Raw genomic sequence first — 49,097 nt, forward strand, 5'->3', positions numbered from 1 at the left:
GTTTTCTTTCTTTTTAATGTTCGATTATGATCGTTTGGTTTCTTTTTATGGATTCGGAAATTTGGTGGATTTCTGTAGATCTGTTGATCACGGTGTGTTCGGGGATTAGGACAATCGTCGAAATGGGTAATCGGTAGGGGCGACCCTTGCGGTCGCCCTGATTTTCGGGCATATACAATTTCATATATTGCGGTCGCCCTGATTATTGGGCATATACAATTGGGATAAACCATTTCATTTACCGCGATAATCGAAAAATGTTGGTTCGTTTTTTTTTGGAATATTAATGTATTGTGGGTTTTGTATGCATGTGGGTTTGGGTATTCGTCGAAACGGGTAACCGTCGAAATGGGTATCCGTCGAAATGGGTATCCGTCGAAATGGGTAATCGTGGGTATGGGTATTCGTCGAAATGGACAATCGTCGAAATGGGTATCCGGTAGGGGCGACCCTAGCGGTCGCCCGTATTATCGGGCATATACAATTTCATATATTGCGGTCGCCCTGATTTTCGGGCATATACAATTTCATATATGGCGGCCACCCGTATTTCCGGGCATATACAATTTCATATATCGCTGTCGCCCTTATTATCGGGCATATACAATTTGATATATTTCGGTCGGCCGGGTTTCCGGGCATATACAATTTCATATAGGGTGGCCGCCCATATAGGTAGGGGTGTTCGCTTACACGAGCCCATGGTTAGGCTTTACCTTTACCTGTCTGATTTAATTAGCAGCACCAAATGTTAAGCGCCCCAATTCCTGTAACTTTTTATCATCTGTGGAATAGATGGCATCCATCAAGCCCGCACGGAAGGTGCCAGGGAGGTGACCATTTTCTTTGGCGGCAGCCTGATCTCCAGCCACCCCCATAAGCAGCGTGCCCATCGTGCAGGCTTCAAATAGCTTCTCGGGATGTGCCCCACAAAAGGCGGTCAATAGCGCTCCCAGCATGCAACCGGCACCTGTTATCCGCGTCATCACCTCATGTCCATTATGAACATACGCCACACGGATGCCATCGGTGATGATGTCCACTTTACCGGTGGCTACCACGATACAGCCCCAGTCGCGGGCAAGCCGCATACACGTTTCCGTTCCGTCTTGGCCATCATCAAGGGCGTCTACTCCCCGAACCTGCGCCGCTACACCTGCCAAGCTATTTATTTCTCCCATATTTCCTTTCACGACGCTCACTACACCTTCCGTGCGCAAGCGATCGATAAAAGGCTTGCGACGCGGAATGGCAGCGCAGCCTACAGGGTCCAAAACCACCGGGATGTCCATTTCCTTTGCGGCACGCGTACTCAAAAGCATCGCCTCTTCCTGCTCTCGGGTGAGGGTGCCAATGTTAATGTAAGCAGCTGCCGCCAGCTTTGTAAAGGCATAGGCCTCTTCGGCGGATTCACACATGGCCGGAGAGCCTCCCGCAGCTAAAATAATGTTGGCACAGTCCGTCACTGTGACATAATTGGTGATCGCTTCTACTAAGGGGGTGCGGGTGCGGAGGCCCGCGACATAGGTGTACTTCATGCTAAAAAGGCGGTTTTAAAACGGGATTCTTCTAAGTTTGTGATGCCGATTTCGTTAAAGAAATGCAGAATGGGGAGTTCTTTTTCGAAGCTGCTCGCGAACTCTGGGTCGAAGCAGCGTGCGGTGTGCACTAAAATATCGTCTGTTAGAGCACTTGGTTCTTCTTGCATGTAGGCGTAGTAAATAGTGGCCGCTTCCTTAGGGTTATCGTGGATCCAGCGGATGGCTTTTTTTACAGCGTCCACGAAGCCGTGCACGAGCTCGGGCTGCTCTTTATAGAAGGTTTTGGAAGTAAAAAGGTCTAGGCCACAGAAATTTGCGAACCCGGCGGTGTCACAGTCCATGAAGACCACGTCGAGCCCTTTGTGCTTGGCTTCCACGCCTTCAAAATTATAAAAATACAGCCATCCTGCATCGAAACCGTCCTCCATGTGCTGGATGAGGTAGAAATCCTTTGCGATGAAGGCTACCTGCTCAGCTCCTACATGAATGCCCTCCTTCGCCGCATAGCGCTGGATGATCTCTAGGCCGATACGGTTGGTTTTTTCATTTGACACAGGTGTGGCGACGCGAATTTTTTCGCCCATGCGCAAAGCATCTAACGAGGCCGCTTTCATGATAACTCCCCCCTTGGTTTGGAAATAGGTGCCCAGGGACAAGAACGCGTCATCGTACTGCTCTATTAAGTGTAAGGGCTCATTGGTGGCAAATTGGATCTTGCCCTGGATCAGCTCTTCCAGTCCGTCATAGTGCGCTTCAGGAACGATTAGGTTAAAGTTGCTGACACCCGCTTCTTGGAAAAAACCTTTTTGGTCGGCGACCAGCAGGGGGAGGTGATCCGGGTTTAAGAACCATTCGATGGCTAAGGAAATTTGCATGTTATAGATGGGTTTTAGATTTTAGTTCGTAGATCGCGTCAGTGATGGAATGGGCCCCAAAAACGGCGCTGACAGTGGCATATAGGTCCGCTCCAAAGGGGGCCAGTTCGGTGATATTTTCCTTGGTGATACCTCCGATCACACAGACGGGCACCTGAAAGCGTTTTTTGGCTTCCGCGATGATGGACTTGTCGACCACATCCGCCTTAGGTTTTGTAGGAGAGGGAAAAAATGCCCCGAAGGCAACATAGTCTGCACCGGCTTCGATGCCTTTCTCAGCACGGTCTAGGTCGCCATAGCAGGAGATGCCGATGATTTTATCGGGGCCTAATAGGGCGCGAGCTTCTCGGATAGAAAGGTCATGGTAACCGATATGCACGCCATCCGCGCCTATTTTTTGCGCCAGCTCCACCCGGTCGTTTATGATAAAGGTGGCCTGATGCCTGCGGCAAAGCTCCTGCAGGTCTTCCGCTACTGCTCGTAGTTCTGCATCGGTGCTGCTTTTATCACGTAGCTGGACCACGGTAGCGCCTGCCTCCAAGGATTCCTCTACTTGCGCCCGAAGGCTAGATTTAGGCGTTAGTACTTCGTCTGTGATGACGTAAATTCCTTTCAACATAGTTGTATTCGTTCATAAGATAAGAAATAGTAAAACAAAAAAGCCACTTTGCGCGGGGGCACAAAGTGGCTTTTTTCCCTGTGAAGGGAGCTAGCTTCGTTTTCCTACGCTGTTATGATACAGATCAGGTTCGAGGGTATTTCTCAGGCCAAGACCATGGCCACCCCTAACGAGTTATAGGTTTAACGCCAGAGAGAAAAAAATGTTCCCCAGGGCTCTTTTTCTTTGCTTCGCAACTATTCTAGGGCTCAAACCATCGATTTTTAGCGACCAAAGCGACGAGGTCCAAGCTGCTTTTTGCCTGCAGCTTTCTACGAAGATTTTTTGTGTGGGTAGCGATCGTTTGGTAGCTATTATTCAGCTCATCTGCGATTTCTTGTGGGTTTTTTCCTCTGTACAGGAGCTCAAGTACCTGAATCTCTTTCGGGGAAAGCAGTTGGCGTAGGGCCTGCTCTTTCGGCCTGTGCTGCTCGATAGCCATCTGAAGCGTTACGCGAAGCTGTGCCTCCTGAAAGGGTTTAACGATGTAATTACTTAAACCCACTTCCATAGCGCGTGCCAGGGTAGCGTTATCATGAAATGCCGTTAAAAAGATGACGATAAAGGTGTGCTGCTTACGTAGCTCAGCCATCAAGGTAATCCCATCGATAGAATCGTTTAAGTTTACATCGCACAGGACCAAGTCGGGACGTTTCTCGGTTAGCAGCTTTTTAGCCAAGGCCACTGTGTGTGCAGTACCCACTACCTGGTAGTTTAAGCGCAGGAGGGTTTCTTCTAAGTCCATCGCGACGAGTAGCTCGTCTTCTATGATAAGAATTTTTATTCCGTTCATCATTTACGATCAAATTCTAACTGGTAAGAAGTTCCTCTATCCCGGGTGAGGGTAAGGGTGCTATCGAGCTGTCTGCTTAAGGTATTTACGAGTCGAAGCCCGAACGAACTGCTCTGCTCCGGAATCAGGTTGGCAGGTAACCCTTTACCATTATCTTTAATATGCAAGGCTACCTTTTTATTTTCTGTTTCGAGCAGCTCCAGCTCCAAGCGTACTGTGTCTACAGGGAGCCCATCAAAGGCATATTTAAACGCGTTAGAAGCGAGTTCATTTACGATAAGCCCTAAGGGGATCGCTTGGTCGAGATTAAACATCGGTTCTTTTAGTTCCACGCGCGTATGTACAGCTTCGACAGGAAAGCCGTAGGAGATCGCGAGACTTTTGGTGAGAAAATCCAGGTAATCTTTCATATTAATCCCCGAAAAATCCTCATGCATGTAGAGGTTTTTATGGATGAGTGTCATGGCCTCTAGGCGGCTTTGGCCCTCTCGGATGGCTTCCTTCGTGCTGGGGTCGGCGGTACGCTGATACTGCAAGTTTAGAAGAGAACTGACGATCTGCAAGTTGTTTTTTACCCGATGATGGAGTTCGCGAATCAGGGTCTCGATTTTTTTATTTTTTACTTCGAGAAGTTGCGCCACCTTTTTCTTCTCCGCGAAAAGGTAGTATACGATGGCCAGCACGGTGATAGTGAGTAGAAGGAGCGCAATAAATAGGTAGATTTGATTCTGTCTTTTGTCGAGCAGTGCCGTCTGTAAGCTTTCTTTTTCTTTTAAATAGCTGATGTCTTGCTCTTGTCTTTCGAAATCAAAAGTCTCCTGTAGTTCCATCAGTTCAGAATCGTATATTTCCTTTTTATATGTTAAGATACGCTCGGTATAGGTCTGCAGGGCGAGAAAAGCCTCCGAAAAGCGCTCCAGTGCCTGTAGGGCATCTGCGGACAGCTTGTAGGCCAGTGCTTCTTCCTCTTTATATCCTTCGTCTTCGGCGATGTCAATGGCCAGTATACTTTGCGCCAGCGCCTCCTCGGGACGCTGCAATTCCAAGAAAACACGTCCCATATTCAGGTGATTCAGTAACTGCTGAATGCGGTCATCTATGGCCAAGTTAAGCGGTAGGGCTTCCTCCAGGAGTTTCAGCGCGGTCTCGGGTTCTCCGCTATCCAGGTACCAGATGGCGAGGTTGTTCAGCGCATTCGCCTCCGATCTTGTGTTGCCGTTTTTTTTCGCAAGGTCTATAATTTCCGTGTAGGCTTGAAAGGCGTCCTCAAAATCCCCTTCTTTTTTAGCGATGATGGCGAGGTTGTTTAGGGTTTTCATATACACATCGGCATCGACATCTTTATCGATAAGCTCGAATACTTTTTGGTTGTAGTAGCGGGCGCGATTGAGCTGATTTTTATACAGATGGATACTCGACAGGTTCCCCAAAATATTTATATGGTTTTCCGTATCATTCGCTAATTCGGTATATTCCAGTGCTTTCATAAAGCTTTTTAGTGCCTGCTCCATGCGTCCACTCACATTATGGATGACGCCTTGATTGTTATAAAAACGGCCGAGGGAACGATTAGAATTTTCCTTTTCTGCCAGTAAAATACAGGTATCCAGATGGGCGAGGGCACGTGTGTTATCTTGAAAAGCCAGCTCAAAAAAAATGGCCAAGTGAACGTCTTCTCGGACGCTATCTACTAGGGGGGCTTTTAGGAGTAGGAGTAAACTGTCCAGAGTTGAGGTAGGGTCGTCGTCTGGTGCCTCGGTGGCACAAAGGCCCTGAAAAGCTTGCAGGAGCAGGAATAAAAACAAGCTAACTATGGCGGTCGGTCGAGGGTGTAGCGTCATCAGTTAGGTACTTAAATGAATAAAGAGGCTGGGCAGGTGTTTTTCTACTGCAAAGTAATAAAAAATTAGGAATAAGCGCTTTTTTCCCGACTCTCTCCATGGAATTAAACGAACTTTTCGGAGTATTTTATTTTTATCAAAAGGTTTATGTTGTTTAAGGAAGATTTTTTACATTTTGTTTGGCGTTTTTTGTATTTTCATACTGAGGGCCTACGTCTGGTCGACGGTCAGACGCTTCAGGTGCAGCGTGTGGGTTTTTATAATCAGCACGATGGTCCTGATTTTTTAGAGGCGCACGTGCTGATCGATGGTCTTTTGGTCGTGGGACATATAGAAATTCATACGCGTTCCTCGGATTGGTACCGGCATGGACATCAGGGAGATGCGCGGTATGAACAGGTCGTGCTGCACGTAGTCTGGGAGGAGGACCGACAGGTTGTTCGATCGAATGGCACAGCGCTACCCACGCTTATCCTAAAAGATAGGGTTAAACCTGAGGTGATAGAAAAATATGAGACCTTCAAACGGCAGGATGGTTTTTTGTTGTGTCAGGAGTTTTTACCTCAGCTTTCTGAAATTGTCTTGTATTCGGCCATGGAGGTGGCGCTGCATGAGCGCTACCTGTCTAAGGTTGACTTTATATTGGCGCTTTTAGAGCGCAGTAAAGGAGACTGGGAGCTGGTGAGCTACTGGTGGCTTTTTTATTGTTTTGGTTTCAAGCTCAACCAGCTGCCCATGCTGGAGTTAGCACAGATTGTTTCTTTAGCAGATGTACGCCGTTTAGGAGGTAGTCGCATGCTTAGCATTTATGCGCTTTACTTCGGCAGTGCCGGGCTTTTGCCCTTAGCGGGACATGCCGCAGATAGCTACGTCCGATCGCTTCAAGAGGAATACTTGTACTTGGCGAAGAAGCATCGTTTGCGGTATATGCATCCTTCCATATTGTGGCGCAGAAAAGGGGTACGCCCTCCGAATTTTCCTGGCAGGAGGCTGGCGCAGGCGATCGCCTATTTGCTTTCCCTGCCGAACATATGGGACGGGATCAATCAGGCGGAGGAGGTTTTTCTTGCGCATTTAGCTGCTGGTGTGAATCAAGTTCCAGGCTATTGGCATACACATTTTGATCTTGGTCGCCAAAGTGATAAGAAGGGCGTTGCTGGTTTGAGTAGGGATAGTTTAGAGCGCCTAAGTCTGAATATTCGCGTGCCGCTTTGGTTCGCGTATGCGCGGTACATGCAGCAGGATGGATATCGTGAACGTGCGATCGACCTGCTCATGCAGTATCCAGCGGAGCGAAATAAGGTGACACGTATCTATACGGAGGCAGGATTTCCGCTTTCTAGTGCTTTCGATGCACAGGGTGTAATGGGACTTTATCAGCATTTTTGTAGTGCAAAGGGCTGCCTGCAGTGTAAAATTGGGCAGGCGGCGCTTCGGCCAAAGGGTCCTTTGCCAAAGGTGCGTATGATGTAATGTGTTTATCGTTTGGTACCTGTTTTTGTCTAGAGGGTGAATGCTACCCTTTCTTTGTATAGGCATAGTGCTGTACGTGTAGCGTGATTTAGCGGTATTTTGTACACTAAAGGAGAAAGCTGTATCTTTGTAATCTTTTAAAAAGCACTATGGAAAAACCTGTGATTATATTAGGGGCCAGCGGTATCGCTCGTCCCGCCTTATCTATTTTTACGCAAAATAACATCGTCGTCTATGGCTTTCTGGAAGAGGATACGTCACAGCATGGGTTGGAAATAGGTGAGGTTTCTGTTTTGGGTCATACCGAAGATGATGGCTTTTTAAAACTGATAGGTAAGAAATGTGAGGCTTTCGTGGCGGTAGACGATCTAAAGTACCGTAAGTTTTTAGTGAAGATGCTTCATGAAAAACGAAAAATGCAGCCTGTGAATGCGATTCATCCTGCGGCGCTTATCGCTCCGGATGCAGCGATCGGCCATGGGAATTTCATAAATGCTGGAGTGCTGATCGGTCAGGGAGCTGAGCTTGGAAGCCACTGCATGCTCCACAGTCGTGTCGTAGTCGAACATGCTTGTGTGATCGGGGATTACGTTCAGGTAGGTGTCGGTGCGCTGATTAATGCAGGTGTCCGCATAGAAGAGGATGCTTTTATCGGCTCGGGTGTCATCGTAGTTTCAGGAGTCACGATCGGAAAAGGTGCGCGCGTGGGCGCCGGATCTGTAGTAATCTCAGATGTTAAAGCCGGGCAGACCGTGTTCGGTAATCCTGCCGTACCGGTGAAGGCTTGATGCTATTCGTCAGAATTTAGTGCAAAGAATTATATAGTAACGGTTTAGTTGATCACAAATAACACCCTGCTGGAATCAGGGCATGCGTTATGGAAAACAAACAAGATTACGCTATTTTACTCTATTACTGTTATGCGCAAATAGAGAATGCGGAGGCGTACCGCGATGAGCATCATCTTTTCTGCGTGGAAAACAATATTCGTGGCAGGATTATTATCTCCGATGAAGGACTGAATGGGACCGTTTCGGGCCTTATGTCGGATTGTGAAAAGTATATGGCCTATGTGCAGGCAGACCCTCGGTTTGCATCTACTATTTTTAAGGTAGAGCAGCATGATGCGCATGCCTTCAGTAAGATTCATGTGCGCTATAAGCCGGAAATCGTGCATAGTAGCTTACGCCATTTGGATCCCAATGTCCGCACAGGAAAGCATCTGGCTCCGAAAGAATTCAAGGCGCTAAAGGATCAGGAAGACGTCGTAATCTTAGATGTTCGTTCTAATTACGAACATAAGTTGGGTCATTTTAAAAATGCGCTCACCCTGGACATCGATAATTTCCGTGAATTTCCCGAAAAAGTAAAAGAGCTAGAACATCTGAAAGGGAAAAAGGTACTCACCTATTGCACGGGAGGAATAAAATGTGAAAAAGCTTCAGCCTTTCTGTTAGAGCAAGGCTTTGAAGATGTCTATCAGCTGCATGGAGGGATCATTCAGTACGGGATGGATGTAGGGGGAGAGGATTTCGAAGGCAAATGTTATGTCTTTGATAATCGCCTCGCTGTAGATGTTAACAAGGTAAATCCCAAAGTAATATCCACCTGTCATGTTTGCGGCACTGTTTCAGATCGTATGGTGAACTGTGCGAATCCTACTTGTAATGTGCACGTCCCTATCTGTGAAAACTGTGGCTGGGAGTTAGAAGGAGCTTGCTCCACGAGCTGCCAAGAGCATCCAGAAAAGAGACCCTATGACGGTACGGGCTATTACGCTAAAAAAAGCAATGGGTATAATCCTTATTTGGGGTTGCAACGTAAGCCCAACAAAGAAAAAATCAAAAGTTTACAACATGAACAAGATAATACCTGCGTCTGAGCTTATTCTAAATGCCGACGGTAGTATCTATCATTTGAACTTGAAGCCAGAAAATCTGGCTTCAACTGTTCTCACGGTAGGGGATCCAGAGCGTGTGGAGAAGGTAAGTCAATACTTTGACACGATCACGTTTAAAACGACGAAGCGTGAGTTTGCCATTCATTCCGGAACATTCAAAGGGACGCCGCTCACGGTGATGTCCACGGGCATGGGGACCGATAACATCGAGATCGTTATGAATGAGTTGGATGCTCTCGTGAATATCGACCTCAAAACGCGGCGCGAGAAGGAAGTGAAGAAAAGTTTGTCGATTATCCGTATCGGAACCTCTGGGAGTATGCAGCCTGACGTTCCTGTAGATGCACATCTGGCTAGCGCTTTCGCTGTGGGTCTGGATACGCTGATGCATTTTTATACACCTTCGTATACGGAAGAAGAGGAGAATTTGCGGCAGCGTGTGGCAGAGACGCTACAATTAGGCTTTACGCCTTACGCGATGAGCGCTTCTCGTCGTTTACTTCAGAAAATAGGTGGTGCCATGCGAATAGGCATTACGGCTACCTGTCCGGGTTTTTATGGGCCACAAGGGCGAAGTCTGCGCTTAGCGCCTGCTATACCTACGATCATCGAAAAGTTATCCAAAATAGAAACAGGAATTGCTGATTTGCGTCTGACGAATTTTGAAATGGAGACTGCTGGGTACTATGCGATGGGACGCTTACTGGGGCATGAGATGCTAAGTGTAAATGCGATCGTAGCGAACCGTGTAGAGCAAGTTTTCTCACAGGACAGCGAAAAAGTAGTGGATCGCCTGATTCGGGAAGTACTAAAAAAAGTGGCGGAATAACATCCCGCCATTTTTTAATATAGTCACCCGTATACAATGCTTCGAAGATAGTGAAAAAAACCTTTTCTCGTACAAAAAGACGCCTTTAAGCAGTATTTTTTTACGTTTCGCTCACAAATTAAGAACCCTTACGTAGATTTATTAGAATAGGTTTTTAATTGGATTAAAAGTTTCTTTTGTGTGGCATAACGCGTGCACACCCCTAATTTACACACCTAACTAAGAAGATTTTTTATTAGTTCCCGAATTACCTTGTATTTTTTTTACCACTCATACCGCTATAGCGCAGTTCATAAGCCTAAAAGTTATTCTGTGTAGATACATGTATTTCAGGAACATTGCGGACCGAGCCTTGTTACTATTTATATGCTCAGTGTACAGAAAATATTGTGTATATAATTGAAATAATTATAAATAGGGATGGAAAGCGAAAAATGGATTCAGTTTACAGTCAGGCGGGTGGGAATCTTCCTAGGCTTACTTTTTTTTATTACGAGCTATACGCTGGCGCAGGATCAGCTCCGACTAAGAGGGAAAGTGGTGGACGCCGGCTCCGGGGATCCGCTTGAGTTCGCGAATATAGCCCTACTCGCACCTGCTGATTCCACTTTAATTACGGGCTCCATGACTGAACTCGATGGAACTTTTGACTTTAATGTGCCGGCAGAAGGGTACATCTTGCGTATAGGATTTATCGGATATGATGATTTTTTTCGAACGCTTCAGCCCAACGACCGAAAGGAGATTAATTTAGGGACCCTGCGTCTCGAGAATACGGCGAAAAATTTAGATGAAGTCGTCGTGCAGGGGGTAGCTTCCATGTTTGAGAGTGATATCGATAAGCGCAGATACAATGTAGAAAATAGTATCGTGGCAGAAGGCGCTACAGCTTCGGAATTACTCAGCACGCTGCCCTCTATACAGGTAGACGATGAAGGAGGGATCAGCATGCGCGGTAGTGGAAATATCTTGATCTATATTAATGGACGACCTTCCAACTTATCTGGGGATGATGCGGAAAGTATTTTGGAGCAATTTCCCGCCAATAGTATCCAGTCAGTAGAGCTGATCACCAATCCTTCCAGTCGCTATGATGCTGCTGGTGTGGGTGGGATCATTAACATCATTTTAAAGAAAAATCAGCGGACCGGCTTAAATGGACAAGTTAATGTATCTGCGGGTACGCGTGATAAGTATAATGCGGGTGTTAACTTAAATTATGGAACTGAAAAGATTAACTATTACGCTTCCTATAACTATCAGTATCGCAGGCTTTTTCGTTTATCAGAAGGATTTCGAGAGGCTTCATTGGCGAATGCCAGTCCCATTTTAGACCAAGACTCCTTTCAAGAAAGCGTCGATGTTTCCCATTTATTCAGAGGGGGCTTTGACTGGAATGTTACGGATGAACAGGTTATAGGCTTCTATGCGCAAGGTAATTTTCGCCAGCGAGATCGCTTTGAGATCCTGAACCAGCGGTCCCAGCGCATAGACCGTTCCTTAGATAGTCTTTTTGTCCGGAATAATGACGAAGTTAGGGAAAGTAACAATTTCGAAACGGGTCTGAGCTATACGTATACGATCGATTCGCTGGGGCAGCGTCTTTTTGCTTCGGCTTCTTTTTCACGTGATGAGCGTTTTCAGGTAGATTTCTTTGATCAATTGTTTTTTAACGAACAGATGGTCGAAGTCCCCGGGAATCGCCTGATACAGGAAAACGAAAGGCCACAGACCAGTAACCTGACCGTATTACAGTTGGATTATGAAAAGCCTTTTCGAAATGGGAGCCAATTTGAAACGGGATTAAAGGGAACCCTCGGGACTTGGGATCGTGCCCAGACGTTTTCTCAAGGAGATGAAAACACCGAGTTTGTACCGATTTTCGACGATTTCTTTTCAGATGCTTTCTCCTTCACTGAAAATGTCTATGCTGCGTATGCGAGCTTCCGCCATCGGGTGGGAAAGCTTGGCTATCAGGCGGGTTTACGAGGGGAGTATACCGAGACAAATTCGATCTTGGAGAGTGATCCGGAGCCTTTTGTGAATAATTATTTTAATCTATTTCCGTCGGCCTATTTGTCCTATAATTTAGGCGACGAGGAAGAGCTAACGGCGAACTTTTCTCGAAGAATTTCCCGGCCTAACATTTGGGCCCTGGCCCCTATTTTCCGCGTAAATGACCTCTTTAATCTGAGCATCGGGAATCAAGAACTGCAGCCGGAGTTTACGAATAGTTACGAATTCGGCTATATGAAAGGCTGGGATAAATACCTCTTAAATGCGGTGGTTTATCATCGCTTCACAACAGATGTGCAGACCCGAGTAATTCGTCTAAATGAAGATAATGTGTCTGTGCAGCTTCGGGAAAATGCGAATAGCCGTAGCAGTACAGGCTTAGAGCTGGTAAATCAGTTTCAGTTTACCTCTTGGTTTGATGCGACGCTGTCGGGGAATTTCTTCTATTCTGAAATTATAGGAGAGAATATTGAGGCGAATTTCAACAATTCGAATTTTTCTTGGACGGTGAATTTACTGGCGAACATGGCTATTCCTAAGTTCGCTTCCCTGCAGATACAGGCGGACTACCGAGGACCTATCGTTTTACCTCAGGGGGAAATTGAGCCGATTTGGGGGATAAATATGGGGCTGAGAAAGGATCTTTTCAATAAAAAAGCTACCGTTAGCGTCAATGTGAGCGATATTTTCAATACTCGGATATTTAGAATCCGTACCACGGATGAAAATTTTGACTTTCAGCGCTTATTTAATCGAGAGACGCGAATCGGAACGATCGCTTTTACCTACCGCTTTGGGGGATTTAAAGAAAGGCGAAACGGAAGAGAAAGAAACGGTGACCGAGATTTTGACGATGATTTCTAAAAAGTGTATAGCCCTAACGTGTAGGCAGGCCGGCTTAAGCGATTAGGGCAGGACGCTTTCTATGCGCATGGAAAACAAGAAGGGCTTCTTCCAATCGGAAGAAGCCCTTCTTTTGGTTTTTGGCTCTCGGTAGACGAAAGATTCCCACATAAGCTTCCCGAAGATCTGTGCTCAACGTGTTACTAGGCCTATGAGGGGACCATGGTTTTTTCTTATTAGAATGAATTTATTGTCCGACTAGGAACACAGCATTTCCGAATAAGAGCTTGCCATTTTCCCAGAAGGAGCGAAACATCGGATTATCTACGAAGTAGACTACTTGTCCTCGGCCCATGCTTTCGCTTCCTACCACGAGGCTTTCTGCCAAACTAGGTTTCACTTCGCTACCTACAAAGCCGAATCGGTACTGCTCAAGATTACGAATGGTTCCGGCGTTCACGCCGTTTTTCAAGTACCCATAGCGGCTGGCACTATTTTTAAGTGTGTAGTAAGTACCTCCGTAGCCATAGCCCAGCGGGTGTGTTTCGTCTAAATTTACTTCAAAGACAGCGCCCGCCACTTGTCCGCTTACGCGTGCTCGCTCGTTACTTTGATAAGGGGCTAGGATACGTTTTTCTTCCCGCTCTTTCGCACGGTCTTTTGCCGCTTTTTCTTGTTCGTCTTTTAGGAAACGTTTTAAGCTAAAGTCATCATCCGCGGCGAATTCGGCTAGGGCCCCTTCCATGAGGATTAATTTGCCACCGGCACGTACCCAGTCCTTAATTTTTTTATCCTGACCCCGAAGGAGCCCGCTTCCAGAAGGCATGATGAGCACATCGTAAGTAGAGAGGTCATAGCGTCCCACATTCGACAGTTCTAAAATGCTAAGCGGATAGTCAAGCTCTTGTTCGAAATGGTACCAGATCTCTCCGAAATTTAGAGAAGAAGTACCAGGACCGCTCAGCAAGGCTACTTTTGGTGCTTTGATGGCGCGTACATCGGAGGATCCGAAATCCTTTCCTAAAGTCACCATGCCTGATTTCGTGGAGGTTAACTCCACCTCAAACGTATTCGCCGTGGCGACGACTAGGGAGTCGAAGCTTGCGATTTTATCATTTCCGTTACGGTGAATGATCAGTGCGCCTGCCGGGTGCTTTTTTCCATCCAGCTCGAAGGGATAGCTCGCATAGCGCACGCGCACTTTTTTATCTAACAGAGCTGCTAAAAAGCGGGGATGTACGCTCGCTCTCCACGGGCTAATATAGGCAAGTGTGCCGGTCTGCACTTCATTTTGGCGGAACGCCGCCGCTTCAAATTCTCGCTCCGGACGGATTACACGATCCAGAGCATAGGCCTCTACGCCATGTGCATAGGGGAGGGCCCAGCTGGTGATATCATAGGTCAAGCTATCCTCCAGTACTGCTTCGGGCTCGAAAAGAATTTGCGCCAGCACCGACTTCGGCTGATCGGCGCTGACCACGATATCTTTCGCTTCTGCTGTAAAGCTGCGCGTCTTTCCTGTCTGGTAGTCCAGGCCGCTGAAGGTAGCCTTTCTGCCCAGCTCTCCATAAGTTACTTTATTCAGGTCTAGGAGCGCTAAAAGTCCGCGCAAACGCTCCGGCTGATCGCCCACTTTTAGGATAAAGCTCTTGTACTTCCCTTGTGGATTTTCGCGGTTATCCTTGAAGAATGCAGTGAAGTTATCGGCTAGTTTTTGAGCTTCTTTCGCTGCCACTTCCACAGCAGAAATCCCTGCTATGTGCTGATGCTCGATTCGCTCTTTTAGCGTAACCGTGTCCTTTAGTGCATTTAACATACCCAAGCCGGCGCGGCCTGACCCCCCCTTCTCTATGGTCATGCCGATGGCTCCATTGTACATGGGGTAGGTGTCGCCATACGCTGGATAGAGCAGGTCAAAGCGCTCCTTAGTGAAGTAGAGCCAACCCTGTGCGTCGAATTTTTCGGCTGTATTTTTCCCATAAATTTCCTGAAATTCACGCTGAAAACCGGTTACCTGCTTGTGTACCGGCTTAGCGGCTGGCGCAAAATAAAAGGGATCGTTAATGCCTTGCTCATGGAAATCCACAAAAAGATGTGGCATCCACTGGTGGTAAAGCTCTAGACGCTGCTTAGTCTCTTGCTGTGTCTGCCAGGCCCAGTCCCTGTTTAGGTCGAGAAGATAATGGTTCGGACGGCCTCCCGGCCAAGGTTCACTGTGTTCTACCGACTGTGGATCAGGCTGCAAGCGCTTGTTTTGCTTTTGGTTATACCAAACGGTGTAGCGATCCTTTCCGTCTGGGTTCGCACAAGGGTCAATCAGTACGATCTGATTTTCGAGCCATGACTTGTACCTGCTGTCTTCTGGGTTCACTAGATCCCAGAAGGTCATTAGGGCCGCTTCCGTAGCTACCGCTTCATTTCCGTGCACATTATACTGCATCCAGTTGATAGCCAAACCTGTTTCCGGATTACCGGCAAGTAGACCGGTACGTTTTAGATTGTCTTCTCGGATTTGTTCCAATCGGCTCATGTTCGCTTCGCTGCTGATGACTGCCACGAAAAGCGGTCGGTGTTCGTAGGATTCTCCGTAGTACTGGAGCTTTACAAGCGGGCTATTCGCCGCCACATGTTCGAAGTAGGCCACCACGCGATGATGAGGGGTGAAGCGCTCGCCGAGGGGATAGCCTAAAAATTCCTCAGGACTTTTTTGGCCGTAGGCCCAGGTCGTGAGCCACAGAAAAAGGAAGGTGTAAAGGTTTTTTTTCATCATAAACGGTACGTATTACTGAAGATTTAGCTGCTTAGGTTCAAAATAAAGACTTTTTTTCGTCAGTTGAGGTATTTTTTTGCCAAATAAAGCTCCCCATCAGGCGCTGCCCGTGGACAGAGACGCTCTTTTCGGCTTCCAAGGGCTGCAAGCCATAGCGGTTTTTTAGCTCCATAAGCAGGATAGGCGTGAGGACAAAGCGCCAGGAGCCATCTTTCAGTGTGCGCGGGTTTCCCTCCTGATCAGCAGCAGCGGTCTCTCTTCCAAGAGCAAGCTCCTCGCTGATGCACATGCGTAAAAAGAAAATGCCTCCGGGTTTCAGCACACGCATGTGTTCGTCGAAGAGGGCGAGAAAGTCCGCCTCGTCTTGGGCGAAGTGCAGCACGGCGGAGCTCAGGAGCACGTCGAAGGAATAGGTGTGAAAGGGTATTTCATGTAGGTCAGCAACCTGAAACCTATAGGTGTCGTAGCTCGTATTCAGCGTTTTCGCCTGATAGCGCAGGTACTGAATCGCTGCAGGGTCTCGATCTACTGCATAATACGCATAGCTTTCGCGGATAAAATAGGTGGCATTTCGCCCCTCTCCACTGCCTGCGTCCAGGATGCGCTGCTCTTTTGTGAAGCGGCCCTTCAGTAGCTGGTCGAGCAGGTACAGATCGATGTTGCCCAGCAGTCGATTCAGCTCATGTATTTCCATTTTCGTATTTTTGAAGGGCCTTTAAGGTTTTCTCCTTTCCAATCGCGATGAGCTCGGATGCGCGGTGAAATTCCAGCGTTCCTGCTTGGTTACGGGCGATTTCGACTAAGATGTCCACAGGATGCTTCTCGATGTAGAGCTCACTAAGCCGGTCTTGCAGCAGGTCGAAGGAATGGTTGAGTAGCTCCAGCGAGCTTAAAGTCTTTACCTCCTCTTTTTCTTTTTCATTTAAGGGCATGGCCTCTTCTTCCCCGAAGCGGGCACGAAATTTCTCTCGATAGTCATTTACCCAGCCTGGAATTTTAAAGCGGTCCGTGATTTTAGTTAGTTTAGAGGAGCTTTTCTCCGCCTCTTCGGCTAATTTTTCAGCGCTGAGTAGTATTTCTGGCTCTTGGAAAGTATGTGCGTCAGCATTTAAGTCAACTGCCAGCACGAGGTCTGCAGCCACATGGCTCGGCACCAGATTTACGGGGAGCGGATTTAAAATTCCGCCATCGATATAGCTTCTTCCCGCTATTTCTGCTGGCGTAAAAATCGTCGGAATGGATACGGAAGCACGTATAGCCGTCAAGAGGTCTCCGGAGTCGAAGACCTTTTCAGCGCCCGCATACACATCCACTGCCGTACAGTTAAAGGGGATAGCTAATGCTTCTATGGCATTTTTGCCTACCAGCTCTCGAATTTCCTTAAAGACTTTCTCTCCCTTGATAAATCCTTTACTGGACAGCGTGAAATCCATCAGGGAAAAGACATCGATCTTATCTAGGTTGCAGATCCATTCCTTGAAGGCAGGAAGTTTTCCTGCGCAGTAGATGCCACCGACTAATGCCCCCGCCGAGCAGCCGGACACACTGACGATAGTGTAGCCTCGCTCTTCTAAAGCCTCTATTGCGCCGATGTGCGCCATACCCCGTGCCCCACCGCTGGCGAGCACTAAAGAAACCCGTTTTTCCACCATTTTTACTGGAATAAAGTTTAATTTTGTGGGCTAAAGATGCCACCTAAATTTAATTACACCAAATGGAAACACATAAACCCTTTCACCTGGCATTCCCGATTCGATCCATCGAGGAGACGCGCCGTTTTTATGGGGAACTGTTAGGCTGTACCATCGGCCGTTTTACCGATAAATGGATAGATTTTAATTTTTTCGGACATCAACTTTCTGCCCATCTGAAACCAGAAGAGTGTCAGGCTGTGGATGCGAATGCCGTAGACGGCAAAGCGGTTCCTGTGCGTCATTTTGGGGTGGTATTGCCTTGGGAGGAGTGGCATGCCTTGGCTGAAAAGTTAGAGGCAGCGCAGGTTCACTTTATCATCGAGCCTTACATCCGCTTTAAGGGTGAAGTTGGCGAGCAGGCTACGCTCTTCTTCTTGGATCCTAGTGGCAATGCATTAGAGTTTAAATCCTTTAAAGATCCGGCACAGCTTTTCGCTACTGAATAAAAAGGCAGGGCAAATCGGGTACTCCTGAACCTATTTTAAAAATTCAGTGTACATACATGGATTAGAGTGTTTTTCAGAACATCGTTTTAACCATACATCCACGCCTTCTGCCACTGGTGCCTTTTTGAGGAAAAAAAGGAAAAAATTAAGGTACCTTGCGATTTGGTAACCTTCATGAACAGAACGGAGTTAGGTCTGCATAAACTTGAACGATCATGTTATACTATAAAACATACGAAGTATCTCCAGATGCTGACTGGGTCGTATTCATTCATGGTGCGGGGGGCTCTTCTTCCATTTGGTTTAAGCAGATCCGTGCTTTCCAAAACGACTTTAATTTACTGCTCATCGACTTGCGGGGACATGGAAAGTCGGCTACGCGATCCGTAAAGAACCTATGGAATGATCAGTACACCTTCGAAAAGGTCACGAAAGATATCATCGAGGTCTTAGACCATATTCAGTTACCCCCTGCTCACTTTATGGGTGTGTCCCTAGGGACGATTTTGGCGCGTCAGCTGGCAGAGATGGAACCGCATCGAGTTAAATCTCTGGTGATGGCGGGTGCAGTTACGCGTTTGAACTTCACCTCACGTTTATTAGTCTTTTTGGGCAATACCTTCAAAAGCATTTTGCCCTACATGTGGCTCTATCGCTTGTTTGCTTTCGTCATCATGCCTAGAAAAGGACATGCTGAAGGGCGTAATCTCTTCGTTCGGGAGGCAAAAAGGCTGTGTCAAAAAGAATTTATCCGTTGGTTTAAGTTGACGAAAGACGTCAATCCGCTTCTTCGGTACTTCAAGGAAAAGGACCTTGGGATTCCTACACTTTATGTAATGGGAGAAGAAGACTTGATGTTCTTAGAACCGGTTAAGAAGATCGTGAGAGAGCACCGTCAGGTGATGCTGCATGTGATCGAAAAATGTGGCCATGTGGTGAATGTCGAGCGACCGGATGAATTTAATGAAGTGGCTTTAAAGTTTTTACAGCAACAAACAGATTCGCGCTTTTCTGGCGCATAAGTTAACATGAAAAAAAATACAAAAGTCATTCTCGGTTTACTCATCGCTGCGGTAGTGGGTATTATTTTCGTTTACCCGAGAATAGGTTTGTGGTTTTCCGACGATGAAATTCAGTCCTCTGGCGCTGATGTCAGTGCGAGTTCTCAGGCGCTGCCCGTGAACGTCATTCAGGTAAAGTCCGAACGTCTTGTGAATAGTCTAAATGTTACGGGCGCTATTCTCCCCAATGAGACCGTGAACCTGCGCACCGAAGTGAGCGGTCTAGTCACTAAAATAGCGTTTGAAGAGGGACAGTTTGTAAAAAAAGGCACTCCGCTTGTTTTTTTAAATGACGATGAGTTACAGGCGCAGTCCCGCCGATTAGAATACTCGAAAAAACTTTTTGAAAGCCAAGAATCCCGTCAGAAGCAGCTGTTAGAGCGTGAAGCCATCTCTCAGGAGGAGTATGATATCGTTCTCAACCAATTCAATACCAATTTAGCGGACTTAAGTTTAATCGAGGCTCAGTTGAATAAGACGGTCATACGAGCTCCTTTCGATGGTGTTTTAGGTTTACGTCAGGTTTCGGAAGGGAGTGTAATCGCTACTACTGATGTTATCGCAAGCATTGTGAGCTTAGATCCTATTAAGATAGAGTTTTCTATTCCGGAACGTTATGCGGGTGCAGTGCGCTTGGGGTCTAAAATTTACTTTACCACAGATGGCTTAGAGGAAGAGGTAGAAGGGACGGTGTATGCGTTTGAGCCGAATATAGATCCGAGTACCCGTACATTGCGCCTGCGGGCGCAAAGTCCAAATAAAGACGGCCGCTTACTTCCGGGTATGTTCGTGCGTATTCGTTTTGTCCTCGGTGAGCAGGCGGATGCCCTTATGGTACCTTCAGAGGCGGTAATTCCTGAGCTTAGCGGGTATAAAGTGTTTATCGTGAATCAGGAGAGTAAAGTGGAGGAGCGTGCCGTGACGATCGGAACACGAACAGAAAACAGGGTGCAAATCATTTCAGGTTTAAATGAAGGCGACAAGGTCCTCACGACGGGGATTTTACAGGTTAGGGGAGGCACTGAAGTGCAGTTTACAGTAATTTAAAGGAGGAAATGGCGAGTTTATCGACGATAAGTATACGGAGACCTGTGTTAGCCATCGTGCTATCGCTGACGATATTGTTATTTGGGATTATTGGGATTAGTTTCCTGGGTGTTCGGGAGTTTCCAAGTGTAGATCCTCCCATCATTAATGTGCGCACGACCTACGTGGGTGCGAATGCTGACGTTATCGAGGCGCAGATTACCGAGCCACTAGAGGAGGCGATAAACGGGATCGCGGGGATTAAGTCGCTTACCTCCACGAGTAATGATGGGACGAGTAATATCACGGTGGAGTTCGATGTAGGTGCTGACTTGGAGGCTGCCGCTAACGATGTGCGAGATAAAGTTTCTGGAGCTCAGCGCCGTTTACCTCCTGATACGGATCCTCCTGTCGTATCGAAAGCGGACGCTGATTCGCAGCCGATTGTCTTCTTGAATGTGCGGAGTGATCGCAGGAATTTATTGGAACTTTCGGACCTTGCGAATAATGTGATCAAGGAGCGCCTCCAAACCATACCTGGGGTGAGTACCGTGCAGATTTGGGGGGAAAAACAATACGCGATTCGTCTGCGGATGGACCCCTTGCGGATGGCTTCTTATGGGGTAACGCCCACAGACATCTTAAATAAAGTCCAAAGTGAGAATGTGGAGCTGCCTTCTGGGCGGATCGAAGGTTCAGCGATCGAATTGTCCGTAAGGACGAAGAGCCGACTGAATACTCCTCAGGAGTTTAATAACCTCATTATCAAGGAGGATCAAAACAATATCGTTCGCTTCCAGGATGTGGGGCAGGCAGAGATGGCTGCTCTAAATGAGCGTACCGTCCTAAAAAGAGACGGAATCCCCATGGTGGGCGTGGTGCTGGTACCGCTACCTGGATCGAATAACATCGAAATCGTCGATGAATTTTATAAGCGCTTAGGCGGGATCGAAAAGGACCTGCCTTCGGACATCACCCTGGGCATAGGTTTCGATTCCACGCGTTTTATTCGAGCTTCGATAAATGAGGTACAGGAGACGATTATTACGGCCTTTTTGCTGGTGGTGCTTATCATCTTCTTGTTTTTGCGGGATTGGAGGACAACATTTATCCCGGTGGTGACCATTCCGATCTCTTTAATCGGAGCATTTTTCATTATGTACATTATGGGTTTTTCCATTAATGTGCTGACCTTACTCGGAATCGTACTTTCGATCGGTCTGGTGGTAGATGATGCGATCGTGGTCTTGGAAAATATTTATGCGAAGATAGAAAAGGGCGAAGAGCCGCATAAGGCCGCTGAAAAAGGAGCGGAGGAAATTTTCTTTGCGGTTATCGCTACGACGATCGCCCTGGCGGCTGTGTTTCTGCCTGTGATATTTCTTACGGGAACGACGGGACGCCTCTTCCGGGAGTTCGGTATCGTGGTGGCCGGCTCGGTGATTATTTCTTCCTTCGTCGCGCTGACGATGACGCCTATGCTTAGTGCCAGACTCCTTAAGCGCAGGGAAAAGCAAAACGTCATTTATCGTTTCACGGAGCCGGTTTTTGTATGGTTAAATGAGGGGTACAACAAGCTGCTGAACGGCTTTATGCGTGTAAAATGGGTGTCTTTTATCGCACTTTTACTGACCGCTTTCGGTATTTATGCTTTATTCGATGTTTTGCCCACCGAGCTTGCACCCGTGGAGGATCGTGGGGAGATGCGTGTCGTGGTCTCGGGACCTGAAGGGGCCACCTTCGGCTATATGGATCAGGTTTTAGACAGGATGACTGCTCATTTTCAGGAAACGGTACCTGATGAGGAGCGCGCAGGGATCATTACGGTGACTTCTCCGGGCTTCGGTACAGCCAGTACAAACTCTGGTTTTTTACGTCTTATTCTGACCGAGGCAGACACACGTGAACGCTCTCAGCAGCAAATTTTCAATCAAGTATCACAGGAGGTGCGTCAGTTTACTGCCGTCCGGGCCTTCGTTACGCAGCCACAGTCCATAGGGGATCGGCGTGGAGGGCTTCCTGTGCAGTACGTATTGCAAGCGCCTACCTTAGATAAATTAAAGGAGTATATCCCTTCTTTTATGGAGGCCGTGGGCCAAAGTGAAATTTTCAGTTTCTCTGATATTGACCTGAAGTTCACGAAACCTGAATTAGAAGTAGAAATCGACCGCGAAAAGGCACGTAACTTAGGTGTTTCTGTCCAGGAAATAGCTCGTACCTTACAGCTTTCCTATTCCGGACAGCGCTTTGCTTACTTCATTATGAATGGTAAGCAGTATGAAGTGGTGGGTGAAATGCAGGTGAAAGACCGAAATGAGCCCGTGGATCTAAAAATGCTTTATGTTCGCTCTGATAATGGACAGCTAATTCAGCTGGACAACTTAGTCACCATCGTCGAAAAAAGTACGCCACCACAGCTGTATCGGTTTAACCGTTTTGTGAGTGCCACGGTTTCAGCAGGTCTTGCCCCAGGTTATACGATTGGGAATGGATTAGATGAGATGGATCGTATCGCTGCGGAGGTGTTAGATGAAACATTCACTACCGATGTCGCGGGCTTATCGAAGGAGTTTAGAGAAAGCTCGAATAGTTTGATCTTCGCATTTATTTTCGCCTTGATCTTAATTTATTTGGTGCTTTCTGCGCAGTTTGAAAGCTTTACGGACCCCTTTACTATCATGCTTACCGTACCGCTGGCTTTATTTGGAGCTCTAGCATCGCTATGGCTGTTTGATTTCACCTTAAATATTTTTAGTCAGATTGGGATCATCATGTTGATTGGATTGGTAACTAAAAATGGGATTTTGATTGTGGAATTCGCAAATCAGCGTAAAGCTCAGGGGCTTAGTGTAGAAGACGCCATTAAAGATGCAGCCTCTTCTCGTTTTCGGCCGATTTTGATGACCTCTCTGTCTACTATCTTAGGGATTTTGCCGATTGCTTTAGCGCTGGGAGCAGGAGCTGAATCCAGAGTTCCTATGGGAGTAGCTGTTATCGGTGGTCTAGCCTTCTCCACACTACTTACCCTCTTTATTATTCCGGCTGTTTATACCTTCTTAACCTCTAAAAAAGGACGATTAGCGAGAGTTTAACGCATGAAAAAGTTAGTTTTTAGTCTTATCGCCTGTCTCAGTCTTTCCTTCGCTCTGTTCGCTCAGGATAGTGGGGAGCCATTAGATTTGGAGCGTGCTATTCAGCTAGGCCTGGAACAGAATTTTGATATTAAAATAGCGCTGAATACCATTGATATCGCGGATTTGGATGTGAAAATCGGTGTTGGCACCTTTCTTATGCCCAGCATCATAGCGAATTATACGAAAACGTTCGCACGAGAGAATGTAGAGCAGCAGTTCGTAACCACCCCTGAGCCGAATGTGATTCGAGGAGCGGAGACTTCTATAGAGAATTTTAACATTGTCGGGATTTTTGGTATCGACCCTAGTTCCCTCGTGACAGTCCGGCGTCTCGGACGTTTGGCCGAGTTATCGGAGCTGGATGCTAAGGTTACGGTAGAAAATGCAGTAGCTGCCATCTCTACGGCATATTACCGCCTGGTGCTGGAACTGCAGCGTTCGAAGGTACTCGAAAAAACGCTAGACTTCTCTAAAGCAAGGCTTCAAATCGCAGAGGCGCGCTATGAGCTAGGGGGAGCCGGCAAGAGAGACTTCCTGACAGCGCAGGTGGATTACAATGCGGATTTGTCCCTTGTGGTGAATCAAGAGCTCGTCATTCAAAATGCCCGTGTTAATTTGAATGAGCTTTTGGCGCTAGCGCCCAATAAAGATTTTACCGTTCGTGATACAATCACCGTGGCAGAACCGCTGCTCTTGGAAGAGCTTCTGGAGGATGCTTATCTGGAAAATAAGTTTTTTCTCATCGCCCAGCGTCAGGAGAATGTAGCTTATCTGCAAATCCGCGAAGCGCAGGCGGCACGTCTACCGACGTTTAATTTGAATGGAAACTATACCCAAAACACCTTAGAGTCGGATGCAGGTTTCTTGCTTAAAAATCAGCGTGATGGATTTACCGGCGGAGGAGGGGTAGCCCTCAATTTATTTTCAGGTTTTACCGTGAACCGTCGTATCCAGCAGGCTAAAGTTGAACAGCGTAATGCAGAACTCTTTACCAAACAGATCGAGCTTCAGGTGATCTCAGACATTCACCGTGCCTATAATTCCTATGTCAATAATCGCAACTTGCTCGAAATCGAGCGGGCAAATTATGAGGTAGCTGTAGAGAATGCAGATATCGCCCTAGAGCGCTTCCGTTTGGGGATCGCGAATTACCTCGAGTTTCGAGATGCGCAGGTTAACTTACTCACTGCCGAGGATCGTTTAATTACGTCTATTTTTAATATTAAAGAACAAGAAATAGAGCTCAGAAGGCTGTCTGGAAAAATATTCTTTCAGAATAGTTTCGAAAAGTTTCGAAATAATTAAACGCTTCAAATACCGATTGCGAAGCTTCTCCATCCCGTTTTTGCGTCCACTGACCAGGGCTGTTCCTGCAGTGGACGCTTTGTTTTTGAACTTTTAACCGGGTAGAATCTGTTCTCTTAAGCCTTACCTTCTTAAAAGTCAGTTGCTTAGGTTTTTTACCCTTGGCATAGCTTTTGTTGAAGGACAAAATCTTGTATGTAAGGTACATTTTATTATGGTTGAAATTACAAAATTTAAGAAGTGCGTACTGCTTTTCTGGGCGCTAGGTGCTTTGCTTTTTGTCACCGTGAATTCCTGCACCTCCATCCATGCGGAAGAAGATTCTACGTGGGACGCCCCTGTCTTGGTGGATTTAGATCTTGAAGAAGTTATCGCTCGTGGTTACTTACGGGCGGTCGTGGAGAATCGCTCTACGAGCTTTTACTTATATAAAGGAAGGCAGATGGGTTACGAGTATGAGTTGCTCAAGAAGTTTGCAGCCTCTCTAGACGTGGGTCTTCGTATTATACTTGTGGACGATGTAGAGCAAGCGACACAATTACTTTATGCAGGAAAGGCTGACGTCATTGCTATGAATTTGACGCCCACCGAAGAGCGGATGGATCGTCTGGCATTCAGTGTGCCAATCGCCGAAATGGGGCCTGTGCTGGTGCAGCATGGAAATACCAATCGGCTGCGTAAGGTGGAGGAGTTAGCGGGAAGAACAGTACATGTCCCCGCCGGGACGGTGCATTTGGAGCAGCTGGAGCAGCTACGGGATACGCTAAAGTTACCCTTCCACATCGACGCTGTGGAAAGTGATCGCGAAACGCTGGTGGCTCGAGTTATAAATCAGGAAATCGGCTACACTGTAGTAGATACGGATATCGCTTCTGTACAGGCCACCTATCATGCTGACCTACAAGCAGCGCTTAGCTTGGGAGAGGCTTCCGCCGTCTCCTGGGGACTGCGTCCGAATGCACCCATGCTATTAGCGGCCTTAAACGGCTGGCTGGAGGACGCACGTGAAAGCGGTTATCAAGCGATACTTTATCACAAGTATTTTTTAGATTCCAGAAATGCCTATTTCCGTAGTAATAGCCCGTTTTCTTCTGTCGCTGGGCAAAAGATCTCACCTTATGATCAGGCGATTCAGCAAGCGGCCGATGAATTGGGTTGGGACTGGCGCCTACTTGCCTCCTTAGTTTATAAGGAGTCTCAATTCGACAATGAGGCGAAAAGTTATGCCGGCGCTCTGGGATTATTACAACTGATGCCGGTTACGTTAGAGCGTTTTGGTGTAGATAATCCGCTGGATCCTCACGAGAGTCTGATGGGAGGTGTACAGTACCTGCGCTACCTAGATGTCTTTTGGAAAGATAAGGTTCCCGATACGCAGGAGCGCATCAAGTTTATTTTAGCCTCTTATAATATCGGGCATGGGCATGTGCTTGATGCCTGGCGTCTGGCCTTAAAAAATGGGGCTAGGGCGTATGTCTGGGAAAGTGTTAGTTACTTTTTAGAACAAAAATCTAATCCGAAGTATTACCGGGATCCGGTGGTGCGCAGTGGCTTCGCCAAGGGCCACTTAGCCGTGCGCTATGTAGAAGATATTCTGGCCTTGTTCGAGGCGTACCGGGCCTTGATCAGCTAATAGTTCCGCTCCTAAGGGGAGGGGACGGTAAAAAAAAACGGCAGGAAGAGGCTTCGTACCTTTTCCTGCCGTTTTTTTTTTTCTGTTACAGCATTCTATTTCTTGAAGTTCCTGCTGAAAGCGCCTTTGCTATTTCGCTGCCTGCGTTCTGCTCTGCTCTAGGTAGGTCCCTCATTCGGCGGCGTAAAGGGCGAAAACAGTGGGGCGTTTATGCAGTTCAGGGACTGCTTTTTTCCACTCGTGTATTCGCTTCGTTTGGATAAAGGCATTTTCGGAGGTGATCTCCGCGGCCACGCAGAGGGCTGTTTCCGGGTGCGCGTGTTTCAAGAGATCTTGAAAGAGGCTGTCGTTTCGAAAAGGTGTTTCCATGAAGAGCTGTGTCCTGCGGAGGCGAGCCGATTCGTTTTCGATTTCTGTGATCCGCTGCTGTCTCTCTTTTTTGTCTATCGGCAGGTAGCCATGGAAGGTAAAGCTCTGTCCATTAAAGCCTGAAGCCATGAGGGCTAAAAACATGGCGCTAGGTCCCGAAAGGGGTACTACTTCCACTTCATTTTCATGTGCTAAGCGTACTGCTAAGCTTCCGGGGTCAGCGATTCCAGGGCATCCCGCTTCCGACATGATGCCTACGTTTTGGCCGGAGGCCAGAAGATCTAGCATTCCTTTCAGCGCAGGTGCTTTCGTTTTTTTATCCAGTATGTCAAACTGCAGGTCGGGAATGTTAAGTCCCAGCTGCAAGCTGCTGATAAAACGCCGTGCTGTACGCACATTTTCGACATAAAAGTGCTGGATAAGTGGAATGATTTCGCGTATCTCCGGACTAATGACGCGGTGTGCGGTATCTGGTGCGAGCACGACGGGAATCAGAAAGAGACGGCCTGTAGTGGAGCTCATTTGAAAAAGGCTTTAATGGTTTGGATCACCGCGTCTGGCTGCTCAGCATGCAACCAGTGTCCGGCTTGCTTGATGTATATTAAATTGCTATTCGGGAAATGCGTCTGGATGAGTGCTTTGTCCTCTTCCCGGATGTAGTCTGAGTTCGCCCCTCCCATAAAGAGGGTGCTGCCTTCGAAGCGGGCATCATCCGGCAGTGCTTGTCCCACTTCTTCGATTTTTTCCGTGATAACGGGGAGATTAATCCGCCATTTAAAGCCTTTTTGCTCATCTCGGGCGAGTGCTTTTAAAAGAAACTGTCGGATTCCTTTATGGGAAATGTGCTGGGCAAGCTGCTCATCGGCTTCTTTGCGGCTGCTAAGGCGCCCCACCTCGACGGCATTCAGTCCGGCTAAAATTTCCTGATGGTGGATGGGGTAGGCCCGGGGGGCAATGTCCGCGACGAGGAGTTTTTCCACGCGCTCGGGGTATTGGGTGGCGAAGCGCATGGCTGTTTTTCCGCCCATGCTGTGGCCCATGAGGTAGATGCGTTCGTGTCCCAGGTCGTCCAGCAGTTCTGCTAGGTCTTCGGCCATGACCGAGTAGTTCCAAGTGCTGCTATGCGGAGAGTCTCCGTGATTTCGCTGATCCACCAGGACTAGGCTGAAGGATTCTTCTAGCTCGCGTGCGATGCTGAGCCAGTTATCAGCAGAGCCAAAGAGGCCATGTAAGATGACCAAGACGGGGCCGTTTCCGAGGGTTTTATGAGCGAGTTTCATGATGTGGTGTCCAGTTCAAGTTGTCTGCGGTACATTTGGATGGTGTTTTCCAGGCCAAAATACAGGGCATCACAGATAAGGGCGTGTCCGATGGAGACTTCCAAAAGGTGAGGGATGCGTGCTTTAAGGAAGGCTAGGTTATGGAGGTCTAGATCATGTCCGGCGTTAAGGCCGAGTCCGAGGTCTTTGGCCAGCAGGCCGACCTCCACGTAGGGGGCTACGGCAGCTTCCTGGTTTTGGTGGAATTGCTCTGCGTAAGGGCCTGTGTAAAGCTCTACACGGTCCGTGCCGCAGGCTTTCGCGGGCTCGAAGTATTTCGGCTCGGGATTGATAAAGATGCTGACGCGGGTGCCATAGCTGTGTAATTCAGCCACGATGTCGCGCAGCATGGCTTGATGCTGGATCGTATCCCAGCCGGTGTTCGAGGTGAGGACATGGGGAGGGTCGGGCACGAGGGTCGTTTGCGCAGGGCGCACCGCCTTGATGAGATCCAGGAAGCGGCGATCGGGATAACCTTCGATGTTAAACTCGGTGCTGAGAGCAGGTTTTAGGTCATGGACATCCTGGTAGCGGATATGGCGCTCATCTGGGCGGGGGTGTACGGTGATGCCTTGGGCCCCGAAGCGTTCTGCGTCGAGGGCGACCTGTAGGAGGTTCGGATTATTTCCACCGCGGGCATTACGCAGGGTCGCGATTTTATTAATATTTACACTTAACTGTGTCATTTCCTCAGATTAAGATTAAATTTGTTACAAAGTTAATGTATTAACACTAAGAACAAGGTCATGAGTTTAAAGCAAGCCATAGAAAGTGAGATCAAAAAAGCCATGCTGGCAAAGGAAAAGGATCGTTTACGTGCGCTTCGAGCGATTAAATCCCTTATCCTGTTAGAGGAAACGAAGGGGGGCGCTGCGGAGATGAGCGAGGAAGAGGAGCTGAAGTTATTAACGAAGGCAGCCAAGCAGCGTAGTGATTCTGCGGCGATTTATACGGAGCAGGGGCGTGCGGATCTCGCCGAGGTAGAGCAGGCGGAGCTGGCGGTGATTCAGGAATTTTTACCCAAGCAGCTCACGGAGGAGGAATTAACGGAGGCGGTTTCGGCTATTATCCAGCAGGTCGGGGCGAGTGGCCCGAAAGACATGGGTAAGGTGATGGGGGCTGCTTCGAAGGCTTTAGCCGGTAAGGCCGAGGGTAAATTAATCAGCGAAAAGGTGAAGTCACTTTTAGCGGCATTAGCGTAAGGAATTTTATTTTCAGGATGAATTGGGTTACATGGGTCATATTGGCGGCGGTGGTGTTCGGTGCTTGGACGGGTTTCAAGCAGGGGCTACTGGTGGGCATCCTTTCCCTGGTGGGATTTTTTATGGCCATGTACCTGGCATTTCGGCTGATGGACAGGGGGACGGAACTGCTGGCTCGGCATGTGCAGGAGCTAACGTTTTTTCTTCCCTTTGTGTCTTTTATGTTGTTGTTTTTTTTATTGTTATTTTTTGTGCGGCTGCTGAGTTTAGTGGCCCGGCAGGCCATCGATATGCTGCTTTTAGGGCCTTTAGACCGTTTGGCGGGGGCTTTGTTAGGGGTGTTTAAGGCGCTTTTTGTGCTTAGCTTGCTGGCATGGATCTCGGATCGCTTCCAGTTTCCGTATATGGAGGAGGTGCATGAGGTGCCTGCTTATGCCTATATCCGGCCCTTGGCGCCTGTTTTTATCGAGGCGCTGGATGCGTATATTCCTGTCGCCACGGAGTCGATGAATAAGGTGGCGGAACTTGTAGAAACCTTTCCGGATGCTTTTATTGATTGATAATTTCGATTCTTTCTCGTATATGTTGGCGGACTATGTCGGTCGACTGGGATATCCTGTGCGTATCATTCGGAATGATGCAGCGGTGTGTGCGCAGCCATGGGAGGAGATTATCGGTGTGGTGCTTTCTCCAGGTCCAGGGACTCCGGATTCCTCGGGGTATCTGTTGGATTACGTGGGGGAGGCGCTGCGGCGCCAATTGCCCCTGTTGGGGATTTGCCTGGGGCATCAGGCGATCGCACAGTATGCGGGTGCCCGTATAGTGGCGGGGGAGCGTCCCATACATGGAAAAGTCCATAAAGTGTTTGCGAATGTGCAGCATAATGTATTACTTGGGCTACCGATGTCATTTTCTGTGACCCGCTACCACAGTTTAGTGGTTCAGGATTTACCGGAGGAGTTCTTGCCACTATTAGAAACGGAGGAGGGAGTGCTGATGGGCTTTGTGCATTGCAGTCTTCCTATTTTAGGTCTTCAGTATCACCCGGAGGCTTGTATGACTGATTTTGGCATGGAGATTATCCAGAACTGGTCAAAATGGCTGGCTTCTAAATCTATCCCTAAAGTTTCTTTCGGAGGTGGGTTGGCAATAAAATAGCTCTTTTGTTAAGGTTTTTCAGTGTTAAGCATTTATTCGCTGAAAAAAACCTATCGGTTATTGTTGTTTATTAAAAATTATGTAAATTAGAGTGTTCGATTTGCTTTTTAGAGAAGTCTTTTGGTAGGGTTTTTGAAACAAGAAGTATGAACAATCAGTTTTAATCATACACATTAAGTTCAGGCGTATGCAAGTTTCCCAGTTTATACATGCTTCTATCCCTCCCTTAAAATTAGGGGATACCACAGGTTTAGCGCTTTCGTGGATGGAAGAGCTACGCACCGATGTGCTGCCTGTGATCGACAAGGGGAACTTTCTCGGTTTCATCAGCGACACGCTTATTTATGAGGTGAATGATCGGCTGCTGCCGATTAGTGCCTGTGAGATAGAGGATGCTACGGCCTTTGTCTTCGAGGACAAGCACATTTACGAGGTGATGCGTGTGGCTGCCGAGCATGAGCTGAAGATGGTAGCTGTAGTGGATCGACAGGGGGTTTATAAGGGTGTGGTAACGCTTCAGGATGCGGTAAATGCCTTTTCGGAAACCTTTACGGTACAGTCGGAGGGCGCGGTTATCGTGCTTTCCATGCATATGACGGATTACAGTATGCATGAGATTTCTCGCGTGCTGGAGTCGGAAAATGCCAAGATATTAAGTAGTTTTATAGCTGCTGATCCTTTAGACGCCAGTAAGATTAAAGTAACGCTAAAATTAGACAAGAAAGAGCTGCGGCATATCCGTGCTACCCTTGAGCGTTTTGGCTATAAAGTAGTAGATCAGTATACGGAAGAAGCGGAGGCGAGTCAGGATGAGGATCGTATCGGTAACTTGTTCCGGTTTTTGGATCTATAAACGAGATATATGCAGATAGCTTTTCACGGTATGGGACTCAAAAAAGAGTTTCTACCGTTTTTTCATGACCTATGTGAACGGCTGCATGGCTTGGGTCATCAGCTGTTTTTAAGTCGCGAATTGTTTCAGGCCCTACAGAAGGCAGGTAAGAAGCCTGCTTATTTTCAGGTTTTAGAGGGAGCGCTGCAGGAGCAGGAGCTGGATTTCGTTTTCTCCGTGGGAGGGGATGGTACCATGCTAGATACGGTGGCGAAGGTAGGTGCGGCTGAGATACCGATTATCGGAATCAACACAGGGCGTTTAGGGTTTTTAGCTACTGTGGCTAAGGATCAGCTCGACCAGATGGTGCTCGACTTAATGGAAGGGCAATATGCAGTGGAGTCCAGGACGCTTCTTGAGGTATCGAGTGATAGGACCTTGTTTAAAGGGATTCATTTCGGGTTGAATGAGTTTACGATCCATAAGCGCGACACTTCCTCGATGATTACGGTGCATACGTATGTAGATGATTTATATTTAAATAGCTATTGGGCGGATGGCCTTATTGTGGCTACCCCTACGGGGTCTACGGGTTACAGCTTGAGCTGTGGGGGTCCCTTGATCACACCGGGAGCCAAGAATTTTGTGTTGACGCCCGTTTCTCCTCATAATTTGAATGTACGTCCGATCATCGTCAGTGATGAGTCGGTGCTGCGCTTTACGATAGAGGGGCGGAGCAAGAAGTTTTTAGTATCGTTAGATTCTCGCTCGACGGCAGTGGATGCGGGGATTTCCCTTCAGGTGCAGAAGGCGCCCTTTTGTGCGCGTTTGGTTAAATTTTCTACCTATCATTATTTTGATACCCTGCGGGAAAAGCTGAACTGGGGCTATGATATGAGAAACTAGTAGAAAAAGAATTATTTGTGGGGTTTTCCTGTAATTTTGCTGTTCGTGTCGCCAGGGTAGCTTAACAATATTTAACCCGAAAGATAAGAAGGGGCGTTTTAAATGCGTTTAGGTTTAAATAACTTGCAGTGTCTTGAAGAGATTAGGTTTGTTTCTTAAGGGTTTGCTTCTTTTAGGGAGCATCTTTTTTTCGTTTTTCTCGGGCGTGCATGCGCAGAGTTACGAAATAGGCGGTGGATTAGGGGTAGCCTCTTATACGGGGGATATCGCGCGCCGCTTGGACAACAGTCGCCTGGGTCTTCATGGTACGGTCTTTGGCAAGCGAAATTTCGACAATGTGTGGACCCTTCGTCTGGGTCTGGCTTACGGTCGTGTGAGTGGGGCGGATAGTTTAGCGCGGCATGATGCGGCGAATATCGCACGAAATGCTTTTTTTCGTTCGGATATTTTCGAGGGGCATGCGGTGATGGAGTATCACTTCCTGGATTACATGAACCCGCAGGTGCCGGTAAAATTTTCTCCTTATGCCTTATTTGGCCTGGGTGGGTTTTTCCATTCTACTAGGGGGGCGTCTTCTGCTCCTTTTAGAGAAATACTTCGATTAAAAGACAGTGGGTCTGGGCCAGTGCAGGTACGAAGCACTGAACTTATTGATGGGGAGGCCAAAGAAATAGAGAGGCCAAGAGGCGGCTCTTTGATTGTTCCTTTAGGGGTTGGGGTAAAGTATAAGTTGTCCGAACGCTGGATTTTTAGTGTAGAAGCGAGTATTCGGCTTACGTTCACAGATAACTTAGATGGTATTTCTGAAAATTATGATGATCCAAATACCACGGCCCCTGTTCAAAGGATTGGTACAAATCGCTTTTCAGGACCTACTCAACATCAGCTTCCACTCGTTCCCCCTGCATCTCCAGGTACTGCGGATAGTCCAACATTTGGGCCGCCGAGTGAGGTAGAATTTAGACACGATGGCCGCTATCATGCGGATAGGGATTACTACTATTTTTTAAATTTTAACATAAGTTATCTTATCACACGGGTACGCTGTTTCAATTAATTCGTAAATTGGTACGAATTCTAAAAAAGAAATGGCATTTTTGTACCTCGAATTTATAATTACCTGTAAATCAAGTAATGTTAGATCAGATTAATAAGGAGAATGTGCCTCGCCATATCGCAGTGATTATGGACGGGAACGGGCGCTGGGCACAAAAGAAAGGTGCCATGCGCGTCTTTGGGCATAAAAATGCGATTCAGGCTGTGCGTGACGTGATCGAAGCTTCCGATGACGTGGGGGCGGAGTACCTGACGCTGTATACCTTTTCTACAGAGAACTGGTCTAGACCGCAGTACGAAGTGAATGCCATCATGGAGCTGGTGGTACACACGGTTATGAGCGAAATGGATAGTATGATGGCGAATAATGTTCGTCTGGTATCCATCGGCGATCGCAGCAGTCTTCCTGGGCATTGCAAAGGAAAACTGGAGGAGGGTATCGCCAAAACTGCTCATAATACAGGTTTAACGGTAATTTTAGCTTTAAGTTACAGTGGACGCTGGGATATCCAACAGGCCATGAAGGGCATTGCCGAAAAAGTAGCGAACAAGGAAATGGAGGTGGAGGCGATTAGCCAAGAGCTTATCGCGTCACATCTGTGCACGGCGGAGTATCCGGACCCCGAGTTATTAGTCCGGACTAGTGGGGAATACCGAATTAGTAATTTCCTTTTGTGGCAAATGGCCTACACAGAGCTTTACTTCACAGATGTACTGTGGCCTGATTTCAGGAAAGTACATCTCTATGAGGCAGTGTTGGACTTTCAACGTAGAGAGCGCCGGTTTGGAAAGACTGGAGCTCAAGTAAAATCTTAATGAAATGAAAAAAAGTTTACTTGCGATTCTCATCTTATGGTTGGTAGGTGGAGAGCTGAGTGCCCAGATTCGTCTGGGGCAGAGTCGCTTCGCTACGAGCCGCCCAGTGAATATTCTGGAGCTTAATTATGCGAATCCTCAGAAATTCCGGATAGCGGAGATCAGCGCGGTAGGTTTAGCGACCTTAGATGAAAATGCGATCATTTCATTAGCAGGTCTGCGTGTGGATGATCAGATTTCTGTGCCAGGAGACGAGATCTCTGATGCTTTAAAGAAGCTTTGGGGGCAGGGGATCATCGGGGATGTAAAGATTCTCGTGACAAAAATCGAGGGAGATGATATCTCGCTTTTGATCGAGCTTACTGAGCGTCCACGCTTTAGCCGTGTAGAGTTTTCCGGTATCAATAAAACTCAGGAGAGTGAACTTCGCGATAAGGTAAAAATCAGGGGGCGCGTGGTGCGAGAAGATGTGATGAGCACCTCTCAGCGTAATATTCGTCAGTATTTCGTCGATAAAGGCTTCTTAAATACAGAAGTTAAAATGATTCAGGAAAGGGATACTACCCTTCCTAATTCTGTAAAGATTCGCTTCGATGTCGATAAGATGTCGAAAGTTCGTATTAACGAAATCCAAATCGAAGGAAACGAGAACATTTCTGATCGCCGGGTAAAGTCTAAGTTGAAAAACACAAAAGAGCATGCGCGTGTGCATATTTTTCGTGATTTAGCAAGCCGCTTGACGAATACGACGCCAAGTTCTGCCGCTGATGCGATCTGGTACCGTACTCCTGCTGACCGAGAAGATGTTATCGATTATTTTTCGCGTACAGTGAAACCTAATTTTTTCAGTGCATCTAAGTATGTTGTGAAAGATTTCCGTGAGGATAAAAGCTCGTTAGTTAATTTCTACAATTCCAGGGGTTACCGGGATGCGGAAATTTTGAGCGACTCGATTTATGCCTTTTCTTCGAACACGATTAATATGAAGATCAAGTTGGAGGAGGGGAAGAAGTATTATTATCGCGACATCAACTTTGTGGGGAACTATATTCACGAAGATGAGGTATTACGTGCCAAGTTAGCGATTTCTAAGGGTGACGTCTACAATAAGGAGAAATTAGATAAACGATTGAACTATGATCCGCAGCGTGGAGACGATATCTCTTCTCTTTATCAGGATGATGGTTATTTGTTCTTTAACATCGATCCTGTCGAAGTAAAAGTCGAAGGGGATTCTATCGACCTAGAGCTCAGAATCGTGGAGGGGCCTCAGGTGACGGTAAATTCTGTAAGCATCGAAGGAAATGAGCGTACAGCGGATCATGTGGTCATGCGGGAAATCCGGATTCTCCCGGGTCAGAAATTCAATAGGAGTTTACTCGTTCGTACCATCCGGGAGCTGTCTCAGTTGGGCTATTTCGATCCCGAAAATATAGAGCCTGACTTACGTCCGAACCCAGCAGATGCCACAGTAGACATTATCTTCAAGTTGGAAGAGCGCCCGAATGACCAAATCGAGCTCTCTGGTGGCTGGGGAGGTTTCTTTGGGTTCGTCGGTACGGTGGGTCTAGTTTTCAATAACTTTTCTATCCGGAACATAGGGAATTTAGAAAAGTGGAAACCTTTGCCGGTAGGCGATGGCCAAAAGCTTTCTTTACGTGTACAGGCGAATGGTCGGGCTTTCCAGAACTACAGCGTTTCGCTCACGGAGCCTTGGTTCGGTGGGAAAAAGCCGAAAGCGCTCAGCTTTAGTTTTAATCACTCTGTGCAGCGCCAGCTTGACTTCTTTAACAGGCAGGATCCTACGCGGGAAATCGGTTCATTCCAAATTACGGGTGTGACGCTTGGTCTTTCTCAGCGTGTCACGTTCCCGGATGATTACTTTTCTATTAGTACAGCACTTCAGTATCAGGTGTATAACTTTGATCAGTTTGGACGTCAGTTTGGGTTGAGCTTTGCGAGTGGGCGTGCGAACAGCTTAGCGTTAAATACGACGATATCGCGAAACAACATTGACAATCCGATTTATCCTCGTCTAGGGTCGAGCATAAGCTTAGCGACTTCCTTTACGCCGCCCTATACATCCATGAATCCGAACATCGACAGAGAGTCTCCGGACGAGGAGCGCTTCAGATGGTTAGAATATCATAAGTGGATGTTTGATGGTACCTTTTATACTCCGGTGTTCGGTTCCACCAAGTGGGTGCTAAGTGCGCGGACCCATATGGGCTTCCTAGGCTCTTATGGAGACAGAGTAGGCATTATTCCGCTAGAGCGCTTTGTTTTAGGTGGGGATGGTATGAACTTTAATAACTTCGCCTTAGGTCAAGAAATCATCGGTTTACGAGGTTATGAGAATCAGGCGATCACACCGGGTGTGGTAGGTCGATTCGACCCAAATTCCAATGAGCCCTTCGGCGGTGTCGTTTATAACAAGCACGTTATGGAGCTACGATTCTTGGTTTCTCCTAATCCATCGGCTACGATTTTCCTTCTTGGCTTCGCCGAGGCGGGGAATAACTGGGGGAATTATGCGGACTTTAATCCATTTAACCTCAAGCGTTCTGCCGGTGTAGGAGCTCGAATCTTTATGCCTGCCTTTGGCTTGTTAGGGATTGACTGGGGATATGGATTCGATAGCTTAGAGGAATTCGATCCGCGTATGACAGGTAGAAGTGGACCACAGTTTCACTTTACCATCGGGCAGCAGTTCCGTTAATCGTTTGTAAAAGCTTATGTTAAGAATTGCTAAAATAGGCTGTATTCTCCTTCTCTTAGGTGTATATTTGTCGCACCAAGAAAGTTTGGCACAAAAATTCGGATACATAGATTCGGAGTATATTTTAAATATGCATCCGGATTACCAGGTAGTTCAGAAGGAACTAGAGGCGCTTCAAAAGGATTGGAAAGAGCAAGCAAGAGCCTTAGATGCAGAAATAAAAGAGATGCATACGGCACTAAAAGCTGAGGAAGTTTTGTTGACGGAGGAAATGTACAGTGAGCGTTTGAAGACGATAAAAGAGAAGGAGAAGGAATCTTTAGCTTTTAACAATCGGGTTTTCGGCGTGAATGGACTTTACTTTCAGAAACAGGCAGAGTTACTCCAGCCGCTGCAATCCAAGATTTATGATGCGATAGATAAAGTAGCCAAACGAAACCGTCTGGGTATGATTATCGATAAAGCTGCTAGTACGGGATTGATTTATACCGATCCTATACATGATTACTCAGAATTCGTTCTGGAAGAATTAGGAATAGAAAAAAAGTAAATTAAACTACACTACAATGATGAAAATGAAAGTTGTTCTCGCTGCGGCTTTAATGCTTTTCGCAGGTTTCGTGGCACAGGCGCAGTCTGATCTCAAGATCGGTTACACGAACGTAGAACTTATCATGGACTTAATGCCAGAGATGGAGCAGATCGGTGCCGATTTACAAGATTATCAGCAGCAGCTTCAAACGAACATCCAAACGAAGGCGCAAAGCTTCCAGCGAAAAGTTCAGTCGTATCAGCAGGCTGCTCAAACGATGACAGATGATGCGCGTGCTCAGCGCGAGCAAGAATTACAAAAAGAGCAGCAAGAATTACAGAAATTCGAGCAGGATGCGCAAGTATCTTATCAGCGTAAATTACAAGAGCTGTTAGAGCCGGTTCAAAACAAAGTATTTAACGCCATTAATGCTGTAGCTGCCGAGAACAACTACACGCATATTTTCTCTGAGGCTGCAGGAAATAACCCTGTACTGCTGTACACAAGAGATGAAGACAAGTTTACAGAGCTAGTACTCACCAAACTGGGTATTGAAATCCCTGAAGAGTAATTCGGTTTTTAATACTACCAAATAAAAAAGGACTGTTTCGGCAGTCCTTTTTTATGCGTACTTGGTTGGGGTAGGGAGCTACACGAAGTGCCTTATGGCGTAGGTATTGGGCTTCATCATTAGGGATAAGCGAACTATATGGGCGATGAAGAACTTGTTATACTAAGAACAAAAAATGTATGTCGAAGCAAAAACTACAGGCTCTATTCAAGCAACAGGAGGGGCTGATCCTTGTTGATTTTTATGCCGACTGGTGCGGTCCCTGTAGGACCATGACACCCATAATAGAGGAAGTGGTGGCTGAGTCTGGGGGGAAGATACGCCTATATAAGGTAAATATTGATCGTAACCCTGAGGCAGCGCGCACCTTTGGTGTTCGTTCAATTCCGCATTTTATGCTAGTAGGAAAGGGAAAAATTCTTTGGCGTAAGGGAGGCTATCAAACCAAAAGGAATATACAGCAGCAGCTAAAGGGGTTTTTATAAAGAAGACGCGAATAGAAAAGCCACTCCAGAGGCTGTGTATACCGTTTTGGAGTGGCTTTTTATTTGCTTTGCGCCGGAAAGGCGCGAAGAGGAGGCCATCAGGACCTCATGCTGAAACGTCTTTACGACTTATTTCGACCAGGAGGCCTTTCCACCTTTAGCAGAGTCAACTTTTATGCTGTAGCGATTCGTGTTGCCCGAAACGATCCAGCGTACTTTTACCGCATTCATGCCGGGGATGTTTGCCACAAGCATGGTTTGTGGGTCTACGGTCTGTTCTGTTAGTCTGTTGAAATCTTCGTTTTCCACGATAAAGCCAGCTATAACATTAACGCCTTCGATTTTTACGTGATCTGGGCGTTCGATTTTGTACTTTAAATCCTGAGAGGAGTGGGTAGGAATCAGTCGTTCGTTATAGATGGTGGCGGTAATCTCTTTTAACCCTCTTCCAAGGTCCTTTTCTTTTACATCCATCACGCTGAGTTTTGGCGTATGATAGGCGTGTAAGATGGTGAAGGCAGAGTTACGATGCGCATCTTGTTCCATGAGGAACCCAGGGTGAAGTCGACCAAAGTTTTTCTTGAATCCACCGATTTCGATTTCCCCATACTGCGGGTGATTGTAAGTTTCCCAGTTGACGAAAGCATCACCGAAAGTCAAGTACGTATCTACTTTCATCTGTTCATCCTGATTTCCGCGGCCGGCATTTTGGTGGAAGTACAGGTAGGACGTCATCAGTTCATTCGAGTAGGTAAAGATCCCTCTTCCTCCATAGAACCAGTCCAGCTGGCCGCCGAATACAGAGTAAAGGTCTTTATACACGACTAGGTATCGATATCCGGGCATGAATTCTTCCCCTTTTTTGGCGATGGCATCGTAAATGCTGATGTCGCTGCGGTTATAGGTGTCTAGATCCTCTGCTGCTCCTGGGCCGCGTAAGATCATCCCCCCGTAGTTATGGTAACTTTGGGCGGCGGCGATGTTTGGGTGCTTCATGATAAACTCCATAACGGCGCGGTTTTCAGGCACGCTGAAAGGATAGCGAAGTGCGCCCCCCTGGATATAGTCTGGCTGCCAGTTCCAGCCCCAGTCTCTGTTCGGGTCGTAGCCACCGACGCCGTCTTCATTTACGCGGCCGTCACCATCTCTATCGATTCCTTCATAGCCGAGCATTTCGTATTCTCCCTGCTGGTCCTGAGCCACCATGATCAGTTTACGTGGATCCATCTGGTCTTTCACGTAGCGACCTGTAGGGGACTTACGAATCATCATGGTGATGTGTCCGTCTCCATTTAAGTCATCGAAAGGATCTTCTCCAGCCTCGCCATCTCCATCGGTATCGAAGGTCATCATACCTGAGCGGGGCGAGTTTTGGGTATTCGCCTCCTTTATGAAGTAATCATGGGCATCAGGATTTATGGTCGGGGCGATGTAGAAGGTTTTGTCCTTTAGTAGTTCGGTGATAAAATCCAGATCGCCATACATTTCGGTGAGGTACCAGGCCGTGTAGAGGGTAAATTCCGTCCCTTGAATCTCATTCGAGTGGATATTTCCATCTATCCACATGGCGGGCTTATCCTCAGCCTTTCCGGTGCTAAAGTCGGTAACTGTCAGGACCCAGATGTCATTCCCCTCGTAGGACTTACCGATACTGGTGAGCTTCACCAGGTTAGGGTGCTGTTTTACCATGTCCCTCATGATTTCCTCTAAAGCCAAGTTTGTATGGTAGCGATTCCAGGATACCTGTACTTTAGGGTTATGGGGTGTTCCTATGGCGCGGAAGTAACGCTCCTGCGCCTGCCCCGTTTGGAGTGCGCCGATGCTGAGGGCTGCTCCAAGTGCTGTCGTATATAACCAGTTTTTTACTTTCATTTCTTACTACTTACAGGTTTACATTAAATTTTGCGAAGCCCGTGTGTGCAGCTCCTGCTTGTACTTCCACAGAACCGCTGCCCTGAATGACCCAGCTCATGGTTACTTTTTCAAAAGCGCCTAGGCTGTTTATTAATTTAATTTTTTGCCCCGCTACTAAGTCATCCGCTTTTTTGTTGATGTCCACGCGTACTTTGCGCAGCCAGCGCGAACGCTGCCCCATCTCTGTATGGGTAGGAAGTGGAGAGTTATTGTATAGCGTGGCGGTGACCCGTGTCAATCCATTACTTAGCTTTTCGGTTTTCACGTCGTGAAATTCTAGCTTAGGGGCCTTAGCGGCCAAAGACAAAATGAAATCGGTATGTGTCGTGGCGATATCGGCTACTTTTTCGAAGGGCGGATTGTACAGCAAGAAAGGCTTAATGCCTCCAACTTCTACCTTTTTGCCGGGGAAGTCGGGATGCTCTACCGCTGTCCAGGGGACAAAGGCATCGATCCCTTCTTGGTCTGCCCAAGCCAGGAAGTTTACTTCAGGGTGGCTGCTGGCTTTTCCCTCTGCCGGCTTAGTTTCAGGTGCCCACCAGGCAGGTGTGCTCAAGCTTAGACGGCCAAAATGAAAATAGGCCCACTGGAAAAAGTCTCCGTCAGTACCTTGGTTCGTTTGTAAGTAGGCCTTATCTGCTACCTCATTATACATGGAGGAGATCATGCTGTTCAGCGCTACATCCTTTTCTAGCATGCTGGTTACGACGCGTTTTCTGGCATCTGCCGGATTGTATTTGAGTGGAGCGGACAGGTTGTTCGCAGGGCTAAAGCTTACGAAACCGAAAATGTTCCACTGATCGAAAAGATAGTCGAGCAGCGCACGGCTTTCTTCTTGGGAGACAGCGAAATCACCTGCAAGCGGCGTGAAAATAGGGAACTTGTAGGTCAGGCTTCTGTTAAAAGCGATACCTTCCTCGAGGTCTTCACCGAACTCCCCGTCTTTATCTTGGTCTCTACTTTCCGGATAGACCATGTAGCTCCCTTTTTCGCCTTTTTTAGTGTCTGCTAAAACCATGACGCGCGGGTCTTCCGCATGTGGCATAAAAGTCCCCATCGCATTTTCTACGCGCATGAGTGTGATCATCCCATCGCGGTTTAGGTCGACATAGGGATCTTCACTCACGCGGCCGTCGCGATCTTGATCGACTTTAGCCGCATTTCCGCGGCGCTCGTATTTCAAGCTCGCATGGTATTGGGCATAAGCATCTGGCGACATATTCGGGAATACGTAAAAGCTTACATTTTCCAGTACATCGGGACGTTCTTGGCTGATGCGTTCCGCAAATTGGAGCGCGAGCTCCACACTGAGCACATGAAAACCTTCTATGCCGCCTACGATGGCCAGCGCGGGTTTATTGTCTCGGTCGCCCGTACCGATTTGGATCGCCCAGATATCCTTTCCTCCAGCAGTTTTCGTCAGGCTCTTCACCGATGCGACGGGGGAATTACCTATTTGCTTCACCCGCTGGTCGATTTGGGAAAGTGTCGGGTAGTCTCCCTGCGCCATGGTCAGTTCACTGCTACCGAGCAGCAGCCCCATGCCGGCCAGGAGGGAGAGATACTTTTTTTTCATAAACGTTATTTTTTGGTTTTGCTTGTAATCAGTTTATCTACTTATGAGATTTATCGGATTTCCAACAAGCGATATTAGCATTTTTTTCAGCCATACGGAACGCGAAGTCAAGAAGGCTGATGGGCTATCGGATAAGCGGTAAATGCGCGCTTTAAAGGGTGCGGGTGGAGCCCCATTTTTTTAAGCAGCAGAATTGTTTTATCTTCCACTTTCCTATTCCTTCGCCATGTTTAAAAAAATAGCTTTAGCCGTCGCTTTTTCGCCACGAATGGAGGCCCTTATCGCCGAAGCCAAGCGCCTAAAAACCCTTTTTCAGTCTGAGCTGCTCCTCATCCATGTGGGTGAGCATAGCGCTGCTTTAGAGGAAAAATTACAGAATGTGTGTACCCGGTATCAGATAGATCCTGCCCGTACACAAATCGTTTGGGAAAAGGGCAAGCCGGTGAAAAAGATTCTGGAAGTCTGTGAACGACAGGGGGTGGACCTACTGATTACGGGCGCCCTGAAATCAGAAGGGTTCTTTACCTACTATACCGGGTCTGTAGCGCGAAAAATCATTCGTAGGGCTAAATGTGCTGTCCTGACCCTCATCGAGCCGAGCACTGAGCCCCAGCACTTTAGCCGTATCGTCATCAATGGCACCCAGCAGGCGCAAACCCCCGCGGTAATCGCCTCGGGGCTTCAGCTGGCTCGCCTGGAGCCAGACCCCCGGATTTTTATCGTGAATGAAATCAAGATGTATGGCTTTCAGATGGCTACAGCGGCAGAAGGGGGCGAACAGGAAGCCTCCCAAATGCGGAAAAAGCTCGTAGCGGAAGAGATTAAATACGTCCAAGATATTTTAGATGGCATCGACTGCCAGCAGCAGCGCATCACCATTAAGGTCACCTCCGGCAAGTGGGCCGTGGAGCTGGCGAAGTTTGCGACAGAGTCACAAGCTAACCTCCTCGTATTAGGCGATGAAGGTAATTTAGGCTTTATTGACCGTCTTTTCCCGCATGACCTCGAAGACATGCTCTCGAATCTGCCGTGTAATCTTTTGATTTTAAAGCCTTAGCCTATGGAGAGTTTATCACATGCAGCGGTCATCAACCTGTTTCTGCAGCTAGCAGTTATGCTCCTGCTGGCGCGGGTGTTAGCAGAGGTGGCCCAAAAGTTCAGACAACCGGCAGTTGTCGGAGAATTATTGGCGGGTATTCTGCTCGGCCCTACTATTTTGGGAACCTTAAGTCCAGATGGTTTTGATTTCTTTTTTGCATCGAATGCAGATGCGAATATCGCGCTAGACGGTTTTGTACAGATCGCTGTCGTGCTGCTCCTGTTTATCGCAGGACTGGAAGTAGAGCTTCACCTGGTCTGGTCACAGGGTAAATCCGCACTCAGCATCTCGCTGCTGGGCTTGATCGTCCCTTTCGCTCTGGGTTTTGTGTTTCCGTATTATTTTGCGGATTTCTTCGGTATGGGAGAGGGCGACCGCTTACTCTTTTCGCTCTTTATGGGGACGGCCATGTCGATTACTGCACTGCCAGTAGTGGTGCGGATATTGATGGATCTGGACCTGTTTAAAACGAAAATGGGCATGCTTATCGTCGCCTCCGCTATGGTGAATGATATCATCGGCTGGCTGATTTTCTCCGTGATCCTTTCCTTTATGGGGAAGGCAGGCTCGCTTTCGCTGGCGCAAACGATCGGTATCACGCTGTTCTTTACCTTCTTTATGCTTACGCTAGGGAAAATGATTATCAATAGGGTGCTGCCATGGGTAAACAAAAAGCTTGCATGGCCGGGTGGGGTGCTCTCCCTTTCGATGGCCTTCTGTTTTTTGGCAGCGGCCTTTACGGAATGGTTAGGCATTCACTCTATTTTCGGTGCTTTTCTTTTGGGTGTGGCGCTAGGTGATAGTGAGCACATGTCGGAGCGTGCGAAAGAAATCGTCCATCAGTTTATTAATAACATCTTTGCTCCCCTGTTTTTCGTTTCTATCGGGTTGAAAATAAACTTTATAGCCAACTTCGACTTGCTGCTTACCTTGGCTGTTTTAGCGATTTCTTTTGCAGGAAAAATCGTAGGGAGTGGTTATGGAGCTTATAAGGGGGGATTCCAGGTGAAGGAAGCTTTGGCAGTAGGTTTTGGGATGAATGCCCGGGGGGCCATGGAAATTATCCTCGGCTTGATCGCTTTGGAAAATGGTCTGATTGGCGAGCAGCTGTTTGTGGCTCTAGTCATCATGGCTATCGTGACCAGTATGAGTAGCGGTCCACTTATGCGCTGGGCCCTTAAAAAGCCCTCTGAAGTATCCGTCTAATTTAAAAAAAGTCAAAAATTAACTGTTTTCTGTTAAAAGTGGTCGTGTTTTTGTACTTTTATCGATAAAACAAATCCAAACCTAAAGATTCATTATGCAACGTTCATTTGTAAGAAAATTCATCGGTTTAAGTTTTATATGTGCACTTCTGGTCAGTTTTGGGGCATTTGCGCAGCAAATGATGCCACAAAATCAGGGAGCTCCTGCGGATATTTCGGACAAAGATCTGGAGGCCTTTGTGGACTTAAACAAGAAAATTATGCCGAAGCAGGAGGCCATGCAGCAGAAAATGGTCGCTAAAATCGAGGAAGAGGGCATGGAAATCATGCGTTTTCAGCAGATCGCCCAAGCTCAGGAGCAGGGAAAGCTCTCGGAAGTAGCTAAAGACGAGGAAGAGATGGCCACCTTCAATAAGGTAGGACAGATGGTGATGAAAATGCAGGAAGAACTGCAGGGAGAGGTCATGGAAATGATCGAGAAAAGTGATCTCGGGCAGCAGAAGTTCCAAATGATCTTTATGGCCTACCAGCAAGATCCTGAGGTGCGCGATAAAGTAGAAAAAATGATGGCTGAAGACGAAGGATAATCGACTCGCTTTACTTTGCCCGAGAGGGCAAAATAAAAGGCCTTTCCTCCACCTCGTGTGCGGGGAAAGGCTTTTTCGGTTTTAAATCGATTTTGTCTATGCCTGATCGAAAGAAAAATCGTATATGTGGAACATTACGTGTAATTTTGGCTTTTATAAGCTGAGAAGTTTTTAAAAAAGTATGCAGAAGAACAAAGCAAAAACGGGTGTCCTGCTGGTTAATTTAGGCACGCCGGACAGTACTGCCACGGGGGATGTGCGGAAGTATTTACGTCAGTTTTTAATGGATGGACGTGTAATCGACTTTCCGTATATCCCGCGATGGATGCTGGTCAACTTGATTATCGCGCCGTTTCGAGCCCCCAAGTCAGCGAAGGAATACCGTAAGCTGTGGACAGAACGGGGCAGCCCGCTACTTTTTCATACGCAAGATCTTCGAGAAAAGCTGGTGGAAAAATTAGATATGCGCCAGTATGAAGTTGAAATCGCCATGCGCTACCAGTCTCCAAGTATAGAGGAGGGCTTAAAAAAGCTGAACAAGGCGAATGTAAAGAAAATCATCGTGATCTCTCTGTTTCCACAGTACGCTTCGGCGACGAATGGGTCGGTGGTGGATAGGGTGATGGAAATCGCGCGCACGTGGCAAATTATCCCCAACATTACTTTTGTGAATAATTTCGTGGACCATCCGCTCTTTCTGGAGGCTTGGGCTGAGCTGGGACGAGAAATGATGGAGCAGGAGCAGTACGACCGGTATCTATTCTCCTATCATGGACTGCCAGAACGTCAGATTCGCAAGGGGTCTGTGGATGGCTACTGTCAGCTGAGTGATAAGTGCTGTGCGAATTATACGAAGAAAAATCAGTTTTGCTATCGTGGGCAGTGCTTTCATACCACGCGCTTAATAGCTGATAAACTGGGGCTTCCGGAGGAAAAGGTGCTTACCTGTTTCCAGTCGCGTCTGGGGAAAGATCCGTGGATCAAGCCGTATACGGAAGATATTATCGAAGAGCTGGCAAAGGAGGGCATTAAGAAAGTGCTTGTTTTCTCGCCTGCATTCGTGGCGGACTGTTTAGAGACAACCGTGGAAGTAGGGGAGGAGTACAAGGAGGAGTTCGAAGAGCTGGGAGGCGAGCGCTGGGATCTGGTTCCCAGTTTAAATTCACGTGACACTTGGGTGGAATGCGTGAAGGATTTAGTAGAAAAAAACACCTAGATGACACGTTCTCATTCGTTTACAGGATCCTCATGGTTTTTTATCGTGGGGATTCTTTTTATTTCGTTTAACCTACGTCCAGCGATTACGGGCATAGGTCCTTTGGTGCCGTATATAAAGGAGGACTTAGGGCTTTCGAATACGATGGCAGGCTTTTTAACCACGCTACCTCTGCTCACCTTTGCTACTTTTTCGCTCGTGAGTGCGCGCATCGGACGGCGGCTAGGCTTGGCTCCTGCGATCGGCTGGGCGCTGGTTATAATCTTTGTCGGCACCCTCCTTCGGTACTTGCCTGATCCGTTTTGGCTCTTTTTGGGGACGGGGCTTACGGGCGTAGGAATCGTGATTTGTAATGTGCTGCTCATTCCTCTGATTAAAAAAAGGGAGCCAAATCGCATTGGGCTTTTGACCTCGCTTTATACCACGGGGATGGCGCTTTTTGCGGCGGTAGCCTCTGGGTTGGCGGCTCCCTTGGCAGAGTTTAAGGGTTTAGGGTGGAGAGGTTCGCTGGTTGCTTGGGCACTGCTGGTGCTTATCGGAATTTTACTCTGGTGGCCACAGATGCAGCGTAAGGAGGGCCAGCAGCCCCGTGGAGAAGCACTGCCTGCAGGGGTGAGCGTATGGAAGTCACCTTTGGCCTGGCAGGTCAGTATGGTGCTTGGGGTGCAGTCTTTACTCTTCTTTACACTGGTCAGCTGGTTCCCTGACATGCTGGTGGCCAGGGGCTACAGCACCGCCAAAGCAGGGTTACTGCTTTCTGTGATGCAACTTATCGGCTTGGCGGGTTCTTTTTTGGCGCCTATTTTTGCGGTCAAGTTTCGCCAGCAGCAGGGAGCGGTTAGCCTGGTAAGTGCGGGCTACCTGATCGGGTTTAGCCTACTGTTTATTGAAAATACAGCCGTACTGTATGCCTGTATGGTCATTCTAGGAACGAGTATGGGGTCCAGTATCTCGCTGGCTTACACGATGATCGGCTTACGAACGGAGGACGAGCAGACCACAGGAGCGCTCTCAGGTATGGCCCAGTCGGCAGGCTACTATTTGGCGGCATTGGGGCCTGTTTGCTTTGGTTTGGTCTTTGATGCCTTCGGCAATTGGGACCATTTACTTTATCTGATGCTGGCCTGCACCGTGTTGTTCTGGCTCTTTGGCCTTCAGGCCGGAAAAGCCACCACGGTAGAGGCAAAAGCCCGGGCGCAAGCTGAAAAAGTTTCCTGATTTCTGTACCTTTGCAGCGCCAAACTACTCGATTACTATGCAAGAATTTCTCGCCGAACTCGGCGTTTCTCCTACGCTCTTTAGCTACGTCATCATGCCTGTGCTGATTTTTTTAGCGCGTGTGTCGGACGTTTCTATTAATACCCTGCGGATCATGTTTGTCCTAAATGGGAAAAAGAATGTGGCTCCCGTCTTGGGCTTTTTTGAGGCTATGATCTGGCTTTTGGCCATCGGCCAAATTTTTCAAAACATCGATAATCCCATGTCTTACATCGCTTATGCAGGAGGCTTTGCAATGGGGAATTATGTGGGGATGACCATAGAGGAACGACTGGCGCTCGGGCGTGTGCTTGTACGGGTGATTTCGCCCTCGCCACTGACGCCGCTGCTCGATTATATGAAAGACGAAAACTACCGCTTTACAGTCGTGGGCGCAGAGGGGCGCTACGGCAAAGTGAACTTGGTTTTTACTGTCATGAAGCGGGATAGTTTGGAGCGTTTTGTCGAGAAGCTGAAGGCAGTGGATGAGAAAGCCTTTTACACCATCGAAAGCGTAAAGCGCGTGAGTGAGGATGAGCTGAATGTGATGGAAGATAAACCGCGTTTCAGTGCCAAGTTGCGGAGTCTCATTCGGAAATAAGTTGTGTGAAAGCCAACGATCGTATTGTAGGCGATGTCTACGGAAGGGATGCAAACAGAAACTCAATCTATTTTATTCTTCTAAAGCGAGGTTATATAGCTCCATGTACTGTCGAATGGACTGCGCCAGGCTTTGTTCATTCAGGTTGGTATCGATAATTTTCCCGTCTGGGCCCAGAAGCATGGTGGTTGGATAACTTGAAATAGTAAATTTTTCAATGATTTCGTTTTTTTTGTCAGCAAGAATTTGTGGCCAGGCTATTTGATGTTTATCAAGTACCTTCCCGAAGCCCTTTCGTGATTCGCTGGCTATACCTAAGAAGATGATGTTTTCACTTTCTAATTCCTTAAAGGCTTGCGCTATGGAGGGGATTTTAGCCATGCATGAACCACACCAGGTACCCCAAAAGTTGAGAAACACATATTTCCCCCGTAAGTCTTTTAAGGATATTTGGTTTTTACTAGTAAATTCAACTCCCTCAAAATAAGGAGCATAGTGACTTGCGTCTTTTGACCAAAACGAATAAGGTAACCCCACTCTTTCTAAGAGTATGTGTTGCTGGTGTAGATCGACCCCTTTGTATCGATAGATTCGTTTTCCAATGCGTAACAGGTCTTCTTCTTTTTTTATAGCTCCAACAGGCCCATTTTCATTCGTTATAGTTATCTCGGACTTCCTCAGATTGGGGTCCAATGAAAATTCAAAATTTATGCTTAAGTCATGACCGAACAAGTGTGCTGTGCCATGGTGTGCTCCTGTATAAAAGACGCTATCTGCATTCGTATGTGTCTTTATGAAGGCACTTGAATCAGGCTCAATCGTGTAGGGTATTTTTAGGATACTTTGCCCAGACAGTTGAATAGAAAAATAAATAAGGCATAGCGACGTAAGCAATAGGGCTTTTTTCAGTTTGGCTAGGAAATAGATGCTACAACCGGTTAAAAGCCATGAAAAGGATGAAAATATAATATATCTCATAGGTCATTTTTAAATTTTGAGAAAACTATAATCGGATTGGCTACTCCATCTAAAGATTCCACATAGTCGTACACATCATTTCCCAGCATGTCTATGATGTTTTGTTTATCAGGTTCCTCCGAGGATAAATATTCATTAATTTGCAAAATGATGTCTCCAGATATATAGCTAATGAATTTATCTTCATAAATTCCTGTATTATTATTGTTTACTAGTATTCGTTCAGAAATTAATTCATCAGTCAAAGTCAGTCTTTTGGTTTTTTTTAGATATAGTCCCCATATTATATCTGTTCCGCGGCGAAATTCAAATTGGATGGCATCATTCGTTTCATGGTAAGACACCAAACCTTTAACAGTTTTATCTTTCAATGATCTGTTGAACCAACTTTTATAGTCTTTTATATTTTCTAATAGCGCGGATTTTTTTTTCGCTGCCATATCGGTAAAGTCAAATAGCACTTTAGGTACCATTTGATCGCTTGCATCGATTGTGTATAGTGTATCATTTAGTAGATGTGTAAAGCCAATGCTATACCTACCTCCTGAAAAAGGATTTTCATGGTCTATATAAAGGTCTTTTCCTTTTTTTTGAATGGGCAAATACTGATTCGTTATTTCGCCATTTTTAGTAAAGCTATAGAAGCTTGAGCAATATTGTTTTGAAAAACATTGGTTACCTGCATAGCCGATAAGGCGGTTAGAATCTAGTAGGCTAACCTTGTCTAACATAATGTTTTTCAATTCAGTCGCTGCGCCTGTAAAAGAACCGTCTCCGGTATTGTACCAGATAATCTTATCGCCATCCAAAACTCCTATTTCATTGGTACTTGGGTATAGGACGATATCTCTCAATTCGCGA

43 protein-coding genes and 1 riboswitch are annotated in these 49,097 nt (G+C 47.2%); of the genes, 28 read left to right on the forward strand and 15 right to left on the reverse strand.

The window, feature by feature from the left end; translation table 11 throughout:
- Nucleotides 1–731 precede the first annotated feature (731 nt).
- From thiM to ACXIT9_RS08585, 5 genes are all read right to left on the reverse strand, one after another.
- Nucleotides 732–1,538: a hydroxyethylthiazole kinase gene (gene thiM, locus ACXIT9_RS08565; RefSeq protein ID WP_458055818.1), complete on the reverse strand. Its 807-nt coding sequence runs from the start codon at nucleotides 1,536–1,538 to the stop codon at nucleotides 732–734.
- Entirely contained in the window at nucleotides 1,535–2,416 is an 882-nt protein-coding gene (locus ACXIT9_RS08570) for an ABC transporter substrate-binding protein (RefSeq protein ID WP_458055819.1), read from the reverse strand. Before ACXIT9_RS08570 ends, thiM begins: the two co-directional genes overlap by 4 nt.
- A gap of 1 nt (nucleotide 2,417) precedes the next feature.
- Nucleotides 2,418–3,035: a thiamine phosphate synthase gene (gene thiE, locus ACXIT9_RS08575; RefSeq protein ID WP_458055820.1), complete on the reverse strand. Its 618-nt coding sequence runs from the start codon at nucleotides 3,033–3,035 to the stop codon at nucleotides 2,418–2,420.
- 84 nt (nucleotides 3,036–3,119) lie between these two features.
- Nucleotides 3,120–3,213, reverse strand: a riboswitch (TPP riboswitch).
- A gap of 63 nt (nucleotides 3,214–3,276) precedes the next feature.
- Nucleotides 3,277–3,870, reverse strand: coding sequence for a response regulator (locus tag ACXIT9_RS08580; RefSeq protein WP_458055821.1), 594 nt, complete (start codon nucleotides 3,868–3,870; stop codon nucleotides 3,277–3,279).
- A complete protein-coding gene (locus ACXIT9_RS08585) occupies nucleotides 3,867–5,708 on the reverse strand; it encodes a tetratricopeptide repeat-containing sensor histidine kinase (protein ID WP_458055822.1) in 1,842 nt (613 codons plus the stop codon). Before ACXIT9_RS08585 ends, ACXIT9_RS08580 begins: the two co-directional genes overlap by 4 nt.
- 147 nt (nucleotides 5,709–5,855) lie before the next feature.
- Between ACXIT9_RS08585 and ACXIT9_RS08590 the strand changes: the two genes are divergently transcribed.
- The 5 genes from ACXIT9_RS08590 (at nucleotide 5,856) to ACXIT9_RS08610 (ending at nucleotide 12,790) form a co-directional block, all read left to right on the forward strand.
- Entirely contained in the window at nucleotides 5,856–7,181 is a 1,326-nt protein-coding gene (locus ACXIT9_RS08590; protein WP_458055823.1) for a DUF2851 family protein, read from the forward strand.
- Nucleotides 7,182–7,330: 149 nt separating this feature from the next.
- The gene (locus ACXIT9_RS08595) at nucleotides 7,331–7,969 is read left to right on the forward strand and encodes an acetyltransferase (protein WP_458055824.1); all 639 of its coding nucleotides are present in this window, start codon (nucleotides 7,331–7,333) and stop codon (nucleotides 7,967–7,969) included.
- Between the two features lie 89 nt (nucleotides 7,970–8,058).
- Nucleotides 8,059–9,063: an oxygen-dependent tRNA uridine(34) hydroxylase TrhO gene (trhO, locus tag ACXIT9_RS08600; protein ID WP_458055825.1), complete on the forward strand. Its 1,005-nt coding sequence runs from the start codon at nucleotides 8,059–8,061 to the stop codon at nucleotides 9,061–9,063.
- Nucleotides 9,038–9,910 carry a nucleoside phosphorylase gene (locus ACXIT9_RS08605; RefSeq protein ID WP_458055826.1) on the forward strand — a complete coding sequence of 291 codons (873 nt, stop codon included), beginning with the start codon at nucleotides 9,038–9,040 and terminating at the stop codon, nucleotides 9,908–9,910. Before trhO ends, ACXIT9_RS08605 begins: the two co-directional genes overlap by 26 nt.
- Nucleotides 9,911–10,330: 420 nt before the next feature.
- Nucleotides 10,331–12,790, forward strand: a complete 2,460-nt coding sequence (locus ACXIT9_RS08610; protein ID WP_458055827.1) for a TonB-dependent receptor domain-containing protein — start codon at nucleotides 10,331–10,333, stop codon at nucleotides 12,788–12,790.
- Nucleotides 12,791–13,016: 226 nt separating this feature from the next.
- Here ACXIT9_RS08610 and ACXIT9_RS08615 read toward each other — a convergent pair whose 3' ends face one another.
- The 3 genes from ACXIT9_RS08615 to ACXIT9_RS08625 are packed head-to-tail and all read right to left on the reverse strand — an operon-like array spanning nucleotide 13,017 to nucleotide 17,191.
- Nucleotides 13,017–15,539 carry a M14 family metallopeptidase gene (locus tag ACXIT9_RS08615; RefSeq protein WP_458055828.1) on the reverse strand — a complete coding sequence of 841 codons (2,523 nt, stop codon included), beginning with the start codon at nucleotides 15,537–15,539 and terminating at the stop codon, nucleotides 13,017–13,019.
- A 37-nt stretch (nucleotides 15,540–15,576) separates the two neighbouring features.
- Entirely contained in the window at nucleotides 15,577–16,233 is a 657-nt protein-coding gene (locus tag ACXIT9_RS08620) for a class I SAM-dependent methyltransferase (protein WP_458055829.1), read from the reverse strand.
- The gene (locus ACXIT9_RS08625) at nucleotides 16,220–17,191 is read right to left on the reverse strand and encodes a patatin-like phospholipase family protein (RefSeq protein WP_458055830.1); all 972 of its coding nucleotides are present in this window, start codon (nucleotides 17,189–17,191) and stop codon (nucleotides 16,220–16,222) included. Before ACXIT9_RS08625 ends, ACXIT9_RS08620 begins: the two co-directional genes overlap by 14 nt.
- A gap of 62 nt (nucleotides 17,192–17,253) precedes the next feature.
- On the opposite strand from ACXIT9_RS08625, the gene ACXIT9_RS08630 reads away from it, so the two are divergent.
- The 6 genes from ACXIT9_RS08630 (at nucleotide 17,254) to ACXIT9_RS08655 (ending at nucleotide 25,838) form a co-directional block, all read left to right on the forward strand.
- Entirely contained in the window at nucleotides 17,254–17,679 is a 426-nt protein-coding gene (locus ACXIT9_RS08630; protein WP_458055831.1) for a VOC family protein, read from the forward strand.
- A 215-nt stretch (nucleotides 17,680–17,894) separates the two neighbouring features.
- Nucleotides 17,895–18,701, forward strand: a complete 807-nt coding sequence (locus tag ACXIT9_RS08635) for an alpha/beta fold hydrolase (RefSeq protein ID WP_458055832.1) — start codon at nucleotides 17,895–17,897, stop codon at nucleotides 18,699–18,701.
- Between the two features lie 6 nt (nucleotides 18,702–18,707).
- A complete protein-coding gene (locus ACXIT9_RS08640; RefSeq protein ID WP_458055833.1) occupies nucleotides 18,708–19,787 on the forward strand; it encodes an efflux RND transporter periplasmic adaptor subunit in 1,080 nt (359 codons plus the stop codon).
- A gap of 8 nt (nucleotides 19,788–19,795) precedes the next feature.
- Nucleotides 19,796–22,858 (forward strand): efflux RND transporter permease subunit, encoded by a 3,063-nt coding sequence (locus ACXIT9_RS08645; RefSeq protein WP_458055834.1) that lies wholly within the window; start codon nucleotides 19,796–19,798, stop codon nucleotides 22,856–22,858.
- Nucleotides 22,859–22,861: 3 nt separating this feature from the next.
- Nucleotides 22,862–24,205, forward strand: coding sequence for a TolC family protein (locus ACXIT9_RS08650; RefSeq protein ID WP_458055835.1), 1,344 nt, complete (start codon nucleotides 22,862–22,864; stop codon nucleotides 24,203–24,205).
- 214 nt (nucleotides 24,206–24,419) lie between these two features.
- Entirely contained in the window at nucleotides 24,420–25,838 is a 1,419-nt protein-coding gene (locus ACXIT9_RS08655; protein ID WP_458055836.1) for a transglycosylase SLT domain-containing protein, read from the forward strand.
- A gap of 171 nt (nucleotides 25,839–26,009) precedes the next feature.
- Here the strand turns inward: ACXIT9_RS08655 and ACXIT9_RS08660 are convergent, their stop codons facing one another.
- Genes ACXIT9_RS08660 through ACXIT9_RS08670 form a run of 3 tightly spaced genes read right to left on the reverse strand, consistent with a single transcriptional unit; the run spans nucleotide 26,010 to nucleotide 28,212 of the window.
- On the reverse strand, nucleotides 26,010–26,729 hold the full coding sequence (locus ACXIT9_RS08660; RefSeq protein WP_458055837.1) for an SAM-dependent methyltransferase: 720 nt from the start codon (nucleotides 26,727–26,729) through the stop codon (nucleotides 26,010–26,012).
- Complete coding sequence (locus tag ACXIT9_RS08665) at nucleotides 26,726–27,487, reverse strand: alpha/beta fold hydrolase (protein WP_458055838.1); 762 nt, start codon at nucleotides 27,485–27,487, stop codon at nucleotides 26,726–26,728. The genes ACXIT9_RS08660 and ACXIT9_RS08665 overlap by 4 nt, the downstream gene beginning before the upstream one ends.
- Complete coding sequence (locus ACXIT9_RS08670) at nucleotides 27,484–28,212, reverse strand: pyridoxine 5'-phosphate synthase (protein WP_458055839.1); 729 nt, start codon at nucleotides 28,210–28,212, stop codon at nucleotides 27,484–27,486. The genes ACXIT9_RS08665 and ACXIT9_RS08670 overlap by 4 nt, the downstream gene beginning before the upstream one ends.
- Before the next feature lie 60 nt (nucleotides 28,213–28,272).
- On the opposite strand from ACXIT9_RS08670, the gene ACXIT9_RS08675 reads away from it, so the two are divergent.
- The 11 genes from ACXIT9_RS08675 (at nucleotide 28,273) to trxA (ending at nucleotide 37,803) form a co-directional block, all read left to right on the forward strand.
- Nucleotides 28,273–28,728, forward strand: a complete 456-nt coding sequence (locus ACXIT9_RS08675) for a GatB/YqeY domain-containing protein (protein ID WP_458055840.1) — start codon at nucleotides 28,273–28,275, stop codon at nucleotides 28,726–28,728.
- 17 nt (nucleotides 28,729–28,745) lie between these two features.
- The gene (locus ACXIT9_RS08680) at nucleotides 28,746–29,288 is read left to right on the forward strand and encodes a CvpA family protein (RefSeq protein WP_458055841.1); all 543 of its coding nucleotides are present in this window, start codon (nucleotides 28,746–28,748) and stop codon (nucleotides 29,286–29,288) included.
- Complete coding sequence (locus ACXIT9_RS08685) at nucleotides 29,272–29,886, forward strand: anthranilate synthase component II (RefSeq protein ID WP_458055842.1); 615 nt, start codon at nucleotides 29,272–29,274, stop codon at nucleotides 29,884–29,886. The genes ACXIT9_RS08680 and ACXIT9_RS08685 overlap by 17 nt, the downstream gene beginning before the upstream one ends.
- A gap of 187 nt (nucleotides 29,887–30,073) precedes the next feature.
- Nucleotides 30,074–30,739, forward strand: coding sequence for a CBS domain-containing protein (locus ACXIT9_RS08690; RefSeq protein ID WP_458055843.1), 666 nt, complete (start codon nucleotides 30,074–30,076; stop codon nucleotides 30,737–30,739).
- A 9-nt stretch (nucleotides 30,740–30,748) separates the two neighbouring features.
- Entirely contained in the window at nucleotides 30,749–31,624 is an 876-nt protein-coding gene (locus ACXIT9_RS08695) for an NAD kinase (RefSeq protein ID WP_458055844.1), read from the forward strand.
- Nucleotides 31,625–31,757: 133 nt separating this feature from the next.
- The gene (gene porG, locus ACXIT9_RS08700) at nucleotides 31,758–32,681 is read left to right on the forward strand and encodes a type IX secretion system protein PorG (RefSeq protein ID WP_458055845.1); all 924 of its coding nucleotides are present in this window, start codon (nucleotides 31,758–31,760) and stop codon (nucleotides 32,679–32,681) included.
- Between the two features lie 77 nt (nucleotides 32,682–32,758).
- Nucleotides 32,759–33,496, forward strand: coding sequence for an isoprenyl transferase (locus tag ACXIT9_RS08705; RefSeq protein WP_458055846.1), 738 nt, complete (start codon nucleotides 32,759–32,761; stop codon nucleotides 33,494–33,496).
- A 4-nt stretch (nucleotides 33,497–33,500) separates the two neighbouring features.
- The gene (locus tag ACXIT9_RS08710) at nucleotides 33,501–36,215 is read left to right on the forward strand and encodes a BamA/OMP85 family outer membrane protein (protein WP_458055847.1); all 2,715 of its coding nucleotides are present in this window, start codon (nucleotides 33,501–33,503) and stop codon (nucleotides 36,213–36,215) included.
- A 16-nt stretch (nucleotides 36,216–36,231) separates the two neighbouring features.
- Entirely contained in the window at nucleotides 36,232–36,765 is a 534-nt protein-coding gene (locus ACXIT9_RS08715) for an OmpH family outer membrane protein (protein WP_458055848.1), read from the forward strand.
- Nucleotides 36,766–36,781: 16 nt separating this feature from the next.
- Nucleotides 36,782–37,318 carry an OmpH family outer membrane protein gene (locus ACXIT9_RS08720; protein WP_458055849.1) on the forward strand — a complete coding sequence of 179 codons (537 nt, stop codon included), beginning with the start codon at nucleotides 36,782–36,784 and terminating at the stop codon, nucleotides 37,316–37,318.
- 179 nt (nucleotides 37,319–37,497) lie between these two features.
- On the forward strand, nucleotides 37,498–37,803 hold the full coding sequence (gene trxA, locus ACXIT9_RS08725) for a thioredoxin (protein ID WP_458055850.1): 306 nt from the start codon (nucleotides 37,498–37,500) through the stop codon (nucleotides 37,801–37,803).
- Nucleotides 37,804–37,932: 129 nt separating this feature from the next.
- Here the strand turns inward: trxA and ACXIT9_RS08730 are convergent, their stop codons facing one another.
- The gene (locus ACXIT9_RS08730; RefSeq protein ID WP_458055851.1) at nucleotides 37,933–39,675 is read right to left on the reverse strand and encodes a M14 family metallopeptidase; all 1,743 of its coding nucleotides are present in this window, start codon (nucleotides 39,673–39,675) and stop codon (nucleotides 37,933–37,935) included.
- Nucleotides 39,676–39,685: 10 nt separating this feature from the next.
- Nucleotides 39,686–41,293 carry a M14 family metallopeptidase gene (locus ACXIT9_RS08735; protein WP_458055852.1) on the reverse strand — a complete coding sequence of 536 codons (1,608 nt, stop codon included), beginning with the start codon at nucleotides 41,291–41,293 and terminating at the stop codon, nucleotides 39,686–39,688.
- 226 nt (nucleotides 41,294–41,519) lie between these two features.
- Between ACXIT9_RS08735 and ACXIT9_RS08740 the strand changes: the two genes are divergently transcribed.
- The 6 genes from ACXIT9_RS08740 (at nucleotide 41,520) to ACXIT9_RS08765 (ending at nucleotide 47,258) form a co-directional block, all read left to right on the forward strand.
- On the forward strand, nucleotides 41,520–42,350 hold the full coding sequence (locus tag ACXIT9_RS08740) for a universal stress protein (protein WP_458055853.1): 831 nt from the start codon (nucleotides 41,520–41,522) through the stop codon (nucleotides 42,348–42,350).
- A 3-nt stretch (nucleotides 42,351–42,353) separates the two neighbouring features.
- On the forward strand, nucleotides 42,354–43,598 hold the full coding sequence (locus ACXIT9_RS08745) for a cation:proton antiporter (RefSeq protein ID WP_458055854.1): 1,245 nt from the start codon (nucleotides 42,354–42,356) through the stop codon (nucleotides 43,596–43,598).
- A gap of 94 nt (nucleotides 43,599–43,692) precedes the next feature.
- Nucleotides 43,693–44,184: a DUF4168 domain-containing protein gene (locus tag ACXIT9_RS08750; protein ID WP_458055855.1), complete on the forward strand. Its 492-nt coding sequence runs from the start codon at nucleotides 43,693–43,695 to the stop codon at nucleotides 44,182–44,184.
- 181 nt (nucleotides 44,185–44,365) lie between these two features.
- Nucleotides 44,366–45,400: a ferrochelatase gene (gene hemH, locus ACXIT9_RS08755; protein ID WP_458055856.1), complete on the forward strand. Its 1,035-nt coding sequence runs from the start codon at nucleotides 44,366–44,368 to the stop codon at nucleotides 45,398–45,400.
- Nucleotides 45,401–46,618, forward strand: a complete 1,218-nt coding sequence (locus ACXIT9_RS08760; RefSeq protein WP_458055857.1) for a CynX/NimT family MFS transporter — start codon at nucleotides 45,401–45,403, stop codon at nucleotides 46,616–46,618. It abuts the gene before it with no gap.
- A gap of 37 nt (nucleotides 46,619–46,655) precedes the next feature.
- Nucleotides 46,656–47,258, forward strand: coding sequence for a DUF2179 domain-containing protein (locus tag ACXIT9_RS08765; protein WP_458055858.1), 603 nt, complete (start codon nucleotides 46,656–46,658; stop codon nucleotides 47,256–47,258).
- A 72-nt stretch (nucleotides 47,259–47,330) separates the two neighbouring features.
- Here the strand turns inward: ACXIT9_RS08765 and ACXIT9_RS08770 are convergent, their stop codons facing one another.
- Together ACXIT9_RS08770 and ACXIT9_RS08775 are read right to left on the reverse strand one after the other, a co-directional pair.
- Nucleotides 47,331–48,236 (reverse strand): peroxiredoxin family protein, encoded by a 906-nt coding sequence (locus ACXIT9_RS08770; protein ID WP_458055859.1) that lies wholly within the window; start codon nucleotides 48,234–48,236, stop codon nucleotides 47,331–47,333.
- The coding region (locus ACXIT9_RS08775; RefSeq protein ID WP_458055860.1) for a 6-bladed beta-propeller at nucleotides 48,233–49,097 on the reverse strand (865 nt) is incomplete at its 5' end. The genes ACXIT9_RS08775 and ACXIT9_RS08770, both read right to left, overlap by 4 nt.

It is taken from the genome of Nitritalea sp. (genome assembly GCF_054166705.1).

Bases quoted from the DNA above. Each gene is read 5' to 3' on its own strand.
- ACXIT9_RS08745 (WP_458055854.1), top strand. From the start codon at position 42,354: ATGGAGAGTTTATCACATGCAGCGGTCATCAACCTGTTTCTGCAGCTA.
- ACXIT9_RS08750 (WP_458055855.1), top strand. From the start codon at position 43,693: ATGCAACGTTCATTTGTAAGAAAATTCATCGGTTTAAGTTTTATATGT.
- thiE (WP_458055820.1), bottom strand. From the start codon at position 3,035: ATGTTGAAAGGAATTTACGTCATCACAGACGAAGTACTAACGCCTAAA.
- trxA (WP_458055850.1), top strand. From the start codon at position 37,498: ATGTCGAAGCAAAAACTACAGGCTCTATTCAAGCAACAGGAGGGGCTG.
- ACXIT9_RS08605 (WP_458055826.1), top strand. From the start codon at position 9,038: ATGAACAAGATAATACCTGCGTCTGAGCTTATTCTAAATGCCGACGGT.
- ACXIT9_RS08665 (WP_458055838.1), bottom strand. From the start codon at position 27,487: ATGAAACTCGCTCATAAAACCCTCGGAAACGGCCCCGTCTTGGTCATC.
- ACXIT9_RS08630 (WP_458055831.1), top strand. From the start codon at position 17,254: ATGGAAACACATAAACCCTTTCACCTGGCATTCCCGATTCGATCCATC.
- ACXIT9_RS08660 (WP_458055837.1), bottom strand. From the start codon at position 26,729: ATGAGCTCCACTACAGGCCGTCTCTTTCTGATTCCCGTCGTGCTCGCA.
- ACXIT9_RS08695 (WP_458055844.1), top strand. From the start codon at position 30,749: ATGCAGATAGCTTTTCACGGTATGGGACTCAAAAAAGAGTTTCTACCG.
- ACXIT9_RS08570 (WP_458055819.1), bottom strand. From the start codon at position 2,416: ATGCAAATTTCCTTAGCCATCGAATGGTTCTTAAACCCGGATCACCTC.
- ACXIT9_RS08670 (WP_458055839.1), bottom strand. From the start codon at position 28,212: ATGACACAGTTAAGTGTAAATATTAATAAAATCGCGACCCTGCGTAAT.
- ACXIT9_RS08690 (WP_458055843.1), top strand. From the start codon at position 30,074: ATGCAAGTTTCCCAGTTTATACATGCTTCTATCCCTCCCTTAAAATTA.
- ACXIT9_RS08710 (WP_458055847.1), top strand. From the start codon at position 33,501: ATGAAAAAAAGTTTACTTGCGATTCTCATCTTATGGTTGGTAGGTGGA.
- ACXIT9_RS08595 (WP_458055824.1), top strand. From the start codon at position 7,331: ATGGAAAAACCTGTGATTATATTAGGGGCCAGCGGTATCGCTCGTCCC.
- ACXIT9_RS08680 (WP_458055841.1), top strand. From the start codon at position 28,746: ATGAATTGGGTTACATGGGTCATATTGGCGGCGGTGGTGTTCGGTGCT.
- ACXIT9_RS08685 (WP_458055842.1), top strand. From the start codon at position 29,272: ATGCTTTTATTGATTGATAATTTCGATTCTTTCTCGTATATGTTGGCG.
- ACXIT9_RS08615 (WP_458055828.1), bottom strand. From the start codon at position 15,539: ATGATGAAAAAAAACCTTTACACCTTCCTTTTTCTGTGGCTCACGACC.
- ACXIT9_RS08585 (WP_458055822.1), bottom strand. From the start codon at position 5,708: ATGACGCTACACCCTCGACCGACCGCCATAGTTAGCTTGTTTTTATTC.
- thiM (WP_458055818.1), bottom strand. From the start codon at position 1,538: ATGAAGTACACCTATGTCGCGGGCCTCCGCACCCGCACCCCCTTAGTA.
- ACXIT9_RS08590 (WP_458055823.1), top strand. From the start codon at position 5,856: ATGTTGTTTAAGGAAGATTTTTTACATTTTGTTTGGCGTTTTTTGTAT.
- ACXIT9_RS08635 (WP_458055832.1), top strand. From the start codon at position 17,895: ATGTTATACTATAAAACATACGAAGTATCTCCAGATGCTGACTGGGTC.
- ACXIT9_RS08625 (WP_458055830.1), bottom strand. From the start codon at position 17,191: ATGGTGGAAAAACGGGTTTCTTTAGTGCTCGCCAGCGGTGGGGCACGG.
- ACXIT9_RS08730 (WP_458055851.1), bottom strand. From the start codon at position 39,675: ATGAAAGTAAAAAACTGGTTATATACGACAGCACTTGGAGCAGCCCTC.
- hemH (WP_458055856.1), top strand. From the start codon at position 44,366: ATGCAGAAGAACAAAGCAAAAACGGGTGTCCTGCTGGTTAATTTAGGC.
- ACXIT9_RS08610 (WP_458055827.1), top strand. From the start codon at position 10,331: ATGGAAAGCGAAAAATGGATTCAGTTTACAGTCAGGCGGGTGGGAATC.
- ACXIT9_RS08705 (WP_458055846.1), top strand. From the start codon at position 32,759: ATGTTAGATCAGATTAATAAGGAGAATGTGCCTCGCCATATCGCAGTG.
- ACXIT9_RS08655 (WP_458055836.1), top strand. From the start codon at position 24,420: ATGGTTGAAATTACAAAATTTAAGAAGTGCGTACTGCTTTTCTGGGCG.
- ACXIT9_RS08675 (WP_458055840.1), top strand. From the start codon at position 28,273: ATGAGTTTAAAGCAAGCCATAGAAAGTGAGATCAAAAAAGCCATGCTG.
- ACXIT9_RS08720 (WP_458055849.1), top strand. From the start codon at position 36,782: ATGATGAAAATGAAAGTTGTTCTCGCTGCGGCTTTAATGCTTTTCGCA.
- ACXIT9_RS08580 (WP_458055821.1), bottom strand. From the start codon at position 3,870: ATGATGAACGGAATAAAAATTCTTATCATAGAAGACGAGCTACTCGTC.
- ACXIT9_RS08650 (WP_458055835.1), top strand. From the start codon at position 22,862: ATGAAAAAGTTAGTTTTTAGTCTTATCGCCTGTCTCAGTCTTTCCTTC.
- ACXIT9_RS08645 (WP_458055834.1), top strand. From the start codon at position 19,796: ATGGCGAGTTTATCGACGATAAGTATACGGAGACCTGTGTTAGCCATC.
- ACXIT9_RS08765 (WP_458055858.1), top strand. From the start codon at position 46,656: ATGCAAGAATTTCTCGCCGAACTCGGCGTTTCTCCTACGCTCTTTAGC.
- ACXIT9_RS08620 (WP_458055829.1), bottom strand. From the start codon at position 16,233: ATGGAAATACATGAGCTGAATCGACTGCTGGGCAACATCGATCTGTAC.
- ACXIT9_RS08735 (WP_458055852.1), bottom strand. From the start codon at position 41,293: ATGAAAAAAAAGTATCTCTCCCTCCTGGCCGGCATGGGGCTGCTGCTC.
- ACXIT9_RS08770 (WP_458055859.1), bottom strand. From the start codon at position 48,236: ATGAGATATATTATATTTTCATCCTTTTCATGGCTTTTAACCGGTTGT.
- ACXIT9_RS08760 (WP_458055857.1), top strand. From the start codon at position 45,401: ATGACACGTTCTCATTCGTTTACAGGATCCTCATGGTTTTTTATCGTG.
- ACXIT9_RS08740 (WP_458055853.1), top strand. From the start codon at position 41,520: ATGTTTAAAAAAATAGCTTTAGCCGTCGCTTTTTCGCCACGAATGGAG.
- trhO (WP_458055825.1), top strand. From the start codon at position 8,059: ATGGAAAACAAACAAGATTACGCTATTTTACTCTATTACTGTTATGCG.
- ACXIT9_RS08715 (WP_458055848.1), top strand. From the start codon at position 36,232: ATGTTAAGAATTGCTAAAATAGGCTGTATTCTCCTTCTCTTAGGTGTA.
- ACXIT9_RS08640 (WP_458055833.1), top strand. From the start codon at position 18,708: ATGAAAAAAAATACAAAAGTCATTCTCGGTTTACTCATCGCTGCGGTA.